Here is a 57671-nt window from a genome sequence, read left to right on the forward strand (position 1 = left end):
GATCTATGAGACATAAAAATGCTCCACCTCGTAGTAAACAGTTTTATTATTTCAACTGTCTACTACAAGGGGAGCATATCATCATGCGACCTGGAGGGTTGCTTTTTTACGCTTATGGACTCATCCACTGCTGATCTGCCGGCAACTCAGCCGGGTTATCTACTTCGCCTTTAAATAAAAGTTCGATCCGCTTCGAATGTAAGTTGTATGATGCGTAACCTTGATAAGGATTGAATTTTTCATCATTAAATGAGTATTGGAGTAAAATACGCTTCCCGTCTCCGCTCCATTTTGCCACCGACACCCACGGGTCAAAACGCAACGCCTCATCCAAGCTTATGCCATAGCCGAAATCAGGGGCCGTTGCGATTTCTTTCACTGGATTCGTAAATCCATATTCTTTCCCTGTATGCCTGTCAATAAGCTCAATATTACTCCAGTTTCTGCCCCCAAATTGAACAGCCAGCCACCTGCTATCCGGAGACCAGGAAAAATCATAGACCGCTCCCGCCTCTGCATGATAGAGCAGTTTGGCCGTACCATTCTCCAACAGCCAGGTCTTGCCGTCATTGAATCTGGACTCTCCATACCGATAGAAGGCGTAAACACTTCGGTCGGGCGAAGGAACGAAACGCTCATCCGCTTCAGGCGTACCTTTAATCAGTGACCAGGTAAAGGTTGCCGCTTTGCCTACCAGGAAGTCCTCGTCTTCCAACATAGGCTTGATCGCCGCTTCGATCTGTCCCTTATTGCCCTCGTCCAGCAATTCCCCGAGCCTGTAAGTGCAATACCAGCGGACCCAATTGTCTTCGTGTTTCAGTCCCAATATCAAATCAGCCATAGATAACCCGTCTAACTGCTCACTCACTGGTCGATCCATGAGGCTGCCGCGTTTGGATAATTCATCCCACAGCTTCATTCTCTCCTGTTCTTCCGGCGTCAAACGGCTGGTTATCGTATTGCTTTTCACCTGAATTAGACTTGCCGTATTAAACACATCTGACGGCCTGTACTGAATGTTGTAATTTTCGATCACAATTGTTGCTTTGCCAGTGCCTTTGTCAGCTAATAGCAGTTTTTGCGCATCCTCTACATTGTTAATAGCAAACCAGCTATTCCGCGTATCATTTTTGAGGCGGGGGATTTTACCTGATGAATCAGCATCCGGGTAGAACGAAACGGTAAAACCGCTGCTGCTGGAAGGATCAATCATATAGGTTCCTGTAAGCTCAACCTCCCCTGAGAATGTCGCACTTCCATATACCTCATTGGGGTTATCGATATCGGTCTGCTGAAAATTTGTCTCTACTGCCGTCAGCCCGACGATCACATCACCGACTTTAAGCTTTGTCCCGTCAAACAGATTGCTCTTATTCCGCGGCGTATCATGGCTGAGAAGGGGTTCTTTCTTCTGTGATGGTTTCGTCTCCACAGGCCACGCCTCCGGCCACATCGCCAGGAGTCCCAATCTGTTCTGCAAATCGTTAATGAGCAGCACTGACCCCAGCAACAAAATTAACATGAATACGAAAGCAACTGGAATCATAATGCGCTTTCTCCGATGGTTGCCTGCCGCTAAAGTCGCTTTGCGTATGGACTGTTCCACGGCCGCCATATGACGCTCTGTAAATTTACGGCTGTGAAATGGCTTATAGGATAGCCTTTGCTCCATCTCCCGATCAGACGAATGAATCATGCCGTTCCCTCCTTACCAACTCGGCTAGTTTGCGCCGCGCCCGGTGCAGCCGAGATTTTACCGTGCCAGGAGAAATGCCTAGTGCTTCGGCTATTTCATCATGAGACATTTCGTAATGGGCGCTCAAAATAAGCGCTTCACGGAATTTGACAGGCAGGCACAGCACATGCCCCCATATGGCATCTGCAAAATCCCGTTGCCAGTACTCGGTCTCTGCAGAAGGGCCGACCCTGACGACAGATTCCAGGGCAACAGGAGACATTTTACGAAAGAAAGCCAGCCGCTTATAGGAAAAAGCCGTGTTGCGGGTGAGCTTCAACAGCCAGGTCTTGAGGGAAGCCTCCCTGCGAAATCCTCCAATATGCTTATAAACCTTAATAAATACCTCCTGTGCGATATCATCTGCCCAATCATGCTTGGAGGTCAAAAAATAAGCGTAATTCCACACATCCTCCCCATACTGCTCCATAACTTCTCTAAGCATGCCCTCATCTATAGAGGTGAGGTTTTTTAAATGCTGATCATCCACTTCCATCTCCCTTTCACTTTGCAGCGGGATAACCGTTTAAATTCGTTCACTTAACAGACTCCTCAGGATACGCCAAGGTTCCCGTTTAAAGGAAAAATATTTAAAAATGTTCAATTTTCCCGAAACACGAATGCGAATCGACAGCTAAAATTGGGGTCTTTGAATTGAGGTTGAGCAAAATTTCGTCTTCTTTACACTATCAATATCATATGTTACTGTTAACATATGATATTGATAACTAATGAGGTGTTGTTATGTCTATTCAATACGCCATACTTGGACTTCTGAGCTGGAAGCCAGCTACAGGATATGAATTGAAAAAGATGATTGAAGAATCTCCGACGATGTACTGGTCCGGCAACAATAATCAAATTTACAAATCGCTTGTGAAGCTTTTGAACGAGGGCCTGGTAACCAATGAAATTCAACATCAGGAGAGTTCTCCATCCAAAAAAATATACAGCATTACTCCGGAGGGACGCGCCCGGTTAAAGGAATGGGTTCGATCAGAATCGGAAATTCCCGAATTCAAGAATAGTTTTCTCATTCAATTGGCATGGGCGGACCATCTAGACTCTGAAGAATTAAGTGAAATGCTTGCCAGTTATGAAAGCAGGATCAGCTTGCAGCTTATTTTTCATCAGGAAAAAATCAAACGAGGAATTCCCTCGCCCAATCGAAATGAACGTGAAACCTTCTTGTGGGATAAGATAACGGAAAACTTGCTGACTTACTATCAGAATGAACTCGAATGGGTGCAAAGCATTCGCAAAGAACTGCTTGAAAGAATTCAAATGGAGGAGACAAGAACGATGAATTATAAAATGATTGATAATGGCGTTGAAAAATACCTCGAAGTGATGTCTGTCCAAAATCCTCTTCGTACCGAGCAGGATGCTGTCGACCTCGTTGCTTTATGCTTAGAACAAGAGTCGCCGCTGCTTTTGCTGCATGGTGAAGTACTCTCGGAAGACTTCTTCAAACTAAGAACAGGCATTGCCGGGCAAATGATTCAGAAATGGATCAACTATCGGATAAAAACTGCAGCAGTTATTCCGAAAGAGCTGATTCATCAAGGAAGATTTAAAGAAATGGCGGTTGAATCCAATAGAAGCAACCATTTTGGAGTATTCGAATCCAGGGAAGATGCAGTGAATTGGCTGTTGGGCAAACAATAGAATCAATATGAGGGGCGATCAAATAACTCCAGTCCTCTTCAAAATATTGGCCGCCCCTTCAAATCTGAGCCAGGAATTCTGGCAATGATTCACAAATTGTTGCGAAATCCTGTGATTACAATCACATAGGGCGCCGCTTGTCTTTTCATATACTAAATGTATTCCTTTAGTTAATGAAAGCGGGGCGTTATAAATGCTTAATGAGAAAACAATTGCCATCATTCAATCGACTGTACCTGTACTTGAGAAGCATGGACTTGATATTACGAAACGGTTTTATACGCTGCTGTTCTCTAAAACTCCCGAACTGCTGAATCTGTTCAATCATGCCAACCAGAGCCAAGGCAGGCAGCAAACTGCCCTTGCCAATGCTGTTTACGCTGCAGCCAAGCATATCGATAAGCTGGAAACCATTTTGCCCGTTGTAAAACAGATTGCCCATAAGCACCGCAGTCTCGGCGTTCGTGCCGAGCACTATCCGATTGTCGGCCAAAATCTGCTTCAGGCCATTCAGGATGTGCTGGGCGATGCCGCTTCAGAAGAAATTTTACAAGCCTGGGGAGAGGCTTACGGTGTCATTGCGGGCGTATTTATTGAGGTAGAAGCCGGGATGTATCAAGATACCGAACAAAAGGAAGGCGGCTGGGCGGACTTTAGAGCTTTTCGAGTGGAGCGAAAGGAAAAGGAAAGCGACGTAATTACTTCCTTTTACCTCGTACCTCAAGACGGGGAAGCAATCGCTTCTTATTTGCCGGGACAGTACGTAAGTGTCAAGGTGGAAATACCGGGGGAAGAGCATACCCATATCCGTCAATACAGCTTGTCGGACGTGCCGGGAAAACCATACTACAGAATTTCGGTAAAGCGGGAGGAAGCATCTGCCAGCAAAATAGCGGGGAAGGTGTCCATGTATTTGCATGAACAGGTCAAACCGGGAGATATCCTGCGGCTTTCAGCCCCTGCCGGAGACTTTACATTGAATCTTGAGGATACCCGCCCGGCTGTATTTATTAGCGGAGGCGTCGGATTGACGCCTCTGGTCAGTATGATTGAAACACTGGCGAGTACAAATTCTGGACGGGAAGCTATCTTCATTCATGCCGCTGAGAACGGCGCTATCCACGCCTTGAAGCAGCAAATTGAAGAGCTTGCCGGACGTTCAGCGCAAATTTCGGCTCATTGGTGCTATAGGGAGCCAACTACGGAAGATAGGGAGCGGAATGCTTTTCATAAGGAAGGCTATATTGATCTGGCTTGGCTAAAGGAAATCATTCCTGTCAAGGATGCAGCTTTCTACTTCTGCGGGCCGGTACCGTTTATGAAGGCAGTTTACGGGTACTTGAAGGAGTGGGGGATTCCCGCTGCCGATATCCATTATGAATTTTTCGGGCCTGCCGGTGATCTGGATGCAGAATAACTGATAGCTCTGCCTCATTAGATTATGATTAGGATGATTCGCCAGCCTGGCTTCGCAGCAGCCGGTTCACGGTTTCCCGCCGCATGCCGATAAACTGGCCAATTTCATCCTGGGTCAGCACATCCGTTAACGTAGCGGGCGAGATGTAGGCATGGAACCAGGCTTGAAGCTTGCGAAGCCTCTCCCCAGGTGAGATGGTAGTGAGCTGATCCATGCGCTGCTGCATCATGCGCAGCTTGTCCTGCAGCTTGAGAGCAACTTCACGGTACCGCTCCGGATTTTGCTCCAGCTCCCCATACCAGGCCGCTTCCGGCAGAATATCAATCTCACAGGTCACAAGCGCAATCGCAGTCCCATAATAGGGGTTAGGGCTAATGAGCGAATGATGCGGAATGATTTCGTCCGGCACAATCAGATTGACCAGAATTTGCGACCCGTCCTGATGAAGCCTTATAATTTTCAGCATACCGCTTCTTAAGTGAAATAGCGGTCCCGATTCCCCTTGTCTAAATAAGGTTTCTCCTTTGTGCAGCAACATATGAAACCTCCACAACAGTGAAGAAGCGAAAATCGGCTAGTTCCGGTTTTCGCTTCTGTAGTATATCGAACAAGTCAGAAATTGTTATCGTTTCAAAACTCCCGCTGCCTTAGCGCTTCATACAGCAAAACGGTTGTTGCCATCGCGACGTTAAGCGATTCAGCTTTGCCTCGCATCGGAATCCGTACAGTCTCATCCAGAATTTGCTCGACTTCGGGTGATAATCCCTTGGATTCATTGCCCATGACCAGCCAGGTGGCCTGTGCCCAGTCGCAGTCGTAGCACGAGCCCTTTGCTTGCAGGCTGGTCCCTGTCAGACGGATTCCGCGGCGCTTGCCCTCCGGCAGCAGCGTTGCCAAATCCGCTTCAATCACCGGCAGATGAAATAATGAGCCCATTGTTGAACGAACGGTCTTCGGGTTGTAGACATCCGCGCAGTTGTTGCCCAGCACGACAGCATCCGCACCTGCGGCATCGGCACAGCGAATGATCGTGCCGACATTGCCCGGATCACTAACCCCATCCAGTACAACAACCAATGCCCGCTCATTGAACAGGGCTTCCCTGCTGTAAGCGGGTTTTGTGACTACCGCAAAAACCGGCGGCGGCGTTGTCGTTCCTGTGCATTTTGCAAGTACTGGCGTCGGCGCACTGACCCATTCACATGGCGTTGCGGAGGGAGCGTCTGTTTTCAACTCTGCCGGAATCCCTTTGTCCGTATCATAAACGATACATTCGATTTCAATCCCTGCCTGAACCGCCTCCAGCACCAGATGGACGCCTTCAATAATAAATTGCCCGCTGCGCTCGCGGTGTTTCTTTTCCAGCAATGAAGCCCATTGCTTCACTTTTGTATTTTGAACCGATGAAATATGGGTTGTATTGTTCATTATTCGAATTCAGCCTTCCGCAAAAGCCAGCTCCAGGCTCTTGAGATCTTTATTTTTTCCGACTACAACGAGGATATCCTCAGGTTTGAGCAAATCGTCGGCATTCGGGGAAATATTTATATGGGGGCCGTTCTTGATCGCCATCACGTTGCAATTATATTTTGCTCGAACATTCAAGTCCTTCAGGCTTTGGCCAATTATCCCTGCTGTCGCCTGAACCTCGACAATACTGTGGTCTTTTGAAAGCTCAATGAAATCCAAAACGTTCGGGGAAATTAAATGATGCGCCAGTCTCAGTCCCATATCCCGCTCTGGGAAAATAACCTTGTCTGCACCAATCTTGTCCAGAACTTTTCCATGAAGTTCATTTTGTGCCTTCACTATAATGCGGGACACACCCATGTCTTTCAAGATAAGCGTAGTCAAAATGCTTGACTGAATATCTTGACCGATGGCAACCACGACAACATCAAAATTGCGAATGCCAATTGAGCGCATCGCCTCTTCATCTGTAGAATCCGCTTTTACGGCATACGTTACAATATTCACAATATCTTGTATCCGATGCTCGTCCGAGTCAATAGCCAGTACCTGAAATCCCATCTCCGATAAGGAACGGGCAACGCTCGAACCAAATCGCCCCATTCCAATGATTGCAAACTGTTTCTTATTCATTCCCGTCCTCCCGTTTTGAAGCCATAACCGAATTATACCACATCTGCAACTGCAAACCGAAAGAACGTCAGTTCATCAGTAGAAGGCACTGGGAAAACCTTGCAGCTTGCACTGTGCTTAACAGGATGAAACAACTGCGGAGAGGGAATATTAATCGGGAAATCGACCACATGGAGGGATAGCTATGAATCTGGACCTGAGACAAGCGATCATTCAACGCGTGCATGACAAATCCAATGAAGAATTAACCGATGTCATTCAAGGCTCCATAGGTGGTGACGAGCATGCTTTGCCAGGACTGGGCGTACTGTTCGAAATCATCTGGAATGCAAGCGATGCGCCAACTCAAAACAAGCTTGTTCATTCCCTTCACGATGAGCTGAACAAGTAAATTCAATTCGTTTCATGCAAAGGGTAATAGGCGCTGCTCTCATATACAATTGTGCCATTGACCAGTGCGGTCGAAACCATCGGATACCCGTCAAAGGTGTCTACAATGATCAAATCTGACTTTTTGCCGATTTCAATTGAACCTAACTGCTTGTCAACACCAAGAGCTTTGGCTGGATTCAGACTGGCCATCGCAACTGCTTCAGGCAGTCCCTGCGTCAAGCCGGATGAGTCATACAGCCCTGATAGCTTGAATACAGCTGCCAGCAAAGAAGCTGGATGATAATCCGAGCATAATATATTCGCTGCGCCTGCACCAATGGCTGCAATTGCACTTAAATTCTTATCGTGGGAGCCTCCTCGGACGACATTAGGGGCTCCCACACATACATGAAGACCTTTGCGCATCGCATGTTCCGCTGTCTGAAGATTCATTGGAAATTCGGAAATATTAACGCCAAAACCAAGAAAATGATCTACCCGCTCGGGACTGTCGTCATCATGCGAAGCGACAGAAATACCCTTTTGCGCTGCGAGTTTGCCAAGCCGCTCCAAATGATTCCAGTCGACAAGCTGTTGACGAGTCAACAATTCCTCTACGATTTGTTGAACCTCTTCCCGATTGACCGCCTGATTTTTCATGACATAGCTTTCAAAAGATCCCGGAGCCTTATATTGCCCTTGTCCTGGCGAGTGGTCCATGAAGGACAAATAATCAATTTTACCCTCTTGTACATAACGCTCAACAACAGGAATGCCAGCCAGATGCGATACTTCGTAGCGCAGATGAATACCATGACGAATCATAGCTCTGCGTTGTTTATAGGCATGAATCAGCTCAACCATTTGCGTCAGCAAATGATCTCCTCGAAGGCTTAACCCGACACCAAGGGAAAGTGAATGATACATGGATGTAATCCCGTGAACCGGAAGCTTGCGCTCAAATTCAATCAATGCCATCTGGAGCGGGAATAACGTATTGGGACGAGGCTGAACCTCTTTCTCTATCGCATCGCAATGAATATCCACCAATCCCGGAAGGATATAGCGATTTTCAGCATCTATGACGGTGACGGCATCACCGGAGAGAGATTGTAATTGATGATTCTCATTGCTTGCAGTTGCCTGTTCTTGAGATTCTGTCAGGATCGCTTCGATGCGGTCTCCACGAACCACAATATCCGCCTTTACAACTTTATCCGGCAGCACAGCCCGTCCATTCTTAATAATTGTTGTCCTCATACTGGTCCCCCTATTTCAGCGTTTCCGACCATTTTAATGTTTATCTACAATATTGTTATTTTACATCTCTGAACTCGGAAAGTACATGACCGCCATCAAGCTGAAAATAAAAAAAGGCATCTCCACTTTGCAATCTTGGAGATACCTTTATTGCATACTTCGCAATTAATGACCCGGCATAAAGATATAACGCGCCACGATCAGAATCGCAAGCACCCACATCAGCCAGTGAACTGTGTATTTCTCTTTGCCCTTGCCGGACAAATTCGCTACTGTAGCGAGAATGACGTAGAACACGATACCGAAGGAAATACCGTTCGCAATGTTGTACGTGAAAGGCATCATGGCAATCGTCAGGAACGCTGGAACGGCATAGACGATGTCGGAGAAATCAATATCCTTTACAGATTGCATCATGAGAACTCCTACGACGATCAGAGCCGCGCTTGTCGCCGCGCCTGGAACCAGAGCAACCAGTGGCGACAGGAAGATCGAAAGCAGGAAGCAAATCCCTGTAACAACGGCTGTAAGGCCTGTCCGGCCGCCCTGGGCAATGCCTGCGGAGCTTTCAACGTACGCCGTTACCGTGCTCGTCCCCAGCATTGCGCCGCCGCTGACGCCGATTGCGTCAACCAGCATCGCTTTACCAACTTTTTTGCGCCCCTTTTCTTTGTCCTTCATAAAGCCGGCGCGTGTAGCTGTCCCTACCAGTGTGCCGAACGTATCAAACAGCTCTACGAAGGTAAAGGTCAGAATAACGGTAATGAGTCCCACTTCCAACACACCGGCAAAGTCGAAGTGCCAGAAGTTCAACTCTTTAAAATTCGGAGTCCAATTTTTATCGCTGAGCGCATCGCTGACATTCACATTGCCAATCAGAATCGCAATTACAGTCGTCAGCAAAATTCCGAATAAAATGGCTCCAGGCACACGCAGCACCATCATAATGGCAATCAGCAGAATACCAAGGATGGTCAGCAGAACGCCCTGACTATGCATATCTCCCAAATGGAAGACCGATTCAAAACCAAGCAAATTCGTATATTGATCCTTCGGAACATCGTTAAGCGTCTGCACCGAGACTGTCAGCAAGCCGCTGTTTTTGAGCCCGATAATCGTAATGAAAAGACCGATACCTACCGTAATTGCATGTTTGATGCTATCCGGTACTGCAACCAGCAGCATTTGGCGAACCTGAGTCACGGTCAAAATAAAAAAGATAATACCGGAAATAAAGACTGCGGTAAGCCCCATTGCCGGAGAAATCGGCGTACCCGTTGCTTGTGAAGCCAGAATCGTGGCAGCAAAGTATGCATTCAAGCCCATACCTGGCGCCAGGGCAACCGGGAAGTTCACGAACAATCCCATTAAAATCGTGAACAAACCTGCCGCGAGTGCCGTAGCCAGGAATACGGAGTCCCAACTCAGTCCTGTCGGGGTCAAAATCCCCGGATTGACAGCCAAAATATAAGCCATCGTCATAAATGTGGTCAGACCCGCCATAATTTCCGTTCTGACAGTGGTTCCGTTCTCCTTTAGCCGGAAAAAATCATTCATTGTTCCCAATACCCCTCCCAAATTTTGTGTGCAAGCGCGCGCAAATAAAAGCCTCGTCCAATATGATGAAAGCCTTAAACAAATGCGCAACGAAAAAAAGCAATACGATGGCGAAACTGCCTGTCGCGTTACCTTCTTTCAACTTTCAGCTTGCCCTTGCAAAGGGGCAAGCTACGTTACACGGTGATGTCTGAACCTACTGTGCCTTGTCAGCAAATACGAAACAAACAAAAATAACCTAAAAAAGCAGCGATATATAATCGCTCTGCTCTCCTAGGTTCCGCGTAAAACAGGAAAAGTATACCTATGGGGAACCCCCTTGGCATGCCAATCCCGCTTTTCGTAGCCAGATCATTACGGTGACCTCGTAGAGACTTCCGGGCCAATTCCCGGAATTATACGAAAAGAGATGATTAATTTTCAGTTTTATTCTAATGAGAATGGGAACAACTTGTCAACAAGTTTTTGTCTTTTTCTGCAACCTTCGGCATATTCGTCCTGCTGCGGCAGTCCTATATTTCTTCCTGAAGCAGACTCTTAAGACGTTCCCGGTCAGGCAATGTAATCCATTTATTGCGGATTAGAATATTGCCCTCTTCCTGCAGTTCCTGCAGTACCTTGGTGACCGTCTCCCGGGCAGCGCCTACCATCTCGGCAATTTGCTGATGCGTCAACTTGGCGTCAATACGGATGCCTGCAGCCTCAGTCACGCCATACTCCTGGGAAAGTCGGATCAGCCGCTTCATAATGCGGGTTTTGACGTTGAGGAAGGTAAGGTCATAAATCTGCTGATTGGCCTGTCTCAGTCGCTCCATTGAGTATTCCAGCAGTTGAAAGGCCAACTGCGGATGCTGTTCAATAAGCTTTTCGAAATCCCTCCGTCTGAGAGTAAACAGCTTTGTAGGCGATGCAGTCTCAGCTGTTGCCGAGCGGACAAGCCCGGGGCGAATAGCAGCCATTTCACCAAAATACTCGCCTTTTTGCAGGACGGCCAGAATTACTTTCTTGGAGCCGTCAAAGCTGTATATGTTCACAGAACCGGAACGGATGAAGTAAATTTCTTCCCCTTCGTCACCTTCTATGAAAATAATCGAATTTTTCTTGAAGGTTCGCTCATACATGAACGGCACAATCCGCTCCAGAACCTCCGGTGAAATATCTTCAAAAAAAGGGACGGCCAACCTGAGCGTCTGCTGATCAACAGGCATCGATTCTTGATTCTCCTTCATTGAAATATGGAAGTATATACATTTCTTCATTTCCAGCGGCTTATCCTGCAAAAAAGGCAGGGAACATTGGAATAAAGATAGAATAATAATCTATTGTCAATTCCACATGAAAGATTAGAACTCGAAGTTGCTGAAAATAACACGTTGCTATTCAATCTGAATTACATAAATGTTGTAGATAATTAGCTAATTTCTCCCATTGATCCAGCATATAAAAATGATTTCCAGGAAATTGAACCAATTCAAATTCCTTTCCGGTTAATAAAGCCCACTTTTGCATATCACTAGCCTTGATCCCACAATCTTCAGTCGCTTGTATACCATATATGGGGACAGCAACTTTATAGGCTTTGATTAAGCTGAAATTTCTTACTGCAAAGAGGTCATTACGAACAGCAGGAATAATCAGCTCTAACATCATTTTGTTTTCAGAAACACGATCCTCTAAGCCGCCGACAGATTTTAAATACTCGATCACGGAGTCATCATCATCAACTTTATTATACTCCCCACCAACTTTTCTAGTGGGGGGAGCATGACAAGAGACTACCAGTTTTTCTATCGATGTAAGCATATGTCCATTTCTATTCAACATATTATATGCGATTAAAGCTCCCATACTATGTCCATATAAAATGGTTGGTTTAACTCCATCAACAATTAAACTTAAAACTTCTGTCACCCTATCCGCGTAATCATCAATATTATTAACCATATCCTCGAGAAGTCTTTCTTGCCTTCCCGGATACTGAATGATGATACACTCAATGTCCGGGCGCAAATATTGGACCAAATCTCTATAAAAATTCGCATTGCCTCCTGCGTGTGGTAAAACAACTAATCTTACTGTGGAGTCGGAATTATCCCTGAATTTTCTAACCCATTTTTTTGCTTCATTTATATGCATTTTGGTTACCATATATAGTCTTGATAGAATACAGTTCTTTATTTATATCAAGCGAATCAGCAAGCATTTTTTCACCCTCTCTAGCTTGATTGAGAAGAGCGGGATCTAATTCAGCGATCAACAATTCAACTTCTTCCGGAGAGCCATCAATAATATTATCGCCTAGAGGGTTCCATATACCGCTATGTCCACACGCATCCCAAACCCCGGTTTTTCCAACGTGATTGCACATCGCCGTGAATATGGTATTATCTAAAGCTCGAGCAGGAAACCATACTCGTGACTCTTTGTACCCCATTCCTTTGCTAAAAAGAGCGCTTCCCATATATAAATGACAGCCATTTTGTGCTAAAAGACGAGAATGTTCAGGGAAACCTGCATCATAGCAAATTGCCATTCCAATATTCCAGCCCTTTAATTGAATGATAATCTGCTCATTATTGGAAGAAAATAGTTTCTTTTCCGTTTGAAATAAATGAGACTTATCATAAACTCCTACTTCTTTGCCATTTGAATCGATAATGATTGAAGAGATGAAAACATCTTCACCCCTTCTTACCGGGCTTCCAATTATGGACCAAATCCCATGCTTTTCGCATGCCTGACGCAATTTTTGAATCCTCACATCATGAATTAAAAGCGTATTTTCGGTTACATTCGATTCTACTATTTCGGGTACATACCCGGTCAGATACTTTTCTGGAAACATGATCATATCAACATTCTTTTTTCCAGCTTCTTCAATCATCTCATAAGCCCTGTTAACGTTCTCTTCGATATTTCCGTCAATCGAGGAACACTGTGCTAAAGCAATCTTTATTTTCTCTTTTGGAAAAGCATCTGGTTTTAGATCCATAACATCCATTCCTCCTAATATACAGTATCAAATTCATTAACTAATGGGCGCCCTGAATATATTTTACAACATCAGAAGGAATACTTCTTAAAAAGTAATGCCCACCTGTTTCAAACTCGAATAAATCAACCTGAACGATCCAATTTTCCCAATTCGCCCACATTTTATCGTAATCCTCTGTAACAGGATCATCCTTAGCGATCACTATTGAGGTAGGGGTTTTTACGAACTTCTCTTTGCTATTCCATAGATTGCTCAAATAAGTGTTTGCTTGGATAGAATCATGTTTAAAAATTTCGACTAGTTTGGACTCGTAGCTCTGCCCTAACGTTGACAAGCTGCTTGTCCCACTCCACTCCGAATACAATTCAGCTATATCCGAAAATTTCAAGTTCGTAGCATTGTTGACACGCATTTCACAGTCATCTTGACTAATCATATTTTTTGCGCCTAAAAAGAGTCTTTGCGGATACAGGTTTCTTTTTTCTAATTTTCTTGTTACCTCGAATGCAAGAGCACTTCCAACGCAATGTCCCCATATCATGAATTGTTTACCTTTCATCGCTGAAGATATTTCTTCTACCAATAAATTCACTGTATCTTCAAAATTGACCAAGGTACTGTGTTCCAAGTTAGGATCATGCGCTGGCAATTCAGCAGCAAAAACGGATAGATCAGCGTTACTCTTTTCAAATTCCTTAGCAATCGGAATAAAATTTAAAGCATTGCCTCCCGCATACGGTATAAAGATAATGTTTTGCTCAGATTCACTTGATTTACTTAAGCATGTTAAAAGACTAGCTTCTTGACGCAATTTAATTTCTTTATTTGCAATTTCACTTGCAAGTTCCAATAGAATCGATTTTTGCATAATTTGTTTGAGAGAAAGATCCTTCTTAAAGAAAAGAGATACCTTCATCGCAGCTAAAGAATTTCCTCCAATTAAAAAGAAATCATCATCTAATTTGAGGTTCTCTTTTGATATTTTCAGGACATTTGACCAAACATCTTTAACGCGATTGATCGCTATTTCCAAGTCTTGATTAATATCAAGGTGTAAAGGAGCTTCTTCATCTCTCGAAATTTGATCAACTTTCTCAGCGTAATATTTGAACGCGTCTAACTTTTCTTCCTCAATTTGCATGTGATGATTTTCTTCTGTCGAGTTAACCATGTTCTCGAGAATATCAACGAAAATTGTACCAAAGAATTCAATGTCTGCAGTGTCATATTTGGATGTATGATAATGTAGACTTAATTCAATCTCATCGGTATAGAAATGTCTCGAATACTCAATTCTTAAAGGAAATTCTGTAATTGCCGCTGCTCTTACATCAATATTATCAAACCCTGGAAGACCACGTAAATCTTTCAAGGAATAGAAGTGCGTAAAATTAAATACGGTTTCGAATAAGATATCTCTTGAGGATAGATCTTGTTTAACTTGTGCCATTGGATACCGTCTGAAAGGTAAAATGCTAGCTTCAACACCATAAACATTCAGAATTAAGTCCTTCCAGCTAGAATGATTATCTAGTTTGACACGGAATGGCATTGTGTTTAAAAATACACCTAAAGCATTTTCTGCACCGAGAAGTTCCGGTCTGCCGCCGATTTCATATCCCATGAAAACATCATCTTTGCGCGTAAGTATAGAAAGAAATTTGGCATGTGATGCGAGCAGGATATCTTTTACAGGAACTCTGAGGTCTTTAGCCAAAACAACTAATTTCTCTGAAAGACCTTCTGGTAATTTAATGTCTTGAAAAATTACTTCGTTCCCCTTCCGTGTATTTTCTTCTCTACTGCGCGGAATAAAACCTTCTGGAACATTCTCCAGCATGTCCGCCCAAAAGCGGCGATGCTCTTCCGAATTTACAGCTTTTTGTTCCAAGTAGATAAAAGTTCGATTGTGGTTGTTGCTTTCAAGCAATCTAGTATTGGATTCAAGCCCATTCACCATATCAAAATAAGTCTGGAAAAGGAATGTGTGGACTTTGTTCATACTCCATCCATCTAATGCTGAATTATGCTGACTTATACTATATTTGTACTCTGATTCACTCAATATATGGATATGAAGTTGAACTAATCCTGGCTTGTCCCATTCAAACGCTCTGTGTTGTTCTTTCCAAAACCATTCTTCGTACATATCTTCTTTCTCTTTTTTGGTTTGCAATCCACGTAGATCATATACATTTAAAGGGAGTTTTTCGATATCTTTGTGGACTAATTGAAGATACTCTGAGTAATGTTCCAGATCGTAACTTGTTCTAAAAATAGGTTGCGTGTCTACTAGCAATTTAACGGCTTTTCTAAATGTAGGCACATCTATACTTCCATCAATTGTATATGTTACTATATCATGGTAGTTGTTATCACCTTCCATAATATTGCTCTGATAGACAAGTCCTGATTGTAACATTGACATTGGATATGCATCTTCAATATCATCAGGGATTTTAATTTTATCTTCATCCTTAATCAATTGGAAATTAGATATGAGTTGATTCAAATCATCATCGCTTGCATCATTCAGATTTACGTTTTTAATCAAGTCCTGGATTGTAGGGTACTTAAATAATTGTTGAAAAGTAAAGATCAGTCCATTTTTGTGTGCTAATGCAACTACCGACACAAAGTTTATGGAGTTCCCACCCAGCGCAAAGAAATTTTCATTGATACCTATATCCGAGATTCCCAATACATCTTGCCAAATTTCACATAAAATTGTTTCTTCTCTCGTTTGCGGCGGAATTTTTTCATCGCCGGCTCTTTCCTTGCTTATTTCTAATAGCAGCTTTCGGTCGACTTTTCCGTTTCCAGTTAAAGGGAATTCATGAAGGACTGCTATTTTTTCTGGAATCATATATTTCGGCAGTATCTTGGTCAATTCTTGTTTAATATCTTTTACATCGATCAATTTATCTTTTTCAATTAAAAATGCATATAGATGTAGCATGTTATCAGCTTCTAAATTAGTTAATACCAACGCATCGCTAACACTAGGCAAATTCGTTAAAGCAGCTTCAATTTCTCCGAGTTCTATTCTGAAGCCTCTTACTTTAACTTGACGATCATTTCGGCCAAAGTATTCAATCGTTCCATCATGCCTGATTCTCGCCAAGTCACCCGTAAGGTATACTTTTCCTTCCTCCAGATGCGGGATATCGATAAAGCTGCTCTCCGTTTTAGAGGAATCATTAATATACCCTTTCGCTACACCAGTGCCAGCGATCGCTAACTCCCCCACCATTCCTATTGGTCTTAATCTTCTCGTTTTGTCTAAAATATAAATGCGAGTGTTGTCAATTGGCTGACCAATGGGTACGGGATTTTCGACTTTCGATGTTCTATGCCATGTAACATCTACTGTGGCTTCTGTTGGTCCATATAAATTGATCAGTTCTACATCACTCAATAATTGATGAAACTTTTCGACATGATTTGGAGTTAAAGCCTCGCCGCTGCAAAAAACTCTTTTTAAAGATTTGATTCGTTTATAAGATAAAGAATTATCGACATAATCCAAGAAAGCATTCAGCATTGAAGGAACAAAATGCATAGTAGTGACCTTATTTTCTTCTATTGCTTTAATAATTTCAATTGGATTTGCTTCTTCGTTTGCTGGCAAAACTGCTACTTTGGTTCCAGTAATCGCCCACCAAAAAATTTCCCAAACTGAAACATCGAATGTTGAGGGTGTTTTATGTAAAATGACATCGCTGCTATCTAACTGAAAAACATTTTGCATCCATTCAATTCTGTTAATGACGCTTTTATGTTTGATTTCAACACCTTTCGGCGTTCCGGTAGAACCGGATGTAAAGATGACATAGGCTAAGTCTTCAGGAGAAATATGTTCAGCATAATAATCAAAATTAGTTTGGTATATTTCACTTATTTCGAATCTTTTCCATTCATTTTTTTCAAGACCAGAACTGTGCTTGTCTGCATATAAAACCGTTTGGCTGTTAGCTTGTTTAAGAATCATTTCATTTCTTTCTTTTGGCGCTTTTGGATCAAGTGGAAGATAGGCTTTGCCGGAAAGTATTACCCCAAAAACCGCCGCTAGAAAATCTATCGAACGTTCACATAATACGGCAATTATAGAGTCTGTTTTTTCTGTTTTCTTTTGAATAAACGCGGCAATTTGTTTAGCTTTGCTTTCTAATTGTTTGAAAGTAAAATCCTGCTCATTGCTGACTATACTTTTTTCTTTCTCAAACGTACGAAAAACATGTTCCAGTAAACTTGCCAAACTATCTGAATTCGAAAATTCTCTCGTCGTCTTATTTAGCAATGCATAACTTACCGCATCCTCTTTTTGAAATAAATCAATAGATTCAATTTTTTCATCTGCATGAGTTATCATTAATTCAATCAAATATGATATCTTCGCGGCGATGCTATCCAGAGTTTTGGCCATGTAAAGAGAAGACGCTCCAGCAATTGTTAGCCTCCAGTTGCCAATACCATCTACCTCAAGATTAAAAGAGAGCTTATTTTTATTGTATATATCTGTCAGATGAAGAGGTTTGTCCTGGACAATATTTACTTGTATAGGTGTTGTTTGAATGATCAGGTCTGTCGGATAATCTGCATATTCCTTATTATTCACTATTTGTTTTTGTATTTGGTTGAGAATATCTCTAGGGGTATATTCGTGCTGAATATCAACTCTTAACGGAAATTGCAATATACCATCACTTTTATATTCGGCAAAACCGATCAAGAGGTCTTCATCAATCCCATTTTCGATGGAATGCAAAAAGGATACTACTAATAAAGCAAATACTTCATTTGAAAGTTGTTGATCGCATTCCAAACCATTGAAAAGTTTTTCAACATCTAGTGCTTCTATTTCTATGTGCGAAAGATTGTAACTTGGTGTAAGCGAGTTTGAAACTGCGTTTCGATAATCCGGCAAAAAATTAGAGGGTATCGCATCTGACAGCAGCTCTCTCCAATATTCGCCTGCCTTTGGCATCTGTAAGGCAGCAATTTTTTTTTGACCCAAAGTCTTCTCTTTGATTAACATACTATTCTCCTTTACATTAACAATCATTTATTTCTTAACGAGAAATCGAATACTTATATTTTTCACTAATCATTGAATCAAGAGTTTCTTTGAAAAGTTCTGCCAGGCTTTTCATCGTTTCATATTCAAACAGGTCGTCCAGATATTCCCACTCTATTTCTAAAGAATCATCCCTGTCGTAAATCTGCATATTCAACGAAAACATTCCTTCATGTGGAATGAGCGGCTTTATCAAAATGTCGTCTCCCAAGAAATTGATCTCAATAGACTCCTTATCGTGATATGCGATCAACGTCTCATGTAAATTTGTATCACCCGTTTTTCTTTTTAATTTATAGATAAATTCAACGGGTACATTTTGATTTCGCTGGGATTCCCTCAATTGACTAACAAATTCTTTCAGATATTCATTGGTGACAGTGCTGGATTTAGAAAGAATCCATAAAGTATTTGTCAGCATGGAAACGGCTGGTATGCTTGAGACTTTCGAATACTCGCGACTAGGCGTTGCGAATGTTACATCCTCACTACCTGTTATTAGATGTAAAAATTGAGAATACCCAATAGCAAGCGCTTCAAAAATAGTCATTTTATTGTTCAAACTCCACTCTTTTAATAAAGCCGTCCGATTGGTTCCCAAAGAAAAATCAATCAGACTATTTCTATTTGATATCCCATCCACATCCAGACTATCAAATGGAAGTTGATTCATACCTTTATAATTTTGAAAATGGGCTTGCCAAAATTTTTCGGCTGAATCTTTATTTTTATAAAACTCACTTCTAGATTCTTCAATCAGTGTCGAATAGTTCAAAGGCAATACGCTAAGTTCCTCATTTAAATAAATGCTGTTTAAATCTTGCACAATATTTTTCAAGGAGAACCCGTCTACTACGATATGATGGAAGTCCATGAACAGCCAACTTCCCTCATCATTTCTTATAATCTCAAATTTATATGGGAAATCATTTTGCAAGTCGAAAGGAGAAATTAATTGGTCTAAATTAACTTGAGCAAAGCTCTCTTTTACTTTACTACTGTAATTTTCTTGAATGGTTTGAAACGCCTGTCCTTCTCTAAACACAAATTGTGCCCTTAAACTATCGTGACGATCAACAAGCCTGTTCAAAGATTGCTTCAAGAGATCGAAATCGATCATCTCTGGAAGCTTAAGAAGAAGAGGAATATTATATCGTGTAGTATTAGGATTAATAGTAAAGTCTATAAAAATCGCTTCTTGTTGATTCAGCAACTTCAAATTTTTTTCTTGACTAGATAATAAAATCACATTCGCAATTTCAATTTTTTCCTTGTCCAAAACAATATGAATCAAGTCATCAATGCTTGGACTCATAAGGAGATCCATGGGTTCAATATCAATTTTAAATTCTTTATTGATCTCATCAGAAATATAGATACTTGTTAAAGAATCTAATCCTATTTCGAAAAATGAAATCGAAGTATCTTTTACAATACAATTCATACTTTTTTCGATGATTTTAATTATTCTATTTTCTTGTTCATCAAATTCATGTTCTTTAGATAAATCAACATTGGAAGCTTGCTCATCAAGTAAACTTTGGATTTTTTTATAGTCCAGTTTTCCATTAGAATTCATCGGAAGACTTTCTACAACACAAACTTGTGCCAATACAATATGAGAAGGAGCTACCTTTTTGAACTGAATACGAATTTCTTCTTCAGATAGATCAAATTTATTTTGGGTGACAACACAACATGCCAACCCTTTCTCACCGTTTCCATTTTCAATAACTGTTACCGCGGAAGATTGAATACCATTAATTCCATTTAAAATATTTTCTACTGCATTCATTTCGATTCGAAAACCGCGAATTTTAATTTGGCGATCTTTTCTGCCCTTAAATATTACGTTGCCGGCATTGTCTATTGCTGCTAAATCACCGGTTTTATACAGTTTCCCAACTCCATATGGATTCGTGATAAATTTTTCTTCCGTTACATTTTCGTTTCCGATATAACCAGCAGAGACGCCCTTTCCTCCGATGTAGAGTTCCCCAACACCATCAGGTTCTACTATGGCAAGATTCTCGTCCAAAATGTATACAGTCGCATTTTTAATTGGTTTGCCAATAGGAATATAATCTTCATGAGTTACAGCGTCAATTTTATAAATAGTAGAAAATGTCGTACACTCCGTTGGTCCATAACCATTGTAAATAATGATATCCGGGTTGCTTACGAGCACTTTGTTTACATCTTTGGGATGAACAATATCTCCGCCGACAATTAGTTCTTTTAAATCAGTAAATAATTCAATATTTTTTTCAGCAGCAATTGAAAACAAAGGAGCTGTTAACCACATCATATTTACCTGGTATTTTCTAATCAACTCATTTAAGTAGTTGAAATTTGTAACTTTATAAAAATCCGGAATGATTAATTTTCCTCCATTCAACAGGGCGCCCCATATTTCGAAGGTCGAGGCATCGAAAGTAGGTGCTCCTGTTTGGAGAATAATATTTTTATTGGATAGTTCAAGACATGCATTTCCGGTAGTCAAATTGATAATATTCCCGTGGGTAACTTTTACTCCTTTCGGAATGCCAGTAGTACCGGATGTAAACATAATATAGGCGATATCACTTTCATTGATAGGATTCCCCTCGTAGTTGACTCTTGATGGCTGAAGCTCCAGGGAAGTCTTCAATATCTTGATGCCAGGAATATTCAAATCTGAGTCAGAAAACACAAATTTGATTCCTGCAGAATGAGTGAGACTTTCTAAATATTGTTCATTTTCTTTATAAGATAATGGAATATAACTAGCTCCAATTTTAGTTAAAGCAATAATAGATATGACGTATTCAAGACTGTTGTTGAACAGGATCCCAATTCTGTCGCCAGATTCTACACCAGATTCCTCAAAAAAGCGGGCCACATTATTTGCTCTTTGATTCAAATCTTGGTAAGTCAATTCTTCATTCAGATACACAACCGCTTTTTGGTCAGGATACTTGGATACTATATGATGGAAGCAGTTGCCCAGGTTTATATTTTCATTATTGTTCTCCATTTATTGCAACACTTCTTTCTGTTGAGCCGCTATCAAGGGGTTAGCTTGACTACGAACCAGATTAATTGTTGTAACAAATTGTTTGAAGTCGTCAGACTCCCCATAAACAATCCCGATGTTATTTTCAGTTCCGAGGCGAGAATCTATGGTTTCGCCCTCTTTTTTAGTAATTTGTACATGAGTAATGTCTTTGTAATCTTTCAATTGATCGAGTCCCGTTATCCCTTGATAAATTCCATTTTCAACAATAGGCGGGGTTAAAAAAACCTGATAGTATACTTTTTTAATAGGGGGCGGTTGAATTACCACTTCTTGATTTAACGAGATTTGTAAAGTGATGCGTATTAAATCAACTCCTGTTGCTCTCTTCAGTATTTCTGAAACGTATCCTCCCATTCTACCGTTGACTTCTATTATTTTTGGACCTTCATCAGTAATTTTAATTTCCGTATGTGTTGTACCACTGGTAATTTTCAATGCCTTAATTGCTTCTGACTCTATTGACCTAATTTCATCTTCAATCTTTTTGGAAAAAGGATGAGGCAAGAACATTCCGCTTTCCGAAAAATGTTGGGTCAAGGGTAACTTTCCTGTAATCGAAACTTGAGTTGAATTTCCTCCTTGATGTATAGATTCAACCGATACATAATCTCCATAGAACGAATTTTCAATTTCTTTATTCCCTGATAAAAACTCTTCTAAAACATATTCGTGATCTGGAGGAAATTCATGAACTGCATTCTCCAATTCCTCGTAAGAATTCACCTTCTTGGTCCACTTGCTCCCGGCTCCTACAACAGGCTTAATAATGGCTGGAGTGCCCACTGCAAGTAAACTTTGTTGCAAATTATTTTTATCCAATCTAGTAAACTTGACAGAAGTACCTTTGCTTTTCGAAAGAATTTCCCTTTGCATAAATTTATTAACTAATGCTCTTGCGGTTTCTACGGAATTACCGGACAACAACATTTTTTCCACAAAAATAGAAGTCTCCAGTAACTTATACTCACTAAAGGTAGTAATCCCTTCGACTTTCTCATCGTGCAAAATACCTTCAATTTCCTCTTCTGATAAATTCGAGATGTTATAGGACGTTGCATGCTTCTCTAACAATTTAATTTGCGACAAATCACTTTGGGAGCAATCTTCTTGATATAAAAAAACGATTTTACATATTCCAATTGATGCAGCTTGTATGGATAGGGGAGTAGCAGAACCATTGCCATAAAAAATAGCTACTTTGGGAAGCGTTTTTCTCGTCATACTCTCACTTCTCCCAATTCCTTTTGTTTCAAGAAAGCTCGCATACTACTTGGCGATGAATGCACGTAGAGGTCTTTAAGTAAAATACCCGGATTAATATTTTGTTTTAATTCTGATAATAATGACACTGCTAATAAAGAATTGCCTCCAGAATCAAAAAAATTATCCTCATCCGTAATTTGTTGACCCAGTATCTTGCGCCATACTTCTAAAAGATAATCTTCACCTGAATTAGAAGCACCCTCAGACCGATAAGGTTCATTTTGTTCATCGATCAGCTTTTTGAAATCAACTTTTCCATTTATAGTGAGTGGTATTTTTTCAACTTGGACTGATTTTGAAGGAATCATATAGGAAGGTAGCTCTTTCAGCAGAATCTCTTTAATGTCGTTGGAACTATAATGTTTATTACTTTCAAAAAAAGTGAAAATTTGCTTATGTTCATCCGCGTTGTTATTATGAACGGTTACAACAACATCCCTCACACCAGGAATACGACTTATCTGTTTTTTAATTTCATCAAGTTCAATTCGATAACCTCGTATCTTCACTTGATTGTCTATTCTCCCCAAGTAATCGATACTGCCATCGGATTTTATTTTTCCAAGATCTCCACTTTTGTACCAGCGTTCTCCTGATGCCTTTTCGATAATGAACTTTTCTGTATTGAGCTGTTCTCTATTGATATAGCCATTTGACAGGCCTGCGCCGCCTACCCAAATTTCACCTTCAACTCCGAGGAGACAAGGTACTCCAGATGAATCTCGAATAGATATCTTCCATCCTTTTATAGGAACTCCTATACTCTGACTACTTGTGTCCAAATTTCTTTTCAATATATCTTGATAGGTTACATGGACAGTCGTTTCCGTTATCCCATACATATTCACAAGTCTGCACTTGCTTGAAGAATACCTTTGGAACCATTTTTTCAGCTTGGTATTATCTAATGCTTCCCCGCCAAAAATGATCAACCTGATTGAATTTAACCGTGGTATTCTTTGTTCGGATTCAATATTTTGCAAGGCATAAAAAGAAGAAGGGGTCTGATTTAATACCGTCACCTTATGTTCAATAAGCAAATCATAGAAATCATACAGAGAGGTAGCCGTTTCTCTTGGAACTACAACCAATTTGGCGCCACTTAATAAGCTCCCCCACATTTCCCAAACAGAAAAATCAAAAGAAGAAGAATGGAACATGGTCCAAACATCATTGGCTGAAAGCTCGAACTCTTCTTGAGTGGCTTCCACTAAGGATAAAATGTTGTCACAAGAAACTTGAACACCTTTAGGTAAACCTGATGTTCCAGATGTATAAATCACATACCCCGATTTTGAGGTATAGGCGGGGAGATCAATGTCATTGATTTGTTCCAGCTTCGTTTGCTGCAATAATTCAGTTGGGTTTATTTTTACATGATGAGCATCCTGGAAACTATGAATCAGACTGGATATAAAAAATTTTGCTCCAGAGTCTTTCAGGATGAATGATATTCGATCAATAGGATAGTTAGGATCTACAGGGATATATACGCCGCCTGCCTTGATTACTCCTATCATCAATAAAACAAGTTCATTATCCTGCTTTACAGAAATAACAGCCTTGTCTTCCGTTTTAAAACCTTCTTTGATTAGACGTTTGGCGATAATATCGCTTCTTTGTTCCAATTCTTCAAAAGTAATGTCTCCCTGTTTGTCTGAGAGAGCAATATTTTGAGGGTACGTTTGCACTATCGTTTTTAATCGATCACGTATATTTTCTTGTTGTAATCCATTTGTCTGTCTAATATAAGGAGCCATTAATTCATTCAGTAATTCATTCATACTTGAATCTGAATCACTTTGCTTCGTCGTTAAAAAGTACGCAAGCAGGGTACCGAATTGTTTAAGCACTTCCGAATCCATAGTTTCGGTGCTAGCCTGCAACGATAGTGACTGGACAATTCCTCCATTTTCTTTTATGACCAACGTCAACGGATATTTAGGACTTAAGCAAGGCGTATAATCATACTTCTTATCATCCAAATCAATACAAATCATTCCTACGGAGTAAGCGATTCTGCCATCATTTTGGGTAGCTTGCTGCTTCGTATTAATCGTTCCATCTTGGTTCAGCTTTCCCTTTAAAACAGTTTGTCCAGCTATAGTTAGTTTCTTAAAATAAACATCAAGTTCCTCAGAATTGTACACGTTCAACGTTTTGGCGAGCGCCGCACATATTTGCTGATTGTGAAGATTAATCTGAGATAAACTTTGACCTTTTAATTGAGAAATACGATATGTATTACACTTCTTACTGGTTCCCTCGTCCACTATAGGAACTCCCCATTTAATTGGAGATTTTGTAAGACTCTCATCATCATCTGCATCCATTTCTCCAATTGGGGTGTCACCAATTAAATAATGGTATACCTTTAGTAATCCGGACAAATTGGCTTTAAGGAGATTGGATGTTAATACTAGTGCTGCATTATTTTCATCCAGAACTAGAGTAATTCTGACTTTTTCCACAAACCCGATGGGTCGGTTTTTTTCCCTTTCGATATATTTTTCAAACATTTTCAGATGAGCAACTTTTTCAACCGTAATAAACAGATCAACATGATTTTGATTTGCTGATTTTTCATGAATTTTTGAAACTTCATCTTTTGTTAAATCTTTTACAACCAAAACGTTTGTTGTAGCTGAAGTTTGTACTTCATCTTTTGTCTCTAGGACATTTATCATTATGTTCTCTCCTTTATTTCGCAGAATAACCAGCATCGACCGTAATATTTGTACCTGTCACTCTCTTGGATTCATCACTCCCTAACCAAATCGCAGCTTCCGCAACATCTGTAGGCGATACAACCGTTTTCATTGCTACTGACTGCAGATCAATTTCTTCCTGTTCACCTAATTGAATGCCTAAGGAATCCGCTACTACTTTTGTCATACTTCCATCAACGAATTCATCATCATACACTGGGCCAGGACAAATGGCATTGACTCTAATGTTATCCATTGCATAATCCAATGCGGCAGATTTGGTTAATCCCACTAATCCATGCTTTGAAGCAACGTATCCGGCGAAATGTTTATATCCTAAAAGTCCGGCTGTTGAAGCGATATTAATGATACTTCCTTCTTGTTGCTTTATCATAATTGGGGCTACAAATTTTATAACTCTCCATGGCCCGGATAAATTGACATTCAACAAAATTTCCCATTCTTCACTTGAATATTCATGTGCCGGCTTGCCTGCCGGAGCACCAATTCCTGCGTTATTGATCAGAACATCGATTCTGCCAAATCGATTCACTGCATCTTGGACTAAAGAAGAAACCTCTTCTACTTTCGTAACATCAGCATGCTTTTTAAATACATGTACACCAAGTCTTCTACAAATTTTCTCTGTGTCATCCAATTGACTTGTTCGTGCGAGATCGTACGGCACAGAATCAATGTTTCTCCCTATATCTGAAATAATGATGTCCGCGCCCTCTTTAGCCGCTTTAATCGCACAAGCTTTCCCGATTCCTCTACCAGCACCTGTAATGAGAACAACCTTATTTTTTAATCGATCCAAATCTACTCACTACCTTCTAAGTAATTTAATAAACTTTTTTCTACGATATGAAGTGCAAAATCTGCTCTGCCAAGCAAGTACATGTGCTCTCCTTCAACTTCATAGAGCTCGTAATCTTTGCGAGTATGCAACTTCCATTTTTTAACCTCATCCTTGCTTACAAAAGTGTCATTATCCGCATAAATAGCTGAAATAGGAATGTTAACTGTTGCATCATTTACAGGATATTCAATATCCATTTTGAAATCTGCTTTAAAAGTTGGCATTAAAAGCTCTTTTAATTCAGGAATATTAAATGCCTCATTTTTCAGACCAGTCAGCTTTTCAACTTTTGTGATAAACTCATCCTCTTTTTCCAAGTCGATATCATAATCACGGATACTGCTTGGAGAAAAGGCAGCAGAAGCAAATAGATGTTCAATTTTTACTGCTGGCGCACTCTCAAGCCTTCTTATAACCTCAAACGCTAATGTGGACCCTAGAAAACAATGGCCAAAAAATGCAATTCTTTTGTTTGCATACTTGTCTCCAATAATCTTTGCATAATGATCAGCTGCTTTATTCAAATCTGTGAATGGATCTTCTGCAATCTCTCGTTCTCTTCCTGCAAGCTGGATAGGTACGACTTCAATTTTTGGTGACAGTTGTTTATTCCACTCACTATAAACACTTGCTCCACCGCCACCGAACGGGAAGCACAACAGGTAAATTAGATTTTCATTATTCATAATTATCTCCTAGATTAATTTTTTTTTGATTTCTTCAATATGGATGGCCTTTGATAAATAATCTTTCCCAAACACAAAGTTTCTTCCTACTAAAAAAGAAATAAATGAGTATGAAAGAAGTACAAGACCCGATGCCAAAAAACCATATTCTATTGATATATCGAACATTCGAGAAAGCACTGGAATTAATGTAATTGTCAGTATGGAAACAATAAAATTTTTCACAGAATTAATACGCCCCATAAATTCTGACGTACTTCTTTTTTGTAAGTTTGTATTAAAAATAGTAATTGAAAATGAATTTGCCGATCCATACACAACGAGCAACAAGAATGCAAAAATCACATGAACATTTATAGAAAGAATTAAAAGAATGATAGACTGCAAAAATAATCCAATTACAGCTGAGTAATTCGTCCCTAATTTTTTGGAAAAACTGGCGATAAACGCTACGATTATCATTGAACCAACAGCAAACCCGCTATCAAATAGAGAAATATAGAAGCTGTTGTCATTATAGTGAACCGCAACTACAGGAATGAGCATCAGATTGAAAATATTTACCGCCATATAGTCACCAGAACTAATGAGCAAATGCGCTAATACACTTTTTTCTTTGCCAATTTTCTTAATCAAATACTTCCAGTCTTCAAAAAAATCGGCGCCTATACTTTTGTGTTCCTTGTATTCCTTAATCTTTTTACTGTATTTGATCAGTCTGAAATAAATTGAAGATATAAAAAACATACTTCCAGATATGATCAGCGCAGCAGCTGGACTCATAAAGAAAATAATAGATGCAACAATAGCACTGCCTATAAGCTGACCTGCTTGAAATAGGGTAGTAATAATACTGTTAGCCTGTAGCAATTCATCCTTATCGTTAACAAGCTCAGGAGTCAATGTGAACTGTGCATTTGAAAAGAATGGCACAACAAAATTTACAATAATGAGAATAATAAATAAATAGCTTAGTCCAGTATCCGGATTGACAAGAAAAATTGTACCTGCTCCCGTAATTAATATACCTTTGGCAAAATCACTAATAACTAAAATCTTTCTTTGATCACTTCGATCAACAACTGTCCCGGAAACGAACTGGACCAGAAACATCACGACATATTGAAGAATGATTACAATTCCTATCGAAGTTGCACTATTCGTTTTATCGTATAAAAGCTTGCTAACAGCAATTAGTTGCATCCCGCTTCCTATATTTGAAATAAAAATGGCTAATGCCATCAACCTTATATTTCTTGAGTTTTTTAAAAAACTCAAGATCATCTTTCCATTTTTCATAACATTCTCCTACATGTTTTATTTAACTTCGACCTCAAACTCAATATGATTTAAAATTTCATTGGAAATCCGATTTACTTCATCGTGAGAATCCCCCACTACGACAAAGTGACCTACTCTATCCCACGAAGATTTTACAACTGGAATTATATCTCCTATACTTTTATCTATGGACCAGTCAACTACTTCAGGAGCCATCAAACTTTCAATACCTTTGATTTCTTTCAATTCACCTGCCGGACAGTTAAAATATCTTACGGTACTCACCTTGGCAGCAACTTGCTGAATAGTAGTATTTTGTCGCATTAATATCATGGAATATTCCTTCAAAAAATCGAATTCATAAGCATAACTAATTAGATCATAGATATAGTCACCCGGCATTCTCCCCGCACACTCAATCAAAACAGGCTTTTCATCCTGAATCTTCCATTCGGAATGCAATAAGCCTGACCCAATTTCTAATTTTTTAACTAAGTTGCTCTTTTCCTTCAATAACAGTTCCCAGTCTGCGGCTGAAATATTCGCTGGGACAATATGCCCCTCTTCAACAAAGTTATCATCAAACGTTATTTTTTCGGTAACATTTGAAAATATAATTTCGTTATCTCTTACTAATGTCTCCACGCTAAATTCTGGCCCATCTACATATTCCTCAACAATGTGTTCTCGATTGATTTTTCGCGAAACTGTAATCTTTTGGTTGTCGAGAGCTAACGTTGTATTCTCCCATGCTTTCTCAATATCACGAATGGATTCAATCTTACTAATTCCTATGCTAGCCTGTAATGTAGCCGGTTTAAAAATTAATGGCTTCCCTTCATAAAAGTCGAAAAGATCTTCGATTTGCACTACTTTTTTGTATCTTGGATGGGGGATATCGAATCGTTCACACGCTTCTCTCAACAAAATTTTATTCGTCAACACTTTAGCATTTTTTTCTTTTAATCCTGGTAATCCTAACAAATCGGCAATTTTTCCAGTTGCTTTAACTGCATAATCTTTCGAAGGGAAAACTGCATCAAATTGTATCTCATCATGGAATGCTTTGGCTATGGCAACACAATCTTCTGAATCAATATAGTTTCCGAACACAACCTTTTTTACTAACTTACTCTCAAATTCACTAAACTTATTCTTTTCAAACAATTCTTCCTCTTCAATAATATAAACTTCTATATCCGTACGATCTTTGTACTGCTTTAAAGCAACCATCGAAAAGCCTATCATTAAAATTTTTTGTTTCATTTTCCTTAGCTCTCCTTTTTGTTATGAGGAAATAGGTTTTTCGTACTATACTTAAATAAGTAACAATCAAAGTAAACGGGCTGATCTGCCTTGTAAAATCTATTTTTATTGTTTCCGAACAAATTCCAGCAGTATAATCTACATCTATTTTTAAAAGATCTATCTTTTTGGGCTTAAAACCAAAATGAGTGGTTGACCTCTAGATGGTCTAGGTGGAGGGGACGCTGCATCGCAGAGGATTGTTCCGATTGCTGTTAAACTGTCCAATTAAAATTTGCAGTTGGAATCATAATTTTCAACGCGAAAACCTAAGCAAGGGGCTTGGCAGAGTGAGTATTTGTCGACAGATTAGCTACCTCCTAAAGAATCAGGAATTGACTTTAGAACCAAGTCAAAATACATAATTCGCTAATAATATACAATCTCCTTCCAAACGAATGTTCTATTTCAATAAAATTGTGTAATTATGTAGAAAATTTCAAGATTTTAAATCTATATACTTGGTAGTAGACCGTTGGAATAAATTTCTGGACAGTAAGTGCAACGCCAGATATCTTAAAATCATTATCCTAGTCTAACAGCCCCAGCTTCGTTGCATCAAAACGATAGCTAACATCTGACTTTAACCCCTTCGCAGCCGCGTCAACGACTTTCTCATCGTCCTCAGGGACCAGCTCAGGACCAGATTTGACAAACCACTTAACGGGCTTCACAAAGCCTGTGCAGGCTTTACACGAAGCAATGAGACCCTTTCGCTATTGAAACCATCATAAGTGGTTTATTGGAAATCGTCGATTAGTTCGTTGATTCCGGTCATAAAAAAACTCCCTTCTATCTGTCAAACAAAACAGATAAAAGAGAGTCATTTTTGCACTCTATTGTTGCAGGTTAATTGGAAATCATCATGCAGTCAATGCCGAAAACCCCTATGTATTTAAGGCTTCCCGGAATCAGACGGTATTATTTCAATCTAACCTACTCCCACTCAATCGTCGCAGGCGGCTTGGACGTGATGTCGTAGACGATACGATTCACGTTGTCCACTTCATTAACGATACGAACAGAGATTTTCTCCAGCACATCCCACGGGATGCGCGCCCAGTCGGCGGTCATGCCGTCGATCGACGTAACTGCGCGGATGCCGACAGTGTAGGAATACGTACGGGCATCACCCATAACTCCGACACTCTTCATGTCCGGAAGCGCCGTGAAATACTGCCAGATTTCACGATCCAGTCCTGCTTTCGCGATCTCATCACGCAAAATCGCATCGGATTCGCGGACAATCTCCAGCTTGTCTTCGGTTACTTCGCCAAGCACACGAATCGCCAGACCCGGACCCGGGAAAGGCTGACGCATTACGATCTCGATAGGCAGGCCGCACTCCTCGCCCACTTTGCGCACTTCGTCCTTGAACAATGCCTTAAGCGGCTCAACCAGCTTGAACTTCATGTCCTCAGGCAATCCGCCCACATTATGGTGAGACTTGATCGTTTGTGCAGTCGCAGTGCCGCTCTCCACGATATCCGTGTACAGCGTCCCTTGTGCCAGGAATTCGAAATCATCGAATTTAACGGATTCCTCTTCGAATACGCGGATGAATTCGTTACCGATGTTTTTACGTTTTACTTCTGGATCGGAGACGCCTCTCAGCTTGCTCATGAAGCGCTCGCGAGCATCGATCTTCACAACTTTCATATCGAATTTACCGACGAAGGTTTCCATTACGCCCTCTGCTTCCCCTTTGCGGAGCAAGCCGTGGTCGATGAACATACAAGTCAATTGGCTGCCAATCGCTTTATGCAACAGGATCGCAACAACGGAGGAATCCACACCGCCGGACAGCGCGCACAGCACCTTTTTGTCGCCTACCTGCTCACGGATTTCACGGATCGTATCCTCAATAAAGGTCTCCATGCTCCAGTTGCCTTGACAGCCGCAAATTTCGTAAAGGAAGTTGCGGATCATTTCGTTTCCGTATACGGAGTGACGAACCTCCGGATGGAATTGAACTGCGTAAATCTTTTTATCCGTATGACTCATTGCCGCAATCGGAGCATGCTCGGTCCCAGCATCCACCTTAAATTCGTGAGGCAGCTCAACAACGTGGTCGCCGTGGCTCATCCATACCGTTTGCGTTTTATCGAGTCCATTAATCAGGTGGCTTCCTTCAAGGAAATCAACCTCTGCCTTGCCGTATTCCCGTTTGCCTGCCCGTTCAACCTTGCCCTGCAGTTGATGCGCGATCAATTGCATACCATAGCAAATACCAAATATTGGAATACCCAGATCATAGATCGCCGAATCAACAAGTGGCGCATTCTCCTCATACACGCTTGCCGGACCGCCGGAGAATACAATTCCCTTAGGGTTCAGTTCACGAATTTTCTCCACAGGAGTGTTGAAAGGCAACAACTCGCTGTACACGCCCAAATCCCGAATCCGTCTAGCGATCAATTGATTGTATTGTCCTCCAAAGTCAAGGACAACGATGATTTCATTAGCAGTAGTCATTTCCGTGCCTCCCTTAATTCATAGAAAATATTATATATAACGGGATTTACACCAGTCAAGTATTATCAGACAGGCTTTAGCGTCAGCTTGCCCTTTCTAGACTGCGCAGGCATTGCACGGAGGGCCTTATACACTTTGCAAGCCAAGTCAAATCAAGCTTTTCATGTCCGAAATTTCGGCTTGCAACCTAACTAGCTATTGAGTTTCAGCGAAGGGGGACAGTTGCGGGGCAAAAGGTTCCCCCAAGCTCTGTTAAAATCCGAATTCCTTTATATAACCGACATTCCTGGCAAAGGAAATAGTGTCGCGTTCACGTCATGCGGAGACGGTCCTGCATATGGCTTTCCTCCATATCTGGCTCGTTCCTCCCAACGTATAAACAACTCCATACGCTCCATGTCCGCTACCGGCAGCGCCAGGCTCACGGCATACTCACGTGGCGTCATGGCTGGAGCCGGATTGCTCTTATGGCTGGCGTACACCACAACCCAATAGGCCTCAGCCAACTGAAGGAAGCGCCCGCGCTCCTCGCGTTTTCCTGTGAATGCACGGTTATATCGGCGCAGCGCAGCGTTCAGTTTCATCATGTTTTGCTTTTTCCATAGCCACACCACCAGTGTACAGGCGATCAGCAATAACGCGGTTATAAGCAGCCAATTGGTCAATAGAGGCCGGACAAGCTCCATGATGCCCGCAATCTTCTGTATGTTCGGTTCATAAATTCCGTTGGTGCCCGCCAACAGGTTAGCGGAATCAATCTGCTCGCCTAACTCGCCTAATCCAGCCAACGGCCCAGCATACCCGGGAGTCGGATCAAAGGGAACCCAACCTGCCTCGGGAAAATAGACTTCTACCCATGCATGGGCGTCGCTGCTTCGAACCTGATACGCCATGTTCTCCACTTCCTTGCTGATTGTTCCCTTTTCTACTTCTGACGTTTGGGCTTGCGTGCCGATCGGCTCCCCCGGCGCAAAACCTTTTACCCAGCGGGCGGGAATTCCTTGCGTCCTCAGCATGACGACCATAGCTGTAGAAAAATGAACACAGTAGCCCCGCTTTTGCTCAAACAGGAAATGGTCTGCGAAATCTTCCCCCCGCCCCGGCATTGCCGTCTCCGACAGCGTATAGGTATAAGCGGATTTGAGATAGCTCTCCAGCGCCTTCGCCTTCGCATAGGTACCCTGTTCGCCCGCCACGACCTGAGCAGCAAGCTCCGCTACCCGCTTCGGGAGCGCGTCCGGCAATTGCAAGTATCGCTGCGCGATATCGGGCGGGATTGCCTGTTCAGTGACATCTTCGGACGGAGCGGACAAAGCGGTGAAGTCCGGCAGTATAGACTGTACAATGTAGGTCGCAATTGGCTGAGGGGTGAACGGGCGGAGCGTGTCCGTCTGCTCATCCGCCAGGTATGCCGAAGCAGGCAATTTCCCTATCTTCATATCCAGAACTGCGCCATAGTTGCCGGAATGAAAGAGCGGCCACTCCCGGTCCGGCTTCTCCAGCACAACCGTCTGCACAATCACATTGCCGCTGGCTAATATCTCTTCATCCGTACTGCCGCTTTGTGCCGCGCCAACGGTTGTCAGCCTTTCGCTGTTCAGGCTTTGCGACCACTGGCCTCCATCGTAGTAATCCAGAGTTTCTCCACGCCAGTAGAGCTGTCTGGGAGAGAAGCCGGTAAATACCGGACGGTTGTCCGACACCAGCGGCGATCCCATCCGCCCGTTATACGAGCTGTAGCCTGTCATACCCGCTTGTCCCGTCGACTGGTTGCGCTCCATGCCTTTCAGCCCGACCGCTTGCACCCCAAGAGCAGATACGCTCTGTCCGCCCCGTTCCTGGAACAACCGGGCGATTGACCAGTCCTGTAGCGGATTGACCGGACTGGCAAGCCTTGGCTTGTCCGCTGCTGCTCCCCAGCCGATGGCGAGCAATACAGCGGCGCTGACCAGGCCCAAGGCCCACCAACGCGCTGGCCAGAAGCGTCTCAGCTCCAGCGGCACAGCCCGGCTCACTCCGCTGCCGTGGAAGCGCACTGCCCGTATATACGTCATCAGGCTCGTCAGAATCATCCCTGACGCGGCGGTATACAGCAGCGATGTCTCTATAGCCACACCGCCAACCCAATACATATGAAGCAAGTAAACCGCCGTTCCCAATGCGAGCCCAGGTCCCCATAGCCTTGACCACACCAATGTCTGAAGTGTACTGGCAAGCAATACCACCCCGATGAACAGCAGCAGTGTCCTCAACTCGCCCGACAAGTCCAGTCTCCCGGCCATGAGATGGTCAGCATCCGATAGCAGGCTTTGAGTCATGCGCGGCAGCCACTCGCTTTTGACGTAATCTCTGTAATAAAGATGCATGACGGCATAGAGACAGCTGACGCTATTAATCATCAAGGATGCCCATATGGGGAGCAGCACTGCCCCTGTTGCAAGCGCGATCCCGATCAGCGGAAACAGCGGGTCGATATGATACAAGCCGATGATATATTTCAGACTGTCCAGCGGCAGCAGCCACTGGTACAGAATCACCAGCAGCAGGGCCGATGTGATCAGACGCAGTCTGAACGACCAGTATAACGGGATGCCGTCAGGCCTGTAAAAGAAAGCGGGCAGCACAGGCTCCTTTGCCGCTTGGCGTTGAGCGGATTGGCTGCTTCGCTTGTTGCTTAAATGCAGCTTCCCCGAGCGATTCGGGCTCGCCGGTTCACGAAACATTTTCGTTCTCATGCCGCTCCTCCCCATCCCAGGCCGTTGTTTGCGGCTCTACCGGCGCATCAAGCGTCCAGAGCCGCACCACGCCGCCTTGCTGCTCAAAGGACTTGATTCGGTCCCGCAATGCATGAGACGGGGATTTCCGGTCAGTGATCAGCCATAACTCTATTCCGCATTGTCTGGCGGCCGCAAGCTGCCGGACCTCCGCCCAATGATGCAGCCCGCCTGTAATCCAAATTAACATGCCTCTTCCCGGAAGCCTGAGTACTGAGTCTGAAACAAGCGCTGCAAGGTTGTAACTGCCGTCAGCACGCGCCCGAGCGAGCCGCACAGAAGCCGCAGCAACACTGCGATTGCCTGCGCGTCCGTGCAACTCTACAGGGTCTGAGCCGCTGCAATACAAATGCGCTTCACCGCCTTGACTCTGTACGTCCTCATAGGTCTGCAACGCTTTGACAATACAAGCATCGAACAATGCGCTATTGCCGCCGTAAGCTTCCTGCCACCCGTCCAGCACGATCAGGCAGCGGCTAGCCGCTGCACGTTCCTGTTTCCGAACCTGCCAGCTCCGGCCCTTGGCGACTGAGCGCCAGTCCAGATAACGCAATGAATCCCCATAAGTGTAGGCTCTTCGTTCCTCCCCCGTCCCAGGCTGAAATCCCGGACGCAGTGATCCATCCGCTCCGGCAGCACCCTGTGCGCTGCGAAGGGCTCCGGGTACAACACTATTCCCCCAATTCCACAGCCGCATGCCTACGCTTCCTTCGGACAAGCGGGGGAGCACCAGCACATTACTTTCACAGGTCAGCCGAACTCTTCTAGTCATCAGGCCGAACAAATCTCCGGCTTCCACTGTAATCGTTTGAAGACGCCACTCTCCCCTGCGTACGGGTGAAATCTGATATTGGAGCTGAAAACCCCGCTTGAGCCAGGGCAGCAGCACCCTGCGGTAAATGACCGGCTCTGCTGCATGATCCGTCAGGCTGACCATCTCCTCCCTGATGGCAATCCAAACAAAAGGCAGAATGCAGCCCGTATGAAAGCTCAGCTCCGCCTTCAAAGTTCCCCCTGCCCGCAGGACGTCATCCGACAACCTGCGCCTGACCGTCACCCGCCGCAAGGATAAGAGGGGGCCCAGCACCGCCAAAAGCATGATGCCGGTCAGCACCGTCAGCACAAACCACTCGGCCCAACCTCCGCGCGCCTGAATGCCTACAGCCAGAAAGGCCCACAAGCCCAGCAGGATCGGCCAGTTCACCCATGGCCGGCCTTTCATTGCACCCTCCAGGTGCCGGTTGGCATTTTCCTGGGGAGCGGAAACTCCTGAATCATTTGCTCCAGGATCGACGCTTGCTCCCATCCGTTCGCTTCATGCTGCGGCTTCATGACAAGCCGATGCGACAATACCGGGACTGCTGTCCCTTTGAAGTCATCCGGCACGGCATAGCCTCGTCCCTCCATGCAGGCTGCCGCTTGCGCCGCCCTCACCCAGTCCCGGGAAGCACGCGGACTTGCCCCCAAGGAAAGCTGGGGCGCTGTACGTGTTGCCGCTGCAATATCTACAACATAGGCGAGCAAGGAACGATCTACATGCACCTGTTGAGCCTGGCGCTGCAATTCCAGCCACTGCTCCGGGCTCATTAAAGATTTAATTGAGCCAATTGTGCCTGTACTACTTCTATGCTCTAACATGCGGATCTCGTCGGCCGCCGCGGGGTAGCCGATAGACAACCGCATCATGAAGCGGTCAAGCTGCGCTTCCGGCAGCGGAAAAGTGCCTTCGTCACGCAGCGGATTTTGAGTTGCAATCAACATGAACGGCTCCGGCAATAGTCTCGTCGTCCCATCCACTGTGACGCTTCGCTCTTCCATCGCTTCCAGCAGCGCCGACTGCGTGCGAGGCGTGGTCCGGTTAAGCTCGTCTGCAAGCACGACATGATTCATCACGGGGCCGGGCCGATAGACAAAATCCCGCTGCACATTGTCCCATACCGAACCTCCTGTCACATCCGCTGGCTGCAAATCCGAAGTGAACTGGATTCGCCCGAACTGTCCGCCGACCGCCTTGGCAAAAGCGCGCGCCAGCACGGTTTTGCCTACTCCCGGCACATCCTCAAGCAGCAGATGCCCGCCAGCGAGCAGCGCCGTCATCGCCAGCCGAACCGTATCCGGCTTGCCGAGCAATACATCCTCCAGCCTGCTCTGCATACGTCTTAGCCATTGATATCCTTCTTGATTCCACTCCGTCTGTTGGTCCTGCTCTTCCCCGTCAGCAGCCATACTTCCCTGGCCGGATTGGAATAGATTGCTCCAACTGCGCACATTCATATGACTTTCCCTCCCTGCACTCTACTTCTATCAACCATTCTCTCCATTCCACTCTTCTTTTAATCCAATACTGGTAGGAAGATGAGACTGCTGCCCCCATAAGCTTTTGTTCCAACGCAATATTTTTCTAGAAAATTACGTCCGGTTGACAAAGGAGACGAGTACATGAGGCTGTTATGGGGTGGAATGATAATCGAGGCAATTCTGATAGGCGGTTGCTCCGATTCTGGGAGGAGAAGCTGATAAATGCTGAAATTTAAAAAAGCAGCCACCCGGCTGCTTTTTACTATGTACGCTATGCTAGCCTTTCAAAGATTCCAGCACCTGCTCGAGATGTCCTTTCAGTCTCACCTTGCGCCATTCGCGCAGCAATCGTCCTTCCTCATCAATCAGGAAGGTAGAGCGGACGATTCCCATATATTCCTTGCCGTACATCTTTTTTAGCTGCCACACTCCATAAGCCTCGCAAGCCTCATGCTCCGTATCCGCCAGCAGCACGAACGGCAGCTCATATTTCTCAATAAATTTCTTATGAGATTTCACATCATCCGTACTCACACCGATGACGACAGCACCGCTGTCCTCGATATCCCCGTATGCATCGCGGAAACCGCATGACTGCTCGGTACAGGTCGGCGTATTATCCTTTGGATAAAAATATAAAATGACCTTTTTGCCGCGAAAATCACTCAGCGACACCTGCTCCCCATTCGCAGCCGGCAATGTAATCTCCGGTACAGGCTCGCCAACTTTCAATACTTGCTCCATCATCTAACTCTCCTCTCTTGTCATCCTGGCAACAGCAGCAGTACCGCCAGGGGTAGTGACCTCGCCCCCGACGCCTAGTACCACCAGTCGGTCACATGGCGACTTATACGTTCACCAGAAAGCTTCAGCCGAACTGCCACTATCATTGCCGTCATCTCCACGCTTTCCTCCAACGCAACATTAGCAGCATCATACTAGGAGCCTGCTCCCCTGTAGCGCTTGACGCCATGATTCCAGAATAGCAGCGCCGCGGTAGCAAACACCAGCCCCACAACAGGCGTCAGCAGTGCAAGCGAGCTATTATGCCCACTATCCGCATTCAAAAAGAACGAGGCCGGGTATACGCCGACGAAAGCAAATGGAATAATCCATGTCAGGATAAAACGGATCACCTTATTATAAATGCCAACCGGATAGCGACCATAGTTCTGAATATTATACATCAGCGGCGCAATTCCTGTAGGGGAATCGGAATAAAATCCAATCGCTGTAATCGCAATATAAATACCCGCATAGACGAGCACCGAACCAATAACTAGCAACATCATCATCAGAACATCGGTAAATCCGAAGGATAGCCCGAGCTGTGCCCCGGAAATTACCATAATGATTACACCGACCAACGAGCCGATCAGAGACGGCGGGTCCATATTTTCCAGCACGATCTGGGCCAGATTATGGGCCGGACGGGTAAGCACACGGTCCATTTCCCCTTTGACAATATACCGCTCACTGAAGTTCCACAAACTGAAGAAGGTGGAGAAAAGGCCGTACGGGATCATGAAATAACCATACACGAAGACGACCTCGGCCTGCGACCAGCCCCCCAGCGATTCGGTGTGCTGGAAGACAACCAGAATAAAGATCAGATTCATCCCCTGGAACAGCAAGTCTGACAGCACTTCAATCCAGAAGTCGGCACGGTAGGTCAGACGAGTCTTGGCATAATTTTTAAAATATTCCCAAAATAACTGCAAATAAATCATGTTCTTAACCTCCCTGCACGAACAGCCGGTGCCGCGCCTTTCTCCATATCCATAAAATCGGCAGCAGCAGTACAGCAAACCAAAGTGCCTGCAATCCCAATACCTGCAAGGCCATGCCGCCCTCCGTCCGCCCTGTGAAGACCGAGCTTGGCAAATACGTTATCGCCTGGAACGGCAGCCACTTCATGATCCCCTCCAGCCATCCGGGAAAGAAGCTGACAGGAATGATTACTCCCGAGAACAGGTCAACCATGACCCGCTTCATGCGCATCATGCCCTCATTATTTTCCACATAAAAAGCGAACAACCCCGCCAGCATGTTGATCTGGGTGTTAATCAGGAAGCTGAAGACGAGCATGATCAGATAAATCATCCATGTCTCAAGGCTTGTTGGCAGTGTTACCGGGAATATAAGACAGACGAACACCATTCCGGGCACCATGAAGAGCAGCAGGCGGAACAAGCCCTCACCAAGCCCCTGCATCATTTTGACTAGCAAATAGGAATACGGTCTGATAAATTGGATCGCAACACTGCCATCCCGAATCTCATTGGCAATCTCCCGGTCCAGGTTATTAAAGTAAAATGCCCGTGACATCCAGGATACCGCCACATAAGTAGTCATCTGTGCAACCGTAAAGCCGCCAAGCGTCGGCTGATCTCCGTAGATCGCCTGCCACAAGAAATAATAAGCGCCAATATTAATGGCATAAATGACAATGCCGCTATAATAATTAACACGGTAAGCAAGCATCGTCAAAAACCGGATCCGGATGATATCCAAGTACGCATTATTCATGAAGACACCTTCTCCGATTGGTAAATCTCTCTGACGATCTCGTCCGTATTGGTCTCAAGGATTTTGATGTCGCGAATTTCCGTCGCGCCTACGATACGCGACAATGCCTCTGACACGTTAACGGAATGAGGCAGCCATAGCTTGGCTGTCAGATCATTCTCGGGCCGCCACTGTATATCCAGCCCTTCAGTCCAGCTCTCCATCTGTGCCTTCTTCACCGGATGGGCGAATTGAAACTGGATTTCCCGTCCTTTACTCCAATTGGATTTCAGCGTCTCCAGACTGCCATCATAGATAATAGAACCGTCATCGAGCATAATGACCCGTGAGCATAGCGCTTCAATATCCTGAAGGTCATGCGTTGTCAGCAGAATCGTTGTGCCATGTTCCTTGTTCAGGCCCATGAGGAAATCCCGAATCTCCGTCTTCACCAGAATATCCAGGCCGATTGTCGGTTCGTCCAGGAAGAGAATAGAAGGATTATGCAGCAGTGAGGCAACCAGTTCACATCTCATACGCTGCCCAAGGCTAAGTTTGCGAACCGGACGGTTCAGCAGCTCACCTAACTGCAGTCGCTCTACCAGCTCATCCAGCCGCTTGCGGAAGTCATTTTCCGGTACCCGGTATACCTTGCGCAGCAGATGAAAGGACTCAATCACACCTATATCCCACCAGAGCTGGCTCCGCTGGCCGAATACGACCCCGATATTTTTGACAAACTTCTCTCTTTCTTTAAAAGGAACGTAGCCGCCTACCACTACCTTGCCGGATGTCGGCACCAGAATACCGGTAAGCATCTTGATGGTGGTCGACTTTCCTGCTCCATTCTCGCCAATATAACCGCAAATTTCGCCTTGCGGGATTTGAAAGCTGATTCTCTTCACAGCCTCCACTTCCGTATATTCTCTTCTCAAAAGGTCCTTTAGCGCTCCGCCAAGGCCTTCGCGGTTTTTCTGCACTCTGAAGCTTTTTTGCAGCCTCTCTACATCGATCGCTAACATGAAAGTCTCCTGCTCCCTTCCCTTCGACATTTCCCGGGAAATTGTGTTATAGTTTTGAATAAAAGAAAATGACTTGCTTAGACAACCTCCGCAATTTATAATTTTATGATAATGTGCTAACTATCACAACCGCCATACTCGGCAATCCTTCACTTCATATTTTCTCTACCAAGGCGCTTAAGCGACATGTATAAGCTTAATTTCGGATGGATTGAAATTCAAGTGTCAACATGTGTCATCTTTGTTTATAAAAGAATATACGAATGGGTGATGAAACCAAATGTCTGCTAAAGACGGCAAGAAGACGAGAAAACCGTGGAAGAAATCATGGAAAATGACTTTTTATAGTGTACTTATTATAATTGTGCTTGCTGCAGGGTTTACAGCTTATCAGGGAATTGGCATTTATAACGTACTTGATAACTTACAGAAGTCTCCCGGCGAATCAAGATTTGAGCAGTTTACTCAAACCAGCTATACAGAGCCTCCCAAATGGGAAGGCACCGAGCGCGTGAGCATTGCGTTTCTTGGCGGCGACGGCCGCGAGGAGAACAGCAACGGGATAGCCCGTTCAGACTCCATTCTGGTCGCATCCATCGATCCGGTCACCAAAAAGGCGCATCTCTTCTCCGTGTTGCGGGATACCTACGTTGATATTCCGGACTATGGCAAACAGCGGATTAATACCGCCATTACACTCGGTGGTCCCAATCTGGCCATGGAAACGATCGGCAATCTTCTCGGTTTGAAAATTCAATATTACGTCTATGCCGAATTCGAAGGCTTCAAATCCTTGATTGATGCGATGGGCGGTATTGATTTTGAAGTTGAGAAGGACATGAACTATGTCGATAAAGCAGACGGACACAGGTATGATATTCACTTGAAAAAAGGGATGCAGCATCTCGATGGCGACAAGGCACTGCAATATGTGCGTTTCCGCCATGACGCAATGTCGGATTTCACACGTACCGAGCGTCAGCGCAATTTTATGCAAGCTGTAGCCACCGAGCTGCAATCAACCTGGAATTTGCTGCGGATGAAAGAAATTCTGGAAAGCGTTCAGGATTACATTGAAACAAATCTGCATGTGCAGGATATGCTCAAGCTCGGACAGCTCGGACTTGGCATTCATATGGCGGGCTCGGCACAAGTGCCCGCCATGGATCAACTTTACGACTTGAAGGTCGGAGGAGCGTCCGTGCTTGGCGTCCAGGATGAAGCCAAGGTTCACGAATATGTCCAGGAACTGTTGCAGCAAGATGACTCGTTGAATAACGAGGATAAGGCAGGTCAGGAAGGCGCTTCGGCTGGAAGCAAGGATTCCACAGGTTCAACTCCTGGCAGCAAGCCTGAGGACCGGAAAAATCGCTCTTGAATTAAGGCAGGCATGCCGTCTGATGTGACGTCAGCCTGCCTTTTCAATTTATTTGGATGCATGAGCATCTGCTCACGCAAGGAGGCCATATTACATGTCAACCCAGCAACGTCCACATTCCGCGCGCCTGTATGAAGAGGCGCTCAAGCATATTGTCGGCGGAGTGAACAGTCCGTCCCGCTCCTTCAAGGCAGTCGGGGGCGGCGCACCTGTTTTTATGCAGCGCGCCAGCGGCGCCCATTTCTGGGATGTCGATAATAACCGGTACATTGATTATCTGGCTGCCTACGGCCCCGTCATTACCGGACATGCTCATCCCCATATTACGGAAGCCATTATTCGCGCAGCACAGAACGGCACCTTGTACGGTACGCCGACAGAGCTGGAGATCAAGCTGGCCCTTATGCTGAAAGAAGCCATTCCCTCTATGGATAAAGTGCGCTTCGTCAATTCCGGTACGGAAGCCGTCATGACCACCATCCGTGTCGCTCGGGCCTATACCGGACGCAGCAAGATCATCAAGTTCGCCGGCTGCTACCATGGGCATTCCGACCTTGTGCTGGTGGCCGCAGGCTCCGGCCCGTCCACACTTGGCATTCCGGACAGCGCCGGCGTTCCCGTCAGTATTGCCAGCGAGGTAATTACGGTTCCCTATAACGATCTGGATAGTCTGCGGACCGCCCTGGAGCGTTGGGGGGATGAAGTTGCTGCAGTAATGGTCGAGCCGATTGTCGGCAATTTTGGCATGGTCATGCCGAAGCCCGGATTTCTCGAGGAGCTTTGCAGACTGACACGGGCTGCCGGAGCGCTCGTCATCTATGATGAAGTCATCAGCGCTTTCCGTTTCCATTACGGCAGCTCTCAGACCTATGCAGCCTTCCCTGATCATGCGGCAATCGGGCCTGACTTGACGGCACTTGGCAAAATTATCGGCGGCGGACTGCCGATCGGCGCTTACGGCGGGCGCAAAAATATTATGGAGCAAGTTGCCCCGCTTGGTCCCGCCTATCAGGCCGGAACGATGGCTGGCAATCCGGCTTCCATTTCCGCGGGCATTGCGTGCCTTGAGGTACTGAAGACTCCCGGTGCATATGAGCAGATGGAAAGACTGGCTGTGCGCCTGACGCAAGGCATTCAGGCAGCGGCGGATGAACATGGCGTTGCACTGACCATCAACCGCATTCGCGGCGCATTCTCGACCCACTTCTGCGACCACCCGGTCACCAATTACGAGGAAGCACAAGACACAGACAGCGAGCAGTTCGCCGAATTTTTCCGGCTGATGCTGGATCAGGGCGTATGTCTGGCGCCTTCCAAATATGAAGCCTGGTTTCTGACAACAGCCCATACGGATGAAGATATTGACAATACCGTTACCGCTGCTGCCAAAGCTTTCTCCGCCATGAGGGGGTAATTCTTAGAATGAGTTGGAAAAGCAGTTGGAAATTTACCCGTTCACTGGCCATCATGTAGAGGATGCCCAGCGGCATAAAGCGATGCAATTTGCCGTCAGCCACTGGCTCTAACGATACCAAAAGCGGCTCCACCCCTATCCCTTGGAACGGATAAACGGATGGAGCCGCTTTTTATGGATCCCCTATTTCCGGTGCATCTTGAACTCCAGGAACAGCTCATTATAATGAGACAGCATCCTTGGCCCAAGGTTTTTATAGACTTCAAGCTTGGACGTCATCTCCGGGTCCGGGTAGAACCGCTCATCGCCTGCAATCTCCTCCGGCAGCAAGTCCAGCGCCTTCGCATTCGGAGTAGAATAGCCGACATATTCGGTATTCTGCGCGTTGACCTCCGGGTCCAGCATGAAATTGATAAACTGATAGGCGCCCTCGATATTGGTTGCTGTTTTCGGAATGACCATGTTGTCGAACCACAGATTTGTCCCTTCCTCCGGCACCACATAATCCAGCTTATCATTCTCCTTCATAATTTCCGAGGCATCGCCGGACCAGACAACACCGATTGCCGCTTCTTCTCCGGCCAGCAGCATCTTGATCTCATCTCCGACGATCGCTTTAACATTCGGCGTAAGCAGATTCAGTCTGCGTAGCGCCTCCTGCAAATGCCCCTCATCCGTATCATTCAGGGAGTAGCCCAAAGCGTTCAGACTCATGCCGATGACCTCGCGCGCCCCGTCCACGAGCAGAATCTGGTTGCGCAGGCTATCGTCCCACAGATCCGACCATTTGTGAATCTCGCGGCCGCCGAGCATCTCTGTATTGTAGACAATCCCGACCGTGCCCCAGAAATACGGGATGGAGTATTGATTGCCATGGTCAAATGAGAGATCCATAAATCGTTTGTCCACGTACTTCAGATTTGGAATCTTGGAATGGTCAATCGGCAAAAGCAGTCCTTCCTGCTTCATTTTGCTGATCGCATACTCGGAAGGGATACTGACATCAAAGGAAGTACCGCCCTGGGCGATCTTCGTCATCATTGCTTCATTGGAGTCAAAGGTCTGATAGATGACCTTGATGCCTGTCTCCTGCTCAAAGCGTGCGAGCAGTTCGGGATCAATATAGTCTCCCCAATTATAAATGGTTAGCGTATCTTTTCCCCGAAAGCCCTGCGATGTATTGAGCCAGTTGGTCAAATACAGCAGAGCCCCGGTAATAATGATAACGGCTGCCGCCATGCGAACGAGTTGCTTCATGGTCCCACCTCCGCATTCGAAGGCTTGTTATTCGTTCTCCTGTTAATGAAATAGTAGCCCACGACAAGCAGTGCAGTGAACAGAAAGAGCAGTGTAGACAGCGCATTAATAGATAGGGAAACTCCATGGCGGGCCCTGGAGTAAATCTCAACTGACAAGGTGGAGAACCCATTGCCTGTAACAAAGAAGGTAACTGCGAAATCATCAAGCGAATACGTTAACGCCATGAAGAAACCGGCGAAAATGCCCGGCTTGATAAAGGGCAGCGTCACCTTCGTCAACACTTCCCAGCGGCTTGCGCCCAAGTCACGGGCCGCGTCGATGAGCGTCGGGCTCATTTCTTCCAGCTTGGGCAGCACCATCAGCACGACAATCGGCACGCTAAATGCAATATGCGATATGAGCACGGAGCTGAATCCGAGCTGCAATCCGATCATCGTGAACAAAATCAGAAAGGAGGCCCCGATAATGACGTCCGGGCTGACGATAAGCACATTGTTCAGCGACAGCAGCGTTTGCTTGGACTGCAGCCGTCTGACTTGCCGGATCGCCAGTGCGCCAATTATGCCCAGGATGGTCGAAATCAGTGACGATAGCAGTGCAATCACAAGCGTATTCAGTACAATAATGAGCAACCGGGTGTCAGAGAACACTTCGCCGTACCATTCCAATGTGAAGCTCTCGAATTCCCTCATCGAGCCGCCGCTGTTAAAGGAATAGAACATCAGATAGAAGATAGGGGCATACAAAATAATAAACACAGCCGCCAGATACAGCTTAGACCATTTGATGCCGCGTCTCATTTTGCCCCCCTTGCCTTGCGCCCGCCGGTCACAATCATAATTAGTGCCATCACCAGCACGAGGAATACGGCAATCGTTGCCCCCATACCCCAGTCCTGTGTCACAAGGAAATGCTGCTCAATGGCAGTCCCCAGTGTAATGACCCGATTCCCTGCAATCAGGCGCGTAATCATAAACAGCGAAAGCGCCGGGATGAATACAGCCTGACAGCCGGCCTTCACGCCGTTTAATGTAAGCGGGAAAACAACGCGGCGGAAGGTTGTCCACGCCGATGCCCCCAAATCGCGGGATGCATAAATAAGCGAGGGCGGCAGTTCCTCCAGCGCATTAAAAATCGGCAGCACCATGAACGGGATAAAGATATATACGGATACGAAGATAAAGCTGAAATCCGTAAACAGGATTTGCTGCGTCCCGATTCCAATCAGCTCCAGAAACCCGTTAGCGAATCCATAAGTTCCGAACAACCCGATAAACGCATACGCTTTGAGCAGCAAATTAATCCAGCTCGGCAAAATGACCAGCAGCAGCCAAAGCTGCTTATGCTTCGTCTTCGTAATCAGATATGCCGTCGGATAGGCAATCAACAGCGACCAGAGCGTAATCAGAAATGCATACCAGAACGAATTGAGCGTCATTTTCATATAAACAGGCGTAAAAAATTTCACGTAATTGGAAAACGTGAATTGCCCTTCCACATCAAACAGGGAATAGTACACGATGAGCACAATCGGCGCAATGACGAACAGCACAATCCAGAGCAGATAAGGGACCAGATACAAATTACGCGCTCTGCTAGTCATGCCTGTGCCGCTCCCGCTTCACTATAGCCCTCCAGCCGTCTGTCGAACTCCTCCTCGGATTCGCCAAACCGCATAACATGGATCGCCTCTGGATCAAAATCAAGGCCGGTCTTCGAGCCTACAGCCGCCTTTTTCGTGGAATGGACAAGCCATCTGTTGCCTGCGTCATCAAAACCAATGATCTCATAATGCACGCCGCGGAACAGCTGCGAATCGACAGTAATTTGCAGCTTGCCCTGATCAGGAGCTACCATCTCCAGATCCTCCGGACGGATTACAATCTCTACCGCCTCATCCGGGCGCAGCCCCTTGTCCACACATTCGAACGGTTTGCCGGCAAACTCAACCAGAAAGTCGCGCAGCATCCGTCCAGGAACAATATTCGATTCGCCAATAAAGTCAGCCACAAAACGGTTGATCGGCTCGTCATAGATGTCTGTCGGCGTCCCGCTCTGCTGAATAATTCCCTGATCAAGTACGAAAATCTCATCGGACATCGCCAGCGCTTCCTCTTGATCATGCGTGACAAAAATAAAAGTAATGCCAAGACGGCGCTGCAGCTCGCGCAGCTCATACTGCATCTCTGTACGCAGCTTCAGGTCAAGTGCGGACAATGGCTCGTCCAGCAAAATAATTTCCGGCTCATTCACAATCGCGCGCGCGATGGCGACCCGCTGCCGCTGGCCTCCGGACATTTCGGTAATTTCCCGATTTTCGTAACCGGCAAGGTTGACGAAGCGCAGCGCTTCCTTCACCTTCTCTACAATTGCAGCCTTCTTCAGCCTCTTGATCCGAAGCCCGAACGCCACGTTCTCAAACACATTCAGATGAGGAAACAGCGCATAGTCCTGAAACACAGTATTTACCTGGCGTTTCTCCGCAGGAACCCGGTTGATAACCTGCCCGTTAAAATAAATGTTTCCTTCCGACGGCTCCATGAAGCCTGCAATCAGGCGCAAAATCGTCGTTTTGCCGCAGCCCGACGGCCCAAGCAGCGTATAGAAGCGGCCTCTCTTGATTTCAAAGCTGACCGCCTTGAGAACCGGAGGATCATGATCATAACGCTTCGTCACCTGTTCAAAACGAATGATAGTCTCATCAGACATTCGCAGCTCTCCTCCTTTCAACAGGGCAGAATGATGAAATAAATCCATTTTATCAAAGTTTCATTATAACTTTTTTTACCCAAACTGCAACGGTTTAGTCCCGTTTTTTTGCACATTCTGGAGCATCATGCTGAAATTTGCCTCATCGCTAAAAAATAAAACGGCAGGACCCGAGCAGTTCGTCTCCCCAGAACAATTCCATCTCATCATATTTCTTAATCTCGCCGACTCCCGCAGGGGTCCCTGTAAAAATAACATCGCCTTCTCCAAGACCATAATGACCGCCAATATGATCGATCAGTGTTTGCAGGTCAAAAATCATATCCTGAATGTGGCCGCGCTGACGCTCCTCTCCGTTAATGTTCAAAGAAAAGGACGCTGCTGCAAGCTGGGACAGGCCCTCGAAGCGGCGAAAGGCCGTAATCGGAGCCGAGCTCTTAAAGCCCTTGGCCTTGAGCCACGGAAGCTGCTTGGCCTTTAACTCCGTCTGCACGTCACGAAGCGTCAGATCAAGCCCGAGTGCAAAATCGCCGATCAGCTCCTCCGCCTTTGCCCCCGGTTCATACTCTCGGGCCATGCGAATGACCAATTCCGTCTCATAATGGACGGCCCCGAATTGATCCGGCAGCCTGATCTCGCGGCCATCCAGCAGAACGGCTGCATGGGACGGCTTCATGAAAATCATCGGGGTCTCCGGGGTCGCATTGCCCAGTTCAGCAGCATGAAGCGCATAATTTCTCCCGACAGCATACACATTTTTGATCGTAGACATATGTATCCCCTCCTTATATCCTTGCCAAGCAAGATATCTTTTTCTAAAAAGGACAGGCGCGTATCATTAGGATTTTCGTTTCTCCAGCATTCCTTTGCCATTTCACTGCTCTCTCATCTCTGCTGAGCACTGTTTTTTTTAGGTTGAGCCATAATTTATATCCTTAACCGATTATAGCATTAAGTAACCCCGGAAAGGTTAAATCCATGCCAACCTTTGGGATGCGCTTTCCGTTCTGTTTTGTTAAAATGGAGAGATCGACAACCAGTCACTTCAGAGACTTGATGAGAGGAGAATTCCAGATGGCAATCAACTATCGGCTTATGACCGACCCGGATTTTCAGGAAGCTGTCGATCAGCAGATTCGTGTCCGTGTATTCAAGAGCGATCTGCTGATCGAATCGAGCGCCGTCATTATCCGTTTTGATGAACAGCTTGTTGTTACCCAATCCGGCGTGAGCGAGGTTACCTATCATCATCGCGGAGATTGTGAATTTTTCGCTCTGCGCAAGCGTTAATGGCGTTATCTTCTTAAATGTAATTACAGCGTCTATGACTCTGACATCCGCTCTTCATAAAAAACCAACCGGTTGCCAAACGGGTCTGTCAGATTCATCTCCCGGATTTCCCAAGGCGTATTCTCTATCCCCGGACGGGAGTACTTGTACTGCTTGGCCAGCAGTGCTTCATGAAAGACATCAAGGTCAGGGATTGAAATCCGGATAGCAGACCCGGGCGAACAATCCCCATAATGCTCAGACAGGTGCAATATCAGCTGATCCCTGGAAATTTGCATGTACAGCGGGAAATTTTCTTCAAATCGATGCTCCCAGTCCAGCTGAAATCCGAGAAAATCCAGATAATACTCCTTCGCTTTCTGCTCATCGAACATTCGGAATATCGGTGTGACCTGTTGACTCATTTTGAAATCCCCCTTAAGGCTGCTAAATCTGCTTGCTGATTACGATGGACACTCTGTAATTGGCATGGCGGATCAGTTCCTGAAGGAACTGATCCAGTTCAGTATTCGACGGAAATGCAACCTCTATCAGATAGCACCCCTCGCCGCTGATTCGATAACTGTTCAGGATTACATTGCGATGCCCATCCATGAACTGCATCAACGGGTCATGATCCTTCGTTTTGGTGAAAATATGAATAAAAGCTTGCACAGTATCCCCTGCTTTTTGTCTGTTCATGCGAATCGTATAGCCCTCAATGATGCCCTCTTCCTCCAGCTTGAGAACGCGGTTGGCCGTGGCTTGTCCGGTAAGGTGTACCCGCTCTCCCAGTTCCTTCATCGTTATCCGGCCATCCTGTTTAAGTTCTTTGATGATTTTTTTATCTGTATCGTCCAGCATGTTCAGACCTCTTTCATCATTCAAGTTTTTGTCTCAAAAGACTTGATTTCATCCGTGTACCGCTTCTTGTCCTTATATTATGCTATTCCTGTGAAATATGAAAGGAGGCTCTGCAACATGAAGATTCAACTTATTCGCAACGCAACACTCGTCATTCGGTACGGAGGCAAAAGCATTCTGGTCGATCCTTTCCTCGCAGAGCAAGGCGCATATCCTGGGATACCCAATACAGCCAATTATGAAAAAAGGAACCCGCTGGTCGGTCTGCCGATACCTAATGCGAACATAATAAAAGTGGATGCGGTCATAGTGACGCACCTGCATTCAGATCATTTCGATCATGCTGCAGTTGACCTGCTGCCCAAAGACATGCCGATTTTCGCCCAATCCCCTGATGATGCCAAAGCCATACGCAAATCCGGCTTCCTGAACGTACAAACCTTTGAAGCCCCGGCAAAGCTGGGAGATATTTCGTTCTTTAAAACAGGCGGCCAGCACGGTACCGGGGAGATCGGCAAGCTCATGGGCCCTGTGTCCGGTATTGTGATGCAGCATAGCGATGAACAAACTTTGTATATTGCAGGGGATACCATTTGGTGCAATGAAGTTGAAGAGACAATCGGCAAGTATCAGCCGCAAGTAATTGTCGTGAACGGTGGCGCAGCCCAGCCTCTGGGCGCTGACCCGATTACGATGACGAAGGAAGATATACACCAGGTTCATATGGCAGCCAGGGACTCGACCATCATTGTATGCCATATGGAAGCTGTTAACCATTGCCTGCTGACCCGTGAAGAATTGCGCAGCTACGTATCCGATCAGGGCCTTGCATCCAAAGTGCGTGTTCCCGAGGACGGCGAAACGATCGCTTTGTAAGGAATTCAATTTCATTTGATTAAAGCACTGAAGCCAGCCATCCGCCCAATGCTCCGATAATGACGACCAGCCACGGCGGGGCTTTCCAAAAAGTAAGACCTGCAAACAAAATCGCCGCCATGGCAAAATCGATCCCATCCGCAATCGTACTGGTCCAGATCGGGTTATACAACGCTGCAATCAAAATGCCTACAACGGCCGCATTCACCCCGGCAAGCGCGCCTTGAATGCTCGGCTTTTTCCGCAACATATCCCAAAACGGCAAAGCGCCGACTACAAGCAGAAATGCAGGAAGGAATATCCCGAGTGTGGCGACAAGAGCGCCGAACCAGCCTCCCATTAATGCCCCTAAATATGCCGCGAACGTAAACAGTGGCCCGGGAACCGCCTGGGCTGCGCCATATCCGGCCAGAAATTCCTCTTTGGACAACCAGCCTGCAGGGACAGCCTCCCGCTCCAGGAGCGGAAGCACTACATGGCCGCCGCCAAAGACCAGCGAACCGGAACGATAGAAGCTGTCAAACACCGACAGCCAGTGTGAAGAGCCGCTATTAGCCAGCAACGGCAGAAAAATCAGCAAGACAACAAACAAAATCAGACTTCCTGCTGCTATTGAACGCCGGACCGGCACCCGGATTGCCGGAAGACCAGCATCGCCGTTGCCCTTGTACAGTATCATCCCCGAGATTGCCGCCAAGAACATGGCAACGATCTGGCTCCATGCTGTCGGCCACAGTAAAACAAACGCCATAGCCAAGATTGCGATAGTCGCCCGATTGCGATCAGGGGCAAGCTTTTGCCCCATACTTAGGACAGCTTGGGCTACAATGGCAACAGCCACCAGCTTGAGTCCGTGAACCCAACCGGCTTGGGCAACATCAAACCCTTGAATAAGATGAGCGAATAACACCAGGGCGATAACCGATGGCAGCGTAAAACCGATCCAGGCCGCAATTCCGCCTAATAATCCAGCTCTCATCACACCAATGACTATGCCAACCTGACTGCTCGCAGGACCAGGGAGGAATTGGCATAACGCCACTAAATCCGCATAGTTGCGGTCATCTATCCACTGCCTTCTCTTTATATATTCATTATAAAAATACCCCAAATGCGCTGCTGGCCCCCCAAATGAGGTTAAGCCAAGCTTTGTTGAAACTGCCAATATCTCCATTACAGCACGCAATCGCTCCGTTCTCTTCTTTCGAGTCGCAGCCTCCATTCTTCAAGCCCCCTTATACGATGTTGGAGCTAGTATATCAAGGAAAGATTATCCCTATTTTAACAAAACGCTCCGTAGTCGCGGGACGTTAAAAAAAAGCAGGAAACGGAGCATCACAGGTACGCTAAAATGGATGAGTTCATAGGACTGCCCATTCTTTGTCTTAAAATTACCACCATGCAAGAGGTATGCACAGCAGCGGTGTCAACATGCTTGAAAGTCCCATTGCAAAACCGCTGATTCCTCCCTGCAGTTCGGAATCCCGCAAAATACGCGCCGTACCGATCCCGTGGGCGGCAGTCCCCATCGCTGTTCCAACTGCTGTATCACTGCGTATACGACACAGCTTCAATAGCTGGGGACCAATCATGCTTCCCAGCAGCCCCGTCAGTACAGTGAAAACACCAGCCAGTTCCGGTGTGCCGCCAAGCGTGCGGGCAATTTCAATCGCAACCGGCGTTGTCACCGATTTGGGAAGCATAGACGACAAGGTATCTCTGGATGCGGAGAACAGACTGGACAGTACCCATACGGAGAGAAGACCGCTTACTGCCCCTGCTGCAACCCCAGCGGCAATCGGGATGATCTGCCCCTTCAGTTTGGTCGCATTTTTATAGAAGGGGACCGCCAGTGCAACAGTAGCCGGCCCCAGGAAAAACGTGATAATATCCCCGCCTGCGCGGTAAGAAGTATAGGGAATTTTGAAGACCAGGAGCAGCAGCATGAGGGAGCCAGCCGTCAGGAATAACGGATTCAACCAGCGGAGTCTGTGATTGATCAGTTGAGCCAAAGTGTAGAACAACACCGTGACCGTCATGCCGAATAGCGGCATGTTATTGAATACATCACTATTCATGAGCCTTTTCCTCCTGTTTCCCGCCAAGCCATGTTGTCACATAGCCGGATACAAGCAGCACAATTACAGTTGCCCCGATCAGGCTTGCCGCAATTGGCAACCATTCCGAGCCGATCCTTCCGAAGAACAACATTGTACCTACAATTATGGGGGCAAAAAAGATCATCATATGACGCAGCAAAAATTGCGCCGTATCCTCCACCCACTCCAGCTTCACCCAGCCTGCAAACAAGCTGATGACCAGCAATATCAGGCCGATCACATTTCCGGCAACCGGAAGATCGAATACCGCACGAATCAAATAGCCGAGCAATGAAAAGCCCAGCAGAATGGATAAACCTTTCATTTTTCCGCCTCGCCTTTTTATACTAAAATCAAACCTCCAGTTGCAATAAAAACAAGCAATTCCATTCTAGTTGATCCGTCAAAAAGTGACAACCTTATTTATTCGACAAAAAAGCAGCCTTTATGCCCGTACCAACGTAAATGCCTTTTCCGCCCTGTGACGAGCAAAAGCTTCGTTTTTAACGCAAAAAACACCGCAACTGGCGTGTGCCTGAAGCCGTGCTTTTGGAGTTGAAATCTCTATGTTATCAGATCAATTACAAGTGAATGATGGCAAACCGGCTATCCTTGAGGATTTCTCCAAGTATGCGCTGCTTGGTTTCATTCATTTCTTTGTCCGGGTCTGTTCTGTCAATATTATATTTGCCGAGATTGCCGCTCATGACGAAATAGCAGCCTTTATCGTTTTTCTTGAGAAACAACAAGTATTTGCTGCCTTTTTGCAGCTCCTTGTAATTAGGTCGTGTAATTTTAGATATCCCATCGAGTCCTTGAGAATAGCTGACCGGTTCCCCAACGCGAATCTCCGTGTTTTCACTGATCTGTCCTTTAATAACTCTATCTACATTAACTGTCGTCACCGTATAAAAATCCTGCAACGGCCCTTTGGAAGCCAGTGGACTGTTCATATGCTCCCTGTCACGAAAGGCCTGTTCCGTTGAACCGATCACAATCAGATCAGCTTCCTGGAACAGCTCCTCTGCGGAATGGTACGAAAGGTATAGCGCAGGGGCTACAATCACTTTCTCATTCACGGCACTATAGACGGTTGTATAATAAATCATCGCGCACAAGATTGCGATCGCCACTCCGGCTGCAACCCGATACCATTTGCGGATAGCCAAAGTTCCCATAGCCAAATCCTCCATCATAATTACTCTTTTACTCTTTGCTTAATAGACGGCCTGTTAGAGAACAAGGTTGCCTGCAACTCCTGCACAGTCGTTCTTGAGGCGCCGTTAATATTATCCAGCGCGTGTTCGAGTAAACTCGGGCAGCAACTATGTATTGTAATAGGCCCGCAACCTGTAAATGAAGTATAGCAAACTGAAAGTTGAGGAATCGTTAGTTTTCGTTTTTTTGATTTTGTTATTTTTTCTCTATTTTTCTAATTGTTACATCGTTGGTTTTTCCCAGCAAACGACGCTTCCTCTACTCAAAAAAGGCAATCCTTCGCTTTTTAGAAACAGCAAACCCCATAAATCTCCAATCATTGGAGGTTTATGGGGTTTGCCTCACGCACCGTTTACAACACATCTACGACCTGCAAAACGAAGTCTTGCCATTTATCTTAGCCCAATTTAATTTCATCCGCTGTATGCTCTATAAAAGGCGGTTTGTCGTCCAAACCAAGCGCCTTTGCCGTGGAAGCATGAATTTCGCGAATAAGCTCCGGCTTTTTCAACAACTGCACACCATAGGAAGGAATCATTTCTTTTAATTTTGGCTCCCATGCCTTCACATGCTGCGGGAAGCATTTTTGAATAACTTCAAGCATAACGGAAACAGCCGTTGATGCTCCTGGCGAAGCGCCAAGCAATGCAGCGATCGAGCCATCTGCGGCACTGATAACTTCCGTACCGAACTGCAGTGTTCCTTTTCCTGCAGCTGTGTCCTTAATAATTTGCACACGCTGACCAGCCACCAGGAGATCCCAATCCTCGCTTTTGGCATTCGGGATAAATTCCCGCAAAGCTTCCATACGCTGTTCCTTCGACAACATAACCTGCTTGATCAGGTAGGTGGTAAGAGACATGTTCTTAACACCCGCCGCCATCATCGTTACGAGATTATGCGGTTTGACCGAGGTGATCAAATCGAACATCGAGCCGGTCTTCAGGAACTTCGGGGTAAAGCCGGCGAATGGTCCGAAGAGCAGAGATTCCTTGTTGTCGATGACCCTGGTGTCCAGATGCGGAACCGACATTGGGGGCGCGCCAACTGGAGCTTTGCCGTACACTTTGGCATGATGCTTCGCAACAATATCCGGATTCTGGCACACCATGAATAGTCCGCTGACCGGAAATCCTCCGATGCCTTTCCCTTCCGGGATACCGGATTTTTGCAGCAGATGCAGACTTCCTCCTCCGCCCCCGATAAAGACAAATTTGGCCCGTTGACGTTCTACGGTACCTTGATCCATATTTCGTATTTTTAATTCCCATAAACCTTCGCTGGTCCGTTTGATATCTTCCACACTATGCTTGAATTTAATACCAACATTTTGGCTCTTCAATTGGTCAAACAGAATGCGCGTTAAAGCGCCAAAATTGACATCCGTCCCGGATTCAATTCTTGTGGCGGCAATCGGCTCATTCGCGGCCCGGTCCTTCAGCATCAGTGGGATCCATTCCGCAAGTTTGGCCGGATCATCGGAAAACTCCATACCTTGGAACAACGGATTGCCGGACATCGCTTCAAAGCGTTTCTTCAAAAAGGCTACATCCTTCTCCCCATGAACGAAGCTCATATGAGGTACGGATGCGATGAAATCCCGCGGGTTGCGAATCAGCTTGCTGTTAACCAGATAAGACCAGAACTGCCTTGATACCTGGAACTCTTCATTTACCTTGACCGCTTTGCTGATATCTACCGATCCGTCCGGTTTTTGAACGGTGTAATTCAGTTCACACAATGAAGCGTGACCCGTTCCAGCATTATTCCATTCGTTCGAGCTTTCTTCGCCTGCTTTGGCAAGCTTCTCATACACTGTAATTTCCCAGTCCGGCACTAATTCTTTCAGTAGCGACCCCAAGGTCGCACTCATGATTCCGGCACCAATCAAGATAACATCTGCTGTGGTTTGTCTGTTACTCATGTTTACCGTCCTTACCATGATATTACTTGAAGAAAACCCAGGCGCTCCTGCTTCATCTCCATAGCAAGTCAGGCTGCAACCTGGTCAAACACCTTTTCTGAACCCATTGAAACCTGATCTTTGTATATATCATTATGATTTTTGAAAATAAAAAACTATCTTCTATTATATGATAGTTAAATGTGATTTGAAAGGAGGTAAATATAGTGATAACAAACTGTTATCAGGCAGAGCTCAAAAGTTCTAATCAAAAGCTTGCATAGCACTTCAAATACCCAATCACGCAATTGGCACATAAATTTTCACCATCGCCTCCGCATCATTTGAAGCCTGGAAAGACCCGTCATAGTATTCGAAATCAAAACCGCCGACCAATGGAATCGGATTTCTCGTAAACCACGTTCCGTATATGTATCGATATGTAAGAGGCAATTTTTCCACCTCTCCCTTATGCCAGAAAACCTGATATTTCCCTCCGGGAATATGAAAGCGTTGTTCCGGCAGCTTGGACAGGTCAGCTGCCGTCACTGGGCCGTCAAGCCCGCTGTCCGCCGCATCGTTCGATGGCTTCGCATCATTGGTCGAACCTTCTGCCTTGCCCGAATTGCCAGCCGTTTCCGCACTGCCCGCATTATTGTTCGCCTGATTATTAGCAGAGCACCCGGCCAATATGACAGCAAGAGCAATCATACACACAGTTGCTATGTAAGTTGAATTTTTTCACATTAATCACCCTTATCCTTAGAAATAAAAATAATGCAATAATTCCAATAAAATAAGTTGGTATTGCAGATGGAAAAGTAGATAATTCTTATATTATAAGGAAAAGACCCCCGCAGCCGAATACCGGCTACGGAGGCCCTTCCCATTCAGTTATTTTTACGTTTCATCTGCGTTTGCTGCAGGAGTTGTTACACGCTCATAATACTGCAACACCTTGTAGACAATGACCGCTGCTTCCGCCCTGGATGCCGGTGCTGTCGGATCGATCGTTCCGTCGGCACGGCCGTTCAGAATGCCAAGTGTCTTGAAAGCATAAATCGCATCTTTGGCATAGCCAGCGATAGCGGCATCGTCAGGGAAAATGTCTCCGCTTGCTTCCGGCAGCGGAACATTGCGTTTCTTGAGCGCATTGAACAGCATGACAGCCAATCCCTGGCGGGTGATGCTATGATTCGGTGCGAACAGATCGCCGCCGATTCCTTGAATCAGCCCGTTCGCCGTGCCGATATCGATGGCATTTTTATACCATGCGTTGTCGGCGATATCGGTAAATGACTTGCTGCCTTGCGTTGTGCTAAATTCGAAGCTTCTCACTACGATCGAGATAAACTCCGCCCGCGTAATTTGTCCTTTCGGGTCGAAGCTGCCATCCGTGCGACCGTTAAAGATATGTTGCTCCGACAAGCTGGCAATCGCCTGCTGCGCCCAGTTAGGAATAGCAACCGCATCCTTGAACTTGGCTGCAAGTTCTTCTTTGATTTGCTCCGGCGACTTCACTTCCGTCCCAGGAGTGTTGCCACCAGATTGGGAAGGTCCAGGCGCGCCCGGAAGCTTCGGTGTCGAAGGCTTATCTGGTTTTTCCGGATTTTCTGGCTTTTCCGGTGCAGTTGGTGGTTGCGAAGGCGGTACCCAGCCGCCCGAACTGGACGCTCTCACAGTTACTGCAATTTCCGCTTTCAGCCCTTGCGGATTCGCAATGCCTTCTTCCAGAACCAGCGCGCCATAGAGCGTATACTTTCCGGCAACATTCCTGCTGTATCCCGCATTGCTCCAGTTGACTGCGAGTTGCTTCGTTTCATTGTTATCCAGCGTTACATTGACTTTGGCTGGCAGCCCGATGCGGTCGAATGCCGTGCCGTAGTCCACGGTTTTACCTGTTAGCTGCTGCACTGTTCTAACGTTGCTATCGCTGCTCGGCTCAGGCTGGACAACAATTGTAATTTGAGCGTACAAGTCGCTCGTATTGCTCAATCCTTCAACGACAAGGAGCGTTCCCTTGAGCGTATACTCGCCTGCAATATTGCCGTTGTAATTGCCTGTATTCCAGTTGACCGCAAGCTCTTGCGATTGCTCATTAGCCAGTGTTACCCCGACTTTCGCAGGCAGATCCAGTTGCTTAAAGGCAGTGCCGAACGCTACGCTCTTGCCTTCAAGCTCCGACACCGCAACGATGTTAATCGGCTCGGCGCCTTCAGGAAGTACATGAATGACAATCGATGCGCGCAAGCCGTCC

Annotated in this window: 47 protein-coding genes and 1 riboswitch (1 of these 48 running past the window's edge); of the genes, 7 read left to right on the forward strand and 40 right to left on the reverse strand. The window is 45.3% G+C overall.

Going from position 1 to position 57671, the window contains the following annotated elements:
- Positions 1 to 112: 112 nt before the first annotated feature.
- Entirely contained in the window at positions 113 to 1696 is a 1584-nt protein-coding gene (locus tag JFN88_RS13980) for a hypothetical protein (RefSeq protein ID WP_199019918.1), read from the reverse strand.
- On the reverse strand, positions 1680 to 2231 hold the full coding sequence (locus JFN88_RS13985; protein ID WP_199019919.1) for an RNA polymerase sigma factor: 552 nt from the start codon (positions 2229 to 2231) through the stop codon (positions 1680 to 1682). Before JFN88_RS13985 ends, JFN88_RS13980 begins: the two co-directional genes overlap by 17 nt.
- A 248-nt stretch (positions 2232 to 2479) precedes the next feature.
- On the opposite strand from JFN88_RS13985, the gene JFN88_RS13990 reads away from it, so the two are divergent.
- Together JFN88_RS13990 and hmpA are read left to right on the forward strand one after the other, a co-directional pair.
- The gene (locus JFN88_RS13990) at positions 2480 to 3403 is read left to right on the forward strand and encodes a PadR family transcriptional regulator (protein ID WP_199019920.1); all 924 of its coding nucleotides are present in this window, start codon (positions 2480 to 2482) and stop codon (positions 3401 to 3403) included.
- A gap of 193 nt (positions 3404 to 3596) precedes the next feature.
- Complete coding sequence (gene hmpA, locus JFN88_RS13995; RefSeq protein WP_199019921.1) at positions 3597 to 4820, forward strand: NO-inducible flavohemoprotein; 1224 nt, start codon at positions 3597 to 3599, stop codon at positions 4818 to 4820.
- Between the two features lie 28 nt (positions 4821 to 4848).
- On the opposite strand, the gene JFN88_RS14000 is transcribed toward hmpA, so the two are convergent.
- From JFN88_RS14000 to JFN88_RS14010, 3 genes are all read right to left on the reverse strand, one after another.
- A complete protein-coding gene (locus JFN88_RS14000) occupies positions 4849 to 5358 on the reverse strand; it encodes a Crp/Fnr family transcriptional regulator (protein ID WP_199019922.1) in 510 nt (169 codons plus the stop codon).
- A 92-nt stretch (positions 5359 to 5450) separates the two neighbouring features.
- Positions 5451 to 6248 (reverse strand): TrmH family RNA methyltransferase, encoded by a 798-nt coding sequence (locus tag JFN88_RS14005; RefSeq protein ID WP_199019923.1) that lies wholly within the window; start codon positions 6246 to 6248, stop codon positions 5451 to 5453.
- Positions 6249 to 6257: 9 nt separating this feature from the next.
- Complete coding sequence (locus tag JFN88_RS14010) at positions 6258 to 6923, reverse strand: potassium channel family protein (protein WP_199019924.1); 666 nt, start codon at positions 6921 to 6923, stop codon at positions 6258 to 6260.
- Positions 6924 to 7107: 184 nt separating this feature from the next.
- On the opposite strand from JFN88_RS14010, the gene JFN88_RS14015 reads away from it, so the two are divergent.
- The gene (locus JFN88_RS14015) at positions 7108 to 7314 is read left to right on the forward strand and encodes a small acid-soluble spore protein SspI (RefSeq protein ID WP_199019925.1); all 207 of its coding nucleotides are present in this window, start codon (positions 7108 to 7110) and stop codon (positions 7312 to 7314) included.
- A gap of 2 nt (positions 7315 to 7316) precedes the next feature.
- Here the strand turns inward: JFN88_RS14015 and JFN88_RS14020 are convergent, their stop codons facing one another.
- The 21 genes from JFN88_RS14020 to JFN88_RS14120 form a co-directional block, all read right to left on the reverse strand.
- A complete protein-coding gene (locus tag JFN88_RS14020; protein ID WP_199019926.1) occupies positions 7317 to 8555 on the reverse strand; it encodes an alpha-D-ribose 1-methylphosphonate 5-triphosphate diphosphatase in 1239 nt (412 codons plus the stop codon).
- 165 nt (positions 8556 to 8720) lie between these two features.
- Complete coding sequence (locus JFN88_RS14025) at positions 8721 to 10112, reverse strand: NCS2 family permease (protein ID WP_199019927.1); 1392 nt, start codon at positions 10110 to 10112, stop codon at positions 8721 to 8723.
- A gap of 323 nt (positions 10113 to 10435) precedes the next feature.
- Positions 10436 to 10535: riboswitch (purine riboswitch) on the reverse strand.
- Between the two features lie 89 nt (positions 10536 to 10624).
- Positions 10625 to 11320, reverse strand: coding sequence for a Crp/Fnr family transcriptional regulator (locus JFN88_RS14030; protein ID WP_199019928.1), 696 nt, complete (start codon positions 11318 to 11320; stop codon positions 10625 to 10627).
- Positions 11321 to 11492: 172 nt separating this feature from the next.
- Positions 11493 to 12260, reverse strand: a complete 768-nt coding sequence (locus JFN88_RS14035; RefSeq protein WP_199019929.1) for a thioesterase II family protein — start codon at positions 12258 to 12260, stop codon at positions 11493 to 11495.
- Positions 12235 to 13104 carry a carbon-nitrogen hydrolase family protein gene (locus JFN88_RS14040; RefSeq protein ID WP_199019930.1) on the reverse strand — a complete coding sequence of 290 codons (870 nt, stop codon included), beginning with the start codon at positions 13102 to 13104 and terminating at the stop codon, positions 12235 to 12237. The genes JFN88_RS14035 and JFN88_RS14040 overlap by 26 nt, the downstream gene beginning before the upstream one ends.
- A 40-nt stretch (positions 13105 to 13144) precedes the next feature.
- Entirely contained in the window at positions 13145 to 18145 is a 5001-nt protein-coding gene (locus JFN88_RS14045) for a non-ribosomal peptide synthetase (RefSeq protein ID WP_199019931.1), read from the reverse strand.
- Positions 18146 to 18179: 34 nt separating this feature from the next.
- Positions 18180 to 21200 carry a non-ribosomal peptide synthetase gene (locus JFN88_RS14050; protein ID WP_199019932.1) on the reverse strand — a complete coding sequence of 1007 codons (3021 nt, stop codon included), beginning with the start codon at positions 21198 to 21200 and terminating at the stop codon, positions 18180 to 18182.
- On the reverse strand, positions 21201 to 22463 hold the full coding sequence (locus tag JFN88_RS14055) for an ATP-grasp domain-containing protein (protein WP_199019933.1): 1263 nt from the start codon (positions 22461 to 22463) through the stop codon (positions 21201 to 21203).
- Entirely contained in the window at positions 22460 to 25192 is a 2733-nt protein-coding gene (locus tag JFN88_RS14060; RefSeq protein ID WP_199019934.1) for a non-ribosomal peptide synthetase, read from the reverse strand. The genes JFN88_RS14055 and JFN88_RS14060 overlap by 4 nt, the downstream gene beginning before the upstream one ends.
- A gap of 13 nt (positions 25193 to 25205) precedes the next feature.
- Positions 25206 to 26033 (reverse strand): SDR family oxidoreductase, encoded by an 828-nt coding sequence (locus JFN88_RS14065; protein ID WP_199019935.1) that lies wholly within the window; start codon positions 26031 to 26033, stop codon positions 25206 to 25208.
- Positions 26034 to 26035: 2 nt separating this feature from the next.
- Entirely contained in the window at positions 26036 to 26761 is a 726-nt protein-coding gene (locus JFN88_RS14070) for a thioesterase II family protein (protein WP_199019936.1), read from the reverse strand.
- A 9-nt stretch (positions 26762 to 26770) separates the two neighbouring features.
- On the reverse strand, positions 26771 to 28060 hold the full coding sequence (locus JFN88_RS14075; RefSeq protein ID WP_199019937.1) for an MFS transporter: 1290 nt from the start codon (positions 28058 to 28060) through the stop codon (positions 26771 to 26773).
- A gap of 18 nt (positions 28061 to 28078) precedes the next feature.
- Complete coding sequence (locus JFN88_RS14080; protein ID WP_199019938.1) at positions 28079 to 29308, reverse strand: ATP-grasp domain-containing protein; 1230 nt, start codon at positions 29306 to 29308, stop codon at positions 28079 to 28081.
- A 975-nt stretch (positions 29309 to 30283) separates the two neighbouring features.
- Positions 30284 to 31822 carry a glutamine-hydrolyzing GMP synthase gene (guaA, locus tag JFN88_RS14085; protein WP_199019939.1) on the reverse strand — a complete coding sequence of 513 codons (1539 nt, stop codon included), beginning with the start codon at positions 31820 to 31822 and terminating at the stop codon, positions 30284 to 30286.
- A gap of 269 nt (positions 31823 to 32091) precedes the next feature.
- Positions 32092 to 34557, reverse strand: coding sequence for a transglutaminase TgpA family protein (locus JFN88_RS14090; protein WP_199019940.1), 2466 nt, complete (start codon positions 34555 to 34557; stop codon positions 32092 to 32094).
- Complete coding sequence (locus tag JFN88_RS14095; RefSeq protein WP_199019941.1) at positions 34535 to 35818, reverse strand: DUF58 domain-containing protein; 1284 nt, start codon at positions 35816 to 35818, stop codon at positions 34535 to 34537. The genes JFN88_RS14090 and JFN88_RS14095 overlap by 23 nt, the downstream gene beginning before the upstream one ends.
- A complete protein-coding gene (locus JFN88_RS14100; RefSeq protein WP_233167849.1) occupies positions 35815 to 36870 on the reverse strand; it encodes an AAA family ATPase in 1056 nt (351 codons plus the stop codon). The genes JFN88_RS14095 and JFN88_RS14100 overlap by 4 nt, the downstream gene beginning before the upstream one ends.
- Positions 36871 to 37170: 300 nt before the next feature.
- Positions 37171 to 37641 (reverse strand): thioredoxin-dependent thiol peroxidase, encoded by a 471-nt coding sequence (bcp, locus tag JFN88_RS14105; RefSeq protein WP_438943389.1) that lies wholly within the window; start codon positions 37639 to 37641, stop codon positions 37171 to 37173.
- A gap of 191 nt (positions 37642 to 37832) precedes the next feature.
- Positions 37833 to 38624: an ABC transporter permease gene (locus JFN88_RS14110; protein ID WP_199019942.1), complete on the reverse strand. Its 792-nt coding sequence runs from the start codon at positions 38622 to 38624 to the stop codon at positions 37833 to 37835.
- 4 nt (positions 38625 to 38628) lie between these two features.
- Positions 38629 to 39423, reverse strand: a complete 795-nt coding sequence (locus JFN88_RS14115) for an ABC transporter permease (protein WP_199019943.1) — start codon at positions 39421 to 39423, stop codon at positions 38629 to 38631.
- A complete protein-coding gene (locus JFN88_RS14120; protein ID WP_199019944.1) occupies positions 39420 to 40424 on the reverse strand; it encodes an ABC transporter ATP-binding protein in 1005 nt (334 codons plus the stop codon). The genes JFN88_RS14115 and JFN88_RS14120 overlap by 4 nt, the downstream gene beginning before the upstream one ends.
- A gap of 280 nt (positions 40425 to 40704) precedes the next feature.
- Here JFN88_RS14120 and JFN88_RS14125 point away from each other — a divergent pair, with 280 nt between their 5' ends.
- Complete coding sequence (locus JFN88_RS14125; protein WP_199019945.1) at positions 40705 to 41802, forward strand: LCP family protein; 1098 nt, start codon at positions 40705 to 40707, stop codon at positions 41800 to 41802.
- Positions 41803 to 41896: 94 nt separating this feature from the next.
- Positions 41897 to 43216, forward strand: coding sequence for a glutamate-1-semialdehyde 2,1-aminomutase (locus tag JFN88_RS14130; RefSeq protein ID WP_199019946.1), 1320 nt, complete (start codon positions 41897 to 41899; stop codon positions 43214 to 43216).
- Between the two features lie 183 nt (positions 43217 to 43399).
- On the opposite strand, the gene JFN88_RS14135 is transcribed toward JFN88_RS14130, so the two are convergent.
- The 5 genes from JFN88_RS14135 to JFN88_RS14155 form a co-directional block, all read right to left on the reverse strand.
- Positions 43400 to 44473 carry an ABC transporter substrate-binding protein gene (locus JFN88_RS14135; protein ID WP_199019947.1) on the reverse strand — a complete coding sequence of 358 codons (1074 nt, stop codon included), beginning with the start codon at positions 44471 to 44473 and terminating at the stop codon, positions 43400 to 43402.
- A complete protein-coding gene (locus tag JFN88_RS14140; protein ID WP_199019948.1) occupies positions 44470 to 45276 on the reverse strand; it encodes an ABC transporter permease in 807 nt (268 codons plus the stop codon). The genes JFN88_RS14135 and JFN88_RS14140 overlap by 4 nt, the downstream gene beginning before the upstream one ends.
- Positions 45273 to 46079: an ABC transporter permease gene (locus JFN88_RS14145; RefSeq protein ID WP_199019949.1), complete on the reverse strand. Its 807-nt coding sequence runs from the start codon at positions 46077 to 46079 to the stop codon at positions 45273 to 45275. The genes JFN88_RS14140 and JFN88_RS14145 overlap by 4 nt, the downstream gene beginning before the upstream one ends.
- Positions 46076 to 47185, reverse strand: a complete 1110-nt coding sequence (locus tag JFN88_RS14150; RefSeq protein WP_199019950.1) for an ABC transporter ATP-binding protein — start codon at positions 47183 to 47185, stop codon at positions 46076 to 46078. Before JFN88_RS14150 ends, JFN88_RS14145 begins: the two co-directional genes overlap by 4 nt.
- Before the next feature lie 148 nt (positions 47186 to 47333).
- Complete coding sequence (locus JFN88_RS14155; protein WP_199019951.1) at positions 47334 to 47957, reverse strand: fumarylacetoacetate hydrolase family protein; 624 nt, start codon at positions 47955 to 47957, stop codon at positions 47334 to 47336.
- 302 nt (positions 47958 to 48259) lie between these two features.
- Here JFN88_RS14155 and JFN88_RS14160 point away from each other — a divergent pair, with 302 nt between their 5' ends.
- Positions 48260 to 48475 (forward strand): hypothetical protein, encoded by a 216-nt coding sequence (locus tag JFN88_RS14160; RefSeq protein WP_199019952.1) that lies wholly within the window; start codon positions 48260 to 48262, stop codon positions 48473 to 48475.
- A gap of 32 nt (positions 48476 to 48507) precedes the next feature.
- Here the strand turns inward: JFN88_RS14160 and JFN88_RS14165 are convergent, their stop codons facing one another.
- Both JFN88_RS14165 and JFN88_RS14170 read right to left on the reverse strand, forming a co-directional pair.
- Entirely contained in the window at positions 48508 to 48879 is a 372-nt protein-coding gene (locus JFN88_RS14165; RefSeq protein WP_199019953.1) for a glyoxalase superfamily protein, read from the reverse strand.
- Positions 48880 to 48901: 22 nt separating this feature from the next.
- Entirely contained in the window at positions 48902 to 49318 is a 417-nt protein-coding gene (locus JFN88_RS14170; RefSeq protein ID WP_199019954.1) for an Lrp/AsnC family transcriptional regulator, read from the reverse strand.
- A gap of 117 nt (positions 49319 to 49435) precedes the next feature.
- On the opposite strand from JFN88_RS14170, the gene JFN88_RS14175 reads away from it, so the two are divergent.
- Positions 49436 to 50194, forward strand: a complete 759-nt coding sequence (locus JFN88_RS14175; RefSeq protein WP_199019955.1) for an MBL fold metallo-hydrolase — start codon at positions 49436 to 49438, stop codon at positions 50192 to 50194.
- 19 nt (positions 50195 to 50213) lie between these two features.
- Here the strand turns inward: JFN88_RS14175 and JFN88_RS14180 are convergent, their stop codons facing one another.
- From JFN88_RS14180 to JFN88_RS14210, 7 genes are all read right to left on the reverse strand, one after another.
- The gene (locus JFN88_RS14180) at positions 50214 to 51416 is read right to left on the reverse strand and encodes a chromate transporter (protein WP_199019956.1); all 1203 of its coding nucleotides are present in this window, start codon (positions 51414 to 51416) and stop codon (positions 50214 to 50216) included.
- 169 nt (positions 51417 to 51585) lie between these two features.
- On the reverse strand, positions 51586 to 52272 hold the full coding sequence (locus JFN88_RS14185; protein ID WP_199019957.1) for an LrgB family protein: 687 nt from the start codon (positions 52270 to 52272) through the stop codon (positions 51586 to 51588).
- On the reverse strand, positions 52265 to 52618 hold the full coding sequence (locus tag JFN88_RS14190) for a CidA/LrgA family protein (protein ID WP_199019958.1): 354 nt from the start codon (positions 52616 to 52618) through the stop codon (positions 52265 to 52267). Before JFN88_RS14190 ends, JFN88_RS14185 begins: the two co-directional genes overlap by 8 nt.
- A gap of 256 nt (positions 52619 to 52874) precedes the next feature.
- Positions 52875 to 53471 (reverse strand): hypothetical protein, encoded by a 597-nt coding sequence (locus tag JFN88_RS14195; RefSeq protein ID WP_199019959.1) that lies wholly within the window; start codon positions 53469 to 53471, stop codon positions 52875 to 52877.
- 437 nt (positions 53472 to 53908) lie between these two features.
- On the reverse strand, positions 53909 to 55453 hold the full coding sequence (locus JFN88_RS14200) for a malate:quinone oxidoreductase (RefSeq protein ID WP_199019960.1): 1545 nt from the start codon (positions 55451 to 55453) through the stop codon (positions 53909 to 53911).
- Between the two features lie 261 nt (positions 55454 to 55714).
- Entirely contained in the window at positions 55715 to 56125 is a 411-nt protein-coding gene (locus tag JFN88_RS14205) for a GyrI-like domain-containing protein (protein ID WP_199019961.1), read from the reverse strand.
- A gap of 189 nt (positions 56126 to 56314) precedes the next feature.
- Positions 56315 to 57671: the final stretch of an Ig-like domain-containing protein gene (locus tag JFN88_RS14210; protein WP_199019962.1), read on the reverse strand. It continues 5654 nt past the right edge of the window; only the last 1357 of its 7011 coding nucleotides appear in the window; its start codon lies off the right edge, out of view — the gene reads right to left on this strand; its stop codon occupies positions 56315 to 56317.

This window comes from Paenibacillus roseus, assembly GCF_016424485.1.
Classification (GTDB): Bacteria; Bacillota; Bacilli; order Paenibacillales; family Paenibacillaceae; genus Paenibacillus_D; species Paenibacillus_D roseus.

Coding starts and splice junctions, on each gene's coding strand:
- bcp (WP_438943389.1), bottom strand. CDS start 37,641: ATGATGGAGCAAGTATTGAAAGTTGGCGAGCCTGTACCGGAGATTACA.
- JFN88_RS14055 (WP_199019933.1), bottom strand. CDS start 22,463: ATGACGAGAAAAACGCTTCCCAAAGTAGCTATTTTTTATGGCAATGGT.
- guaA (WP_199019939.1), bottom strand. CDS start 31,822: ATGACTACTGCTAATGAAATCATCGTTGTCCTTGACTTTGGAGGACAA.
- JFN88_RS14005 (WP_199019923.1), bottom strand. CDS start 6,248: ATGAACAATACAACCCATATTTCATCGGTTCAAAATACAAAAGTGAAG.
- JFN88_RS14160 (WP_199019952.1), top strand. CDS start 48,260: ATGGCAATCAACTATCGGCTTATGACCGACCCGGATTTTCAGGAAGCT.
- JFN88_RS14140 (WP_199019948.1), bottom strand. CDS start 45,276: ATGAGACGCGGCATCAAATGGTCTAAGCTGTATCTGGCGGCTGTGTTT.
- JFN88_RS14015 (WP_199019925.1), top strand. CDS start 7,108: ATGAATCTGGACCTGAGACAAGCGATCATTCAACGCGTGCATGACAAA.
- JFN88_RS14070 (WP_199019936.1), bottom strand. CDS start 26,761: ATGAATAATGAAAATCTAATTTACCTGTTGTGCTTCCCGTTCGGTGGC.
- hmpA (WP_199019921.1), top strand. CDS start 3,597: ATGCTTAATGAGAAAACAATTGCCATCATTCAATCGACTGTACCTGTA.
- JFN88_RS14080 (WP_199019938.1), bottom strand. CDS start 29,308: ATGAAACAAAAAATTTTAATGATAGGCTTTTCGATGGTTGCTTTAAAG.
- JFN88_RS13980 (WP_199019918.1), bottom strand. CDS start 1,696: ATGATTCATTCGTCTGATCGGGAGATGGAGCAAAGGCTATCCTATAAG.
- JFN88_RS14045 (WP_199019931.1), bottom strand. CDS start 18,145: ATGTTAATCAAAGAGAAGACTTTGGGTCAAAAAAAAATTGCTGCCTTA.
- JFN88_RS13985 (WP_199019919.1), bottom strand. CDS start 2,231: ATGGAAGTGGATGATCAGCATTTAAAAAACCTCACCTCTATAGATGAG.
- JFN88_RS14185 (WP_199019957.1), bottom strand. CDS start 52,272: ATGAATAGTGATGTATTCAATAACATGCCGCTATTCGGCATGACGGTC.
- JFN88_RS14120 (WP_199019944.1), bottom strand. CDS start 40,424: ATGTTAGCGATCGATGTAGAGAGGCTGCAAAAAAGCTTCAGAGTGCAG.
- JFN88_RS14095 (WP_199019941.1), bottom strand. CDS start 35,818: ATGAAAGGCCGGCCATGGGTGAACTGGCCGATCCTGCTGGGCTTGTGG.
- JFN88_RS14010 (WP_199019924.1), bottom strand. CDS start 6,923: ATGAATAAGAAACAGTTTGCAATCATTGGAATGGGGCGATTTGGTTCG.
- JFN88_RS14100 (WP_233167849.1), bottom strand. CDS start 36,870: ATGAATGTGCGCAGTTGGAGCAATCTATTCCAATCCGGCCAGGGAAGT.
- JFN88_RS14155 (WP_199019951.1), bottom strand. CDS start 47,957: ATGTCTACGATCAAAAATGTGTATGCTGTCGGGAGAAATTATGCGCTT.
- JFN88_RS14195 (WP_199019959.1), bottom strand. CDS start 53,471: ATGGGAACTTTGGCTATCCGCAAATGGTATCGGGTTGCAGCCGGAGTG.
- JFN88_RS14150 (WP_199019950.1), bottom strand. CDS start 47,185: ATGTCTGATGAGACTATCATTCGTTTTGAACAGGTGACGAAGCGTTAT.
- JFN88_RS14190 (WP_199019958.1), bottom strand. CDS start 52,618: ATGAAAGGTTTATCCATTCTGCTGGGCTTTTCATTGCTCGGCTATTTG.
- JFN88_RS14090 (WP_199019940.1), bottom strand. CDS start 34,557: ATGAGAACGAAAATGTTTCGTGAACCGGCGAGCCCGAATCGCTCGGGG.
- JFN88_RS14025 (WP_199019927.1), bottom strand. CDS start 10,112: ATGAATGATTTTTTCCGGCTAAAGGAGAACGGAACCACTGTCAGAACG.
- JFN88_RS14170 (WP_199019954.1), bottom strand. CDS start 49,318: ATGCTGGACGATACAGATAAAAAAATCATCAAAGAACTTAAACAGGAT.
- JFN88_RS14110 (WP_199019942.1), bottom strand. CDS start 38,624: ATGATTTATTTGCAGTTATTTTGGGAATATTTTAAAAATTATGCCAAG.
- JFN88_RS14020 (WP_199019926.1), bottom strand. CDS start 8,555: ATGAGGACAACAATTATTAAGAATGGACGGGCTGTGCTGCCGGATAAA.
- JFN88_RS14030 (WP_199019928.1), bottom strand. CDS start 11,320: ATGCCTGTTGATCAGCAGACGCTCAGGTTGGCCGTCCCTTTTTTTGAA.
- JFN88_RS14205 (WP_199019961.1), bottom strand. CDS start 56,125: ATGATTGCTCTTGCTGTCATATTGGCCGGGTGCTCTGCTAATAATCAG.
- JFN88_RS14000 (WP_199019922.1), bottom strand. CDS start 5,358: ATGTTGCTGCACAAAGGAGAAACCTTATTTAGACAAGGGGAATCGGGA.
- JFN88_RS14200 (WP_199019960.1), bottom strand. CDS start 55,453: ATGGTAAGGACGGTAAACATGAGTAACAGACAAACCACAGCAGATGTT.
- JFN88_RS14035 (WP_199019929.1), bottom strand. CDS start 12,260: ATGGTAACCAAAATGCATATAAATGAAGCAAAAAAATGGGTTAGAAAA.
- JFN88_RS14135 (WP_199019947.1), bottom strand. CDS start 44,473: ATGAAGCAACTCGTTCGCATGGCGGCAGCCGTTATCATTATTACCGGG.
- JFN88_RS14075 (WP_199019937.1), bottom strand. CDS start 28,060: ATGAAAAATGGAAAGATGATCTTGAGTTTTTTAAAAAACTCAAGAAAT.
- JFN88_RS14125 (WP_199019945.1), top strand. CDS start 40,705: ATGTCTGCTAAAGACGGCAAGAAGACGAGAAAACCGTGGAAGAAATCA.
- JFN88_RS14115 (WP_199019943.1), bottom strand. CDS start 39,423: ATGAATAATGCGTACTTGGATATCATCCGGATCCGGTTTTTGACGATG.
- JFN88_RS14165 (WP_199019953.1), bottom strand. CDS start 48,879: ATGAGTCAACAGGTCACACCGATATTCCGAATGTTCGATGAGCAGAAA.
- JFN88_RS14040 (WP_199019930.1), bottom strand. CDS start 13,104: ATGGATCTAAAACCAGATGCTTTTCCAAAAGAGAAAATAAAGATTGCT.
- JFN88_RS14175 (WP_199019955.1), top strand. CDS start 49,436: ATGAAGATTCAACTTATTCGCAACGCAACACTCGTCATTCGGTACGGA.
- JFN88_RS14060 (WP_199019934.1), bottom strand. CDS start 25,192: ATGATAAATGTCCTAGAGACAAAAGATGAAGTACAAACTTCAGCTACA.
- JFN88_RS14180 (WP_199019956.1), bottom strand. CDS start 51,416: ATGGAGGCTGCGACTCGAAAGAAGAGAACGGAGCGATTGCGTGCTGTA.
- JFN88_RS14130 (WP_199019946.1), top strand. CDS start 41,897: ATGTCAACCCAGCAACGTCCACATTCCGCGCGCCTGTATGAAGAGGCG.
- JFN88_RS13990 (WP_199019920.1), top strand. CDS start 2,480: ATGTCTATTCAATACGCCATACTTGGACTTCTGAGCTGGAAGCCAGCT.
- JFN88_RS14050 (WP_199019932.1), bottom strand. CDS start 21,200: ATGGAGAACAATAATGAAAATATAAACCTGGGCAACTGCTTCCATCAT.
- JFN88_RS14145 (WP_199019949.1), bottom strand. CDS start 46,079: ATGACTAGCAGAGCGCGTAATTTGTATCTGGTCCCTTATCTGCTCTGG.